The following is a 57,671-nucleotide window of genomic DNA, read 5'->3' as shown; positions in this document are numbered from 1 at the left end:
AAGTTTCGCACTGCTTTAGACTGTTTCGTATGTGGGTTTTTAATATTTTGTGCTTCATCCAAAATAACAGCATCCCAGCATAACGTACTAAGTTCTTCCTCATCAAGCTGAGCTAATGCATAAGATGTTAATACAACATCTGCTGATTGAAGGAAATCTTTAAAGGATTCCCCTTTAGCTCGGTTACTTCCATAATGTAACTGAACACGTAAATTCGGTGCGAAACGCTCAAATTCTTTTTGCCAATTTCCAAGAACAGATGTCGGAGCCACGATTAAAGCAGGACCTGTTTGGAGATTGTTTTCTTTTATATATAGTAAGTAAGTAATCGTTTGAATACTCTTTCCAAGTCCCATGTCGTCAGCTAACAATGCGCCGAATCCAAGTTTTCTTAAATATAATAACCACTCAATGCCATGTTGTTGATACGGACGGAGTGTGGCGTTTAGTGATGAAGGGACATCTACTTTTGGAATATCTCCAATGTGCAATAGTTTTTGGAATAAGTCTTCATAATATCCATCTAGTTCAATTTCAATATCGGTAAACGGACTATCTTCTTCTACAATTTCTGTTTCAGCAGTGTTTGATAAATGTTGCTGAAGGACATCTTTCATTTCAAGTCCATACTTATCAGCACGATTCATAAGCTTTCGTACTTCTTCAATAAAGGCTGGATCTAGTCGCATCCATTGACCATTTATATTGAATAACCGCTTGTTTTGTTCAACGAGTTCAAAAAATTCGCTTTCTGATAAATCAATGCCGTTCGTTGAAATGCGCCAGTCAAAATTAACGAGTGTATTCATGCCGAAGAAAGATTGCGTTTGCGTAGCATTTTGCTTCAGCTGCACACGTAATTTTGGTTTTGTCGCTTTTAAATTTTGCCACCACGATGGTAATAAGATTGTAATACGTGCGGCGAGTAATTCGTTACTTGCTTCTGTTAAGAAGTTCCACGCTTCTGTTTCAAAGAGTTCACTTCGGAATGTATCACCATCTTTTAGCCATGGTACGAGCTTACTGAAGCTTTCTTGTGTTTCCAGAATACGTTCTTCATAATCGTGCCATCGTTTTGGTAAAGAATCGATACTCTCATATACATATATGCGATGTGCCCCGCGCTTTGGTGTAACAATTGTTTCAAGCTTCCACATTTCAAATTCTTCTTGCGGCTCTTGTAGTCGTAGTCCGATTGTAAAGGGAAGGTCATCTTCAATGTAACCAATTTTTCGAAGCCAATCTTCTTCATGTAGTGCTGCGTCTAATTGTCTTTTCGTAAAGTCGTAATGTTCATAAAGTCTCTTTGCATCTTCCCATCCGTCATTTGAACGGTTATCTTGTAATATGCTTTCATTTACTGCAGCCGAGAAAAGAGATGCCAATGTTTCATCTTCGATTGGAGTATTTTGAACTTTCCAAGATGGTTGTTTGGGCCAACGCTCCATATCAGGTACGAAGCTACCGCTTGTGAAGGCATCCCACAATTCGTTCGCATCTTCCGTAAGTGCTGTAATAGGGCCGTTCATTTGAATACGAGCAAAGGAGTTCATCGGTTTATTCGCGATGTATTCAAATGCTTGTGCGTTTGTTAGCATCACACCTTGTCTTCCTTCAAAGGTTGCTTCTTTTAGAAACGTGCCGTAGAAGGAAGTGGAGTGCCATGTAAATGCATTTCGTTTCCAACTTGTTACGGATAATGGAGTACCGCTATCATCTTCTCCCCAAAGGAACCAACCGTGACTAACGTGCTGGAGCCTAATTGTTACTTCAGTTTGATTGATCATCGATTAATTTTCCTTTCCGTAATTCCTCTTGTAGTGCACGCAGACGTGAATGTAAGTTTGCGGTGTGAATAATGAAAGCATCCCATTCATCGGTACGCTTTAATCGTTTATATAATGTACGTAATTTCTTTAAGTAACGAACTGCACGTCTATATGATTTGCGATTTCGCTCTTCAATAGCTTCGGTAGCAGCAAGGTGATAAAGAGGAAGTGCTGCTTCTGGTGCTTCCTTTTCAATATCTTTCAGCGGCTCTTTCAAAATTTCAATCGCTTCAAATCCATGTAAGAGCTGAAGTTCTGCCCATGTTCGATACTGTTTTTTCGCCAGTACGTATTGCTCATAGTTTGCGAAACTATATGGTAATAGCTCTTGCAAAATCATTTCGAATCCAGCTTGTTCATTTGTATGGGTTGCATACGTTTCATACATGATGACGAATAAGCGAACGATATCTTTTATGAAAATTGTATTTTCGTGCTCATGTATCGTTTTCTTCACTTGTTTATACGTAAAGGAAAGCCAGTTTTTCGCACGATCCCATTTCATTGCATTTAATAACTCTTCTAACCAATAGAAGTAGAGACTTACAACAGAAGCAGGCTGTTTTTTTAGTAAGTCCATCGCTAATCGATCTTCGTCATTTAAAAAGAGTAGATGAGAAGATGCTAATGCTTTAGAAAGTGGATTCATTTTCGTACCAATTCGTTTTTCTTCTTCTTGTAGTTGCTCGTTATTGTGTAACAGTTCACTCCATATGTGACGATAAATAAAGAACCTCTCTTGCGTATAGGCATCGGTGGAGAAGAATACTTCGTGAACGAGACGAGCTGTTTCTTGCAGAATTGATTTAGACTCTGAAGGAATCGATTCTGATTGTAAGTCCCGAACGATAGATTCCACTTTATCTACAAATAGGCGAACGACATTAACAGGCTGGTGATAAGAATACGTTTTATTTGCTTCAAAGTCCTGAATTTCTTCTAATAATTTTTGAAAGCAATAAAGCGCTGCATGTAACCTGAACAATTCATGTATCACAACGATACGCGGAGCCTTCCGCTCAAGTTTCGTATAGAAGTCCGTAAAAATACTCATAAGAAAATACATTTGTTTATAAGTAAGCCGAGCTTGTTCTTTTTTAAATGATTCATATTCGTTATCAAAATATGATTGCCAACTTTTATAATCCGTGTCTTCAAAAGCTGATGATTGCAATACTTGTCTTGCAGTTCGAATAGGAGGAAGAGAAGGTTTCGTATTATTTTTAAATAAATTTAATACATCTCCTACTTGCCCGAAACTAGACGCTGCAGATAGTAACACAGCGAGCATATGCTCACATTGCGTTGGTGCGAAGCAATCGCAATAGCTTTCAGCTACGTTACGAATCGGGATATGGACGCTATATACGCTGCCTTCAGCATCTACAGTTCCTGATAGCGTATAGCCATCAAAGTCAACGTTGTAGACAACACCACTACGATATAGGTGCCGAGCTGTAGCGACATGTTCCTGATCAGCTGTTTGCTGTGGATCTAGTCCTTGAACGAACTCATTCGCAATCATCATAATTTCATCTTTCGTAATTGAGTGTTGCAGCATAATATTCCTCCGTACACATATTTCTTTCCTTTACCATTATAAACAAAAAATGCTCAAAACAGAAAAAATGAAATTTAGATTACATTACTTGAAAATCATGGTAATATATAAAATGTTAATTTCGTATATTACTATATATTTATGGAGGGATTAGGTTTTGTCAGATTTACAATCGAAGTTTGGTAGCGGTATGAACAAATTGCAAGAGGGAATCGAGCAAGGGAAGATGAAATTACAAGTAGCTCAAGAGGTTGCGCAATTAAAGAAAATTACGCAAGAGAAACTACAGGCGAAAACGGAAATTTTGCTGGAACTTGGTCAAATGGCCTATATGCAACTCCGCAATGATGAAGTTCGAGTAGATGTGTTAAAAAATATTATAGAACCAGTACAAGAGCTGGATATAGCTATTTATAACACGCGTAAGCAAATAGCTAATTTACAGAATCAAGGACAGAAAGGGCAGTGTAGCTGTGGCGGTCCCTTATCAGTAAATGATAAGTTTTGTGGACAGTGTGGGAAAGAGAATGAGTTACTCCTTCAATCAAAAAATGATGAAAGTGAATCATGTACTTCATGTGGTGAACAAATTGCAACAGAAGCTACATTCTGTCCAGTTTGTGGTATGAAGCAAAGTAAGGAGTGAGGAACATGTATTGTAAAACTTGTGGTTTAGAACAATCGGATGTAGCGAATTATTGTACACATGATGGATCAAGTACAGGCAGTGTAGAAAGTGAAGTTACGTTAGCACCGAAAGACTCAAAGTATTGCCGAACTTGTGGAGTGGAAAGTAAAGGGACTGCCACATATTGTGAGAAATGCGGGGATTCCTTATTAGGTATTATAAAAAAAGAAATGAAAACAAGATTACCAGACGAAGGTTTACAATTGCATGTAAGTCCATCTGGAAGCACTTTGAAAAAAGGTTTACTTGGTGGTGGGCTTGCAATTGCATGTATGTTTGTAGCCGGTTGGATTGGTAGCCTAATTGTCGATGCGGCGATTAATGACCTAGTGAGAACGATGCTTACAAAGATGAACGGTATGCTGAATATGGATACTGTTAATCAATCTTTCGTTGGCATAGCACCATTAATTTTAATGTATCATTTAATAGGCCTTGAAGTTAGTGGGAGCGGGGAATATGCGATTTCATTTATCCTTCATTTCCCATTGTTCATCTTGTTAGCAATTCCGGCACTTATATTAGGTGGAATTGGATTCTTTGTAGAGAAAAGCAACCCTTCTGCTATTTGGCGTGAGAAGTTACTAACATCGAGTGTTATCGGTATCGTATATGGAATTTTCTTGTGTATTGTCAGCTTTATCGCAAGTTCTTCTACGACAATTTCTCAATTCTATAAAACGATGACAATCAGTATTGGTTATTCACATGTTAGTAGTTTATTGTATGGCATTATATTTGGTTTATTATTTACCTTTATTGGTATGTGTATTCAAGCCGGGCCACACCGTCTATTATCTTCTATAAGTCGAAGTATTCCATATGCAACATCTATTTATTATAGTGTGGTAACTGTATTAAAAGGATTGCTTATTACATTTGGTATTATACTTATTACAATTTTATTTAGCAGTTCAAAGTCAGTGGGACCAATTGATTTTCCAGAGAAAACATATAAAACATTCATTTCATTAGAAGCAACACCATACATGTGGAATATGGCTCACTTTGCTCCAACAGCAATTGAGTGGGGAGATATGGATAGAGAAATGAGAAGATACGCAATGGAAAAAGGGCCATTGCATTTATCTTATACATCAGGAATATCAATAAATGGTACGTCATTAAAAGATCTGGAAGTAGCTAATGGGGCTAATTTTAAACGAGTAAAAGAAATTGAGGATTTCAATTCCTATATGCATTGGTGGGGATTATTAATTGTATTACCATGCATTTTACTATTTAGAGCTGGGATGAAATTGGCTCAATATCCGATGAAAAATATGTACGTAACTATCGCTGTGTTTAGTGTGGTGTATACTGTGATGATGCTTTGTGTAAATGGATTGGCCAAAATTCATGTTGAGGCCTCAGGGAGTAAAGAAGTGATGAAAGAATTTGCTGGGATTTCCGGTCCGTTGTTTTCTATTCAAAGTAGCACACTGTATTTAATAGTAGGTAGTTTTCTTCTTTCTTACGCATTAGCATTCGCCGGTATGAAGTTAGGGAAAAAATAAGGGGGAGAGCCATTTGAAGTTTTGTGGGAAATGTAATAAACAAGTTGCAGATCATTTGAACTTTTGTTCCGAGTGTGGAAGTAAGGTAGATGTAATTGCTGATCAGGCAGCTTCTTCTCGTTCAGAAGTACAACGAGAAATAAAGCCAGTGAAAAGTAAGAAAAATATAATGTTACTTATAGGCTTTGTTGTTATCTTTGCTATATTGTTTGGTGCGTATAAATTTGGAGCAAGCAAGTTTTCAAAAGAAAAGCAGGTCAATGCTATGATTGAAGCATTCCAAAAGAAAGATGCGAATGCAATTGATGAGTTTGTAAAAGTAGATGATCCGAGTTTGAAAGTGAAAGTTGACGATATTAAAGGATATATCCGTTATTTAAAAGAAAATCCTTCTTATAATAAAGAACTGCTATCTTATTTACAAAGAGAGACAGTGGATCAAGAACTAGCAAGCGATAAAGCATCATTTAAAGATGGTCAAATTATAGAAGACGGGAAAGAATGGTTCTTATATCCAAAATATAAATTTAACATGAAATCTTATTACATGAATGTAAGCACAACTGCGAAAAGTGCTGAAATATATGTGAATGATAAGAAAGAGATAGACCTATCAAGTGATAAAGCTTCAAAAGAAGTTGGTCCATATTTCCCTGGGTCTTACGTTGTAAAGGCAAAAGCGAAGACGGAACTAACTGAGTTAGAAACAGAAAAAGAAGTGGACTTGGCAGATGAAAAAGAGGCGAAAGTGGATGTTACATTATCATTAGAAGGAAATTATGTAACCATTTCTTCTGATGAAAATGATGCAACTGTATTTGTGAATGGAAAAAAACGTGGAAAATTAAGCTATGGAAGTTATAAGCTTGGTCCTGTATCCACAGATGAAACAGTAGAAGTACATTTAGAGAAAACTACTGATTTTGGTGTGATGAAATCTGAAAGTGTTAAAATTGGAGACCAAAGCACGTATTACTTAAAATTCCCGAAAGAAACATCAAGTTCGGCTGTTGGTGACTTTGTACGAAATCATATTTATGATAATGTGCGTGCGATTTCATTAAATGATTTTAGCTTAATTGAAAATAATTATGATAAGAGCGGGAAATCGTATAAGGAAGACCGTGATTATATACAGTATTTACACAAAAAAGGAATTACAGAAGATTTATTAACAATGGAAATTCGTAATGTAGAGCGTCAAAGTGCTACGAAATATAAAGTAACGACATATGAAGAGTATCATATTCGTTACGGTGATGGCTCTGTGAAGTTCAAAAGCTTTAATAATGATCATATCGTTACTGTGAATGGAAATGGAAAGATATTGTACCATTCTCTTGGAGCGAATAATACGTTGAAATCAGAGGAAGTATCTGGTCCAACTCATTAATGCAAAAGACTATCTCATGATTGAGATAGTCTTTTTTCGATTAGAAGCGCGTTTCCTTTAATATCGCTTGTACATATGGATCATGTAATATTTGCTCTATAATTGGTAACATGTTTTGTTCGAATGGAATATCGATAGGGAATGGCTTTTGTGAGCCAGGTTTGATTCCATATTGGACAAATTTGTAATGTGTATTATCTTCAGACTTGAGCACAATTAATTTATATCGATTGTCGTCGTCAGCGAGTGAGAAATCAATGGAAGTAGCGTCGTATGTTACTTCATCCTTATATATATATGGTTTTGGTGTACCGATCCAGTCTACTTTTGCTTGTACATTCATGGACATAACCTCCTTATGGCTATTATAAAGTGAAACTTTAATCAGTGGGGGTTTTCTTTATCCCACACTGATTATCAGCCCTCACCAATCGGACTTTTATGGGCAGTTGATCTCCACCTAACTTCTTTGCTTTCGCTGAATTTTGAGGTGGGGTCTTACTGCCCATTAAAGTGGGATAAAAAAATAAAAGCCAGCTCTCAACAAAGAGAACTGGCTTCAGCAGTCATTGGTTATTTTAAAATTTTCACTTTAACAGTTTTGCGTCCCCATTTTTGAGCAGCGCTATCTGATCCAAGTAGGATGTCGATACGGTTACCTTTAATTGCACCGCCAGTATCTCCAGCGATAGCTTCTCCGTAACCTTCTACCCATACTTTAGATCCTAATGGGATTACTTTCGGGTCAACAGCGATCATTTTCATGTTTGGGTTCGCTGTTAAGTCATGACCCATTGCAGTTAATACACGGCCGCCATATGTGCCACCGTTTTCGCTCGGATGAGCTGTATATGCTGTAGCTACAACTGTTAACTCACGACCACCAGAAGGTGTGTTAGTTTCAGCAGCCTTTACAGCAGGCTTAGCAGCTGTTTTTGCTTGTGCTGCAGGTGCTTGAGCTGGTGCTTGCGCTTTAGCAGGAGCAGGTTGTTCTTGTTTCTCAATAACAGGTGCTGTACCTGTTAAGAAAGGAACGTGAACATAAGCTGTTTTTCCGTTATATTCGAATTGTAACCACTCATTTTGTACTTGGTTCGTTGTTTCGATCATATCATCTTTCTTAAGCGTCCCAAGAATTTCTGAGTTTGTGTTCGCTTCAGCACGTACGTTTAATACGTTAGCTGTTACGTAGTAGATGCTTTTAGTGAACTCTGCACTTACGAATGCGTCTTTACCATCTAAAGTGATTTTTGACCATCCGTTCTCTGTATTTTGAACATCTATTTTATTACCGTTTAGTAATTTACCGACAACTTTTGATTCCGTAGTAGGGTTTTCGCGTACATTTAGTACGTCTGTTGTTACAACAGTTTCTGCATTAGCAGATGATGTGAAAATCCCAAGACCAAAAACTGCTGCTGTTGCTATACCAATTAATTTTTTCATGATAGCCTCCATTGCGTTTGTTTTCGTGTCCTCATTATAGCAACAGATTTTTTCGGATTTGGGGAAAACACACAATTACAAACCATTCGTAATAAGTCGTTAACATCCTGTAATATAACAAAAAATATAGGAAAGCGTTTTTCATTCTATATGTTTATTAGGTTTCTACTTATATTCAAAATATTTAATACAACATATTGTTTTCGGCGTAAATAAAAATATTACAGTAGTGTTACATGATGTTTACTAAACAATTACATTCCTTGAGTATTTTACCGTTTTATGGGTAATATAGTTATATAAACATAAACATTTCGTTTGTGAAACTATAAACACGTGCTATATACTAGCAAAAAAACCGCATAATTGTTACAAAAAGAAAGGGTTGCAAGGAAGGAAAATGCCCTTTTTTACATCTGTAACACATCCTTTTTTGGGAAAATACATTCCCATCCGCATTTTTCTCGCACAATTTGACAGCAGTATTTCGATCTTATAGCTCTTGCAGAGTGAAAAGGTTATACGGAAGGTAAGGCTGTCCATAAGAATTCTAGTTGGTGAAGGTGAAAGTAAGAAAATCACCGCAAAATTATAGTTTTCTATCCGATTTTACATATCGGAATTAATGTTATTTATAAAAGTAAAACCTACGAAGGGGGATTTGATGAGGAAACTGACAAAAACATTCATCGTTTCATTAACATTATGTATTGCATTTACAATTTGGGGGATTATTCCCGAATCTATTATTGGAAAAGGTAGCTTAGGAAATGTAACAACCGCAATTCAAACTGCATTAGTTAGTAAGTTTGGATGGTTTTATATTATTTCTGTTTCTATTATTTTAGGTGTGTCTATCTTTTTAATTGTTTCAAAATACGGTTCTATTCGTTTAGGGAAAGATGATGACGAACCTGATTATAGTTATATGACATGGTTTGCCATGTTATTTAGTGCGGGTATGGGTATCGGCTTAGTGTTCTGGGGCGTTGCCGAACCATTAAACCATTTATACGCGCCTCCGTTTGGAGAAGGTGCAACTGAGGAAAGTGCGCGTCTTGCACTGCGTTTTTCATTTTTCCATTGGGGATTACATCCGTGGGGACTATATGCATTTGTAGCGCTTTGTATTGCTTACTTTACTTTTAGAAAAGGAAAAGCAAGTACAATTAGTGCGACAGTAGGACCGTTATTTAAGGGCGGTGACCATGGGCGCATTGCTCATTTATTTGATGTGTTAGCTGTTTTCGCCACTGTGTTTGGCGTGGCAACATCATTAGGTCTTGGCGCAAAACAAATTGCCGGTGGTGTTAGTTATTTAACTTCTATCCCGAACTCATTAACGACTCAGTTAGTTATTATTGCAATCGTAACAGTATTATTTATGTTATCTGCGCAAACAGGTCTTGATAAAGGAATTAAATATTTAAGTAATACAAACATTATTTTTGCGTTTGCACTTATGATTATTGTATTGTTTGCAGGTCCAACAAACTTTATTATGAATTACTTCACTTCGACAATCGGTTCTTATATTCAGGAATTGCCAAGTATGAGTTTCCGATTAAGTCCATTAGATGAAGGCGGAAACCAATGGATTCAATCATGGACAATTTTCTATTGGGCATGGTGGATTGCATGGTCACCATTCGTAGGTACATTTATTGCTCGTGTTTCACGAGGGCGTACCATTCGTGAATTTGTTATCGGTGTGTTACTCGTACCGACAATAATTGGTGCTCTTTGGTTCTCAGTTTTCGGCGGGACTGGTATTCATATGGAACTGTTTGGTGATGCACATATCTTTGAAAAAATTAAAGAGATGGGAACAGAAGTAGGATTATTCGCTATGTTTGATCAGATGGGAAGCTTTGGATCAGCGTTATCTGTTCTAGCTATTCTTCTTATTTCTACATTCTTTATTACATCTGCAGATTCAGCGACATTCGTTTTAGGGATGTTAACGACACATGGTAGTTTAAATCCACCAAATCGTATTAAAATGATCTGGGGTATCGTTTTAGCTGCTCTAGCTTCTATCTTATTATATGTAGGTGGATTAGAAGCCTTACAAACGGCAGCTATCATTGCAGCATTCCCATTCGTCTTCGTTATTTTCTTTATGATGGCAGCATTATTTAAAGAGTTACAAAAAGAAGGTCGTATGAAGCGTCATAAATAATAGAAGGAAAAAGAGTTGATTATGTATCAGCTCTTTTTTTTATCCCGCTTTAATGGGCAGTAAGACCTCACCTCAAAATTCAGTGAAAGCAAAGAAGTTAGGTGGGGGATGAAGAAACCCCCACTGATTAAAGTTTCACTTTATATAGAAGGAACTTTAACTGCAAGTAAGGGAAATAAAATACTTTACTATATTAGTAGTATGCCTTTTATACCGATAAAAATCGATACATTTCGACAATGTTCGATATCTTGCGGATTCTATTCATATTTTTGACAAAAAATTGTCGGAAATGTGTTGTCACGTTTATATATATGTGCTATATTATTTCCTGTAAGCGATTTCAAATAGTTTTAAAGCGCATTCAAGGGGGACATCTAGAATAATGAAACGTTACGAAAGAAAGTGGAAGCATATTTGTTTGAAACGTGTGGCACATCGTAGTGTCCAAGAAAGCACGGAACCTAAGACTGAAACGCGCAAAGAGCAGCAAGAGAAGCAATTGGTTCTACAAAAATAGCAATCACTTTTTCGTATATAAATGAAGGTCGATCGTTCGTTGGGGGATGGACGTGAAATTACTTTCAGCTAAGGGGTATTGTCTGATATATAATTTATACGGCAATAAATAAGCACAGAGCATACGGCGCTCTGTGCTTATTTTTATTTGTCTTTTTTGAATCGAACAGTTTTATCCCAGCCAATGACTTGTTTCTTGCTCTTTGCACGTAAGTATAAAATTAAGCTACGAATGAATAAGTACGTAAAGAGCTGTGCGTACGTAAAGTACATGATAACACTAATAAAAATATTAGTTGGTGTAAAGGTTCGTTCCACACTCTGGGCACTAAATAATTGAGAAACATATGTAACATATGCGACATACCACATAAATAGTAGTGGAATGCTATATTGAATTTGGAATATCCCGAGTAACCCAATTACAAACCAAACGTTCGAAATGATTAAGAATAACCAAAATACAACATACACTAAAACTTGTTGTAAAGAATGGACGAGCAGTTTTCCTTTAAAGAAACTTAATGAAGAAAACATTTTTTCTAAAATGTACAAGTTCCCTTGAAGCCAACGTGTACGCTGCTTAATAAGGATTTTTAAATGCTCAGGTTCTTGTTCCCATGTAATTGACTCTGGAACGATTGGCAGGAGATAGCCTTTTTGTGTAATTCGTAATGTTAATTCAGCGTCTTCAGCAATTGCATAAGGGTCATAGCCGCCAAGCTCTTCTAATGCAGCGCGACGAAGAAGCATGTTTGTTCCTGTTAGTGAACCTGTTTGGAATAGTAACCAGCGTCCGGATTGCATAAGGAGCTGGAAGATTTGAAATTCTAACGAAATCATTCGTGTTAGCCAGTTTCTTTTTTCATTTACAGTACGAACATGCCCAACAGCTCCAACAGCATCCTCGGTTGTTTCAGCGTGTTCTACAAGCATTCGCAGTGCATGTGGTTCAGGCTGGTTATCTGCATCATAAACACAGAAGTATTCACCATCTGAGATACTAAGGCCATAGTTTAATACACGTGATTTTCCTTTTGGTTCACCAGGTGGAACGCGAATGTGACGAATATGAGCATAAGCTTTGTCAAAATCGTCACCAATTTCAGGTGTCTCATCTTGCGAGTTATCGTTTAATAAATAAACAGTTAGTTTGCCTGGATATTCAATCTTAGCCATCGCCTCTAAAGTATCCTTAATCACGACGCCTTCATTGTGAGCTGGTATTAAAATATCGACGCTTGGGTAATGTTCTAGCGTACGATCTTTTTGTTTCCTACTTCGGTGAACTAAACCTGCGAGTGTTAAGAAAGAATAGTAAACGAGTAAGCCAGAGAATAGAAAGGCTGTAAAAATAAGTACATACTTAATTGAAAATGTGATGCTGATCCAAAAAACGAGTACGCAAAATAGAAGGAATAAAAGAAGTATAACGAGTGTCATCATAATAAATTCTGTCCTTTTGTAGCGATTTGTTCTCGTTTAATCTTAATGTCTTGAATGGCCTCATCTGCAAGCCATTTTTCCATTTTAGGCTGTAGACGGTTCATTACAATATCGGCACCAGCTTCATTTGTATTTTGTAATAAAGTGACTAATGTGCTGTTATCATACTCAGCAACAAGGTCAAAGTCAGCTCTTACCGTTTCAACTAATAAGGAAGCTACACGGTCCATAACACTTTCCTTTGTATATTTACTAAAGGAAGTGAAGTCAAAATAAATCATAACGCCTGTTTCATTACGACGATTCATTGCATTGATTAATAATGCTTGGCGTCTCTCGAATTCTTGTCTTGTTAATAATTTCGATTCTCCAATGTATTGTTCTAACGTTCTCACACGTTCGGTTAATTCTTTATTTTCATGAATAACCTTCTTTAATAGATGAGTGGAGATATATACAATGAAGAAATTTGCTACCATTAGGAAGTGAGTAATAATGTATTCCCATTGTTCTGATGTACTCCATAAGTAAAGCCATGCTTGGTAGAATAGGTAGAATACCGAAATAATGGTTCCTAATATGAAGAAAACAAATGCAGTTTTATCAGGCAAAAATAGAAATAGTACATTAACAATTACATATATAATTGTAAAAATGAGAGCATGCTCATATTGCGTTACATGTACAGTTGTAAAATAAAATAAAATTTGTAAAATCCACATAGAGAGGACTTTATAGAAGTTATCTTTCACAAAACTTTCCTCCTTAAAGATAATTCATACAAGGATACTTGTAGTATGCGCAATTATTAAGAAATAGACCGGATGACTACATTCTTTTTGAGAGAGCAACAATAAGTAGTATCCCTCTTTTATAAGAAAAAATAAACAGACGTACTAATTATTGTATCATAATGTTTTTATATTTCGGCATAAAGTATTTAATATATACTGAGAAAATAAAAAGTCCCCTCTTTAGAAAGAGGGGACTTGCTTTATTTTATAGGAACATCATACCTGCAACTGCTGCGTTTAAGAAGTTAGCTAATGTACCAGCGATAACTGCTTTAATCCCTAATTGTGCAATTTGTTTACGGCGAGTAGGAGCTAATGTTCCTGTTACACCTAATTGAATTGCGATAGAAGAGAAGTTTGCGAATCCACAGATTGCGAATGTTAAAATTAGATTTGTTTTTGCAGAGAACTCTGCCATATGTGGTCCTAAGTTTGCGTATGCAACGAATTCGTTGATTGCAAGTTTTTGACCGATAAAGCTTGCTGCTTGTACAGCTTCACCAGGAGAAACCCCGATTAAGATTGCAAATGGTGATAGTAAGTAACCGAAGATTAAATCAAGGCTAAGTTTAATATGGAACAGAGAGCCAATTAATCCTAATAAACCGTTTAATAAAGCAATTAATGCGATGAAAGCCATTAACATTGCTGCTACGTTAATAACAAGTTGCATACCTTCTGATGCACCACGTGCTGCTGCGTCAATAACGTTTGCATCTTCACGCTCTGTAGAAAGTTCAACGTTATTATCTACTTGTTCTGTTTCTGGCATAATTAGTTTCGCAATTAATAGACTCGATGGAGCTGCCATAATTGCTGCTGCTAATAAGTGTTCTAACGGAATACCCATTGCTGCATAGCCAACAAGAACTGATCCAGCAACAGCTGTCATACCGCTTACCATAATAGCGAAGAATTCACTATTTGTTAAACGTGCTAAGTAAGGTTTGATTAAGATTGGAGCTTCAGTTTGTCCTAAAAATACAGTTGTTACTGAGTTTAAACTTTCTGCTTTAGAAGTTCCAAGAAGTTTACTTAATGCGCCACCAACGACACTGACAAATTTCTGCATAATACCGAAATGATATAAGATTGCAACTAATGAACTAATAAATACGATTGGAAGTAGTGCTTGAATGAAGAAAACAAATCCCCAAGGGCCTTTTGCGTTGACTAAATCCCCAGCAACGAACTTAATTCCCTCGTAAGAAAAATTAATTAATCCTTGAACGCCATCTGCAGCGTGTTTTAAACCTGCTTTTCCGGCATCCCATCGTAATACGATAAATGAAAATGACATTTGTAATGCTAGCGCGATTAAAATCGTGCGCCAATTAATAGCTTTGCGGTTGGAAGATAGTAAGAAAGCGATTGCTAATACTCCAATCACGCCGCCAATTCCCCATAAAAGATTCATGCAGTGTATGCTCCTTCCTCATAGTAAAAAAATGTATAAAACAGTTGTCTATACTTCTGCAAATATAACATCTTAAGTAACTTATCATAATGGACATCAGAGGTCAAACGTCTAACGAAAAGTTTAAATAAAAAGAAAATTCTTCAAAAAAACACATATGAAATGATTAGACATGAAATAGGTTATGTTTTTTATGTAAAAATATACATTATGATAACGTTATGGATCATTATTGTAGAATATAGTGTATGAAATAGGAAAATAGATACATTATTTTTTTTAGGAAATAGGTTATACACATTAAAAAGAGCCTTCTAGTAATCTAGAAGGCTCTAAAACTATTAATTAAGGTGCTTTCGTGTATCCTAAGAAATGGCTCTTCCAATAAGAGTTACTTAACGAAGCGATTGCTACACCTTTATCTCCAGCTTGGATAAATGATCCGCCCCCAAGGTAAATACCCATATGAGAAGGACCTGATTTATAAGTGTTTTGGAAATAAATTAAGTCACCTGGTTGTGGATTTGAAGTTTGTGGTAGGCTACCCCAATATCCTGCAACACTTTGACGGCTAATGTTATGACCAAATTTCTTAAATACGTGGTAGATGTAACCACTGCAGTCAACACCAGTAGCAGAAGTTCCGCCCCAAACGTAAGGTACACCTTGCATTGATTTTGCATATGCAAGTACGGAAGAACTGTCACCGCTATTATTGCTTGTATTGTTATTATTATTGTTGTTGTTTTGATTGTTATTTTGGTTGTTGTTAGGCTTATTATCTACTGCGCCACCAACTGGTGTTTTAGAAAGGTAACGTGTGCCGATATAACCAGTTTGGCCGTTGTAGTTAATTTTGCTCCATCCAGAGTTTTCAGAGATTACTTGAACCTTCTGTCCTTGTGGAAGTGCGCCTATGATTCTATAATTTGTACCTTCACCACTACGTACATTTAAGGCAGAAGCATTAATGTAGTAGTCACCAATTGCACCTTGATTAGGTTGTTCAGGTTGTTTTGGTTGCTCAGGAGTAGTAGTGCCACCTTTAACGAATTTCATGAATTCGCTACTAACGTAGCCTGTTTTTCCTTGATAGTTAACTTTAAACCAGCTACCTTCAGAGCCAATTACGTTTAATGTCGTACCATTTAATACGCCACCAATTACGCTATGGTAAGTAGCAGGGCCTGTACGTACGCGTAGAGATGTTGCGTTAACAACGTAAGTACCGCCAGTTTGAACAGTTACATTATTATTTTGTTCTTGTTTGTTATCTTGGTTGTTTCCTTGTGTAACGTTATCACTAGAACCGCCTTTTGTTACGTAGTCTTTACTTACGTAAGCTGTTTGGCCTGCATAATTGATTTTGAACCAATCTTGAACTTCGCCAACAACTTGTACGACTTGTCCTTTTGTAACAGAACCTACAGTTGTGTGAGAAGTGCTAGGACCTGTACGAACACGAAGGGAAGATACATTTACTGTATAGTTTCCACTTGTTGGTTTTACAGATTCTTGGTTGTTATTATTCGTATTGTTGTTTGAAGAACCTGCATTAGCAGAAACACCAGATACGAATTCGCCACTTACATAGCCAACTTGTCCATTATGGTTGATTTTCACCCAACCATTTTCTTGGCCAATTACGTTTAATGTTTGTCCTGCATATACACGTCCTGAAACAGAACTAGAAGTGTTAGGAGCAGTACGTACACGTAATACATCAGCAGTAACTTTATTGTTTCCGCCTGTTGTACTTACATTGGAATTGCTTGCACCATTTTTTGATACAAATTCGCCACTAACAAAGCCTGTTTGGCCATTCATGTTAATTTTGTACCAACCATTTTCTTCGCCAATCACGTTTAGTGATTGACCGTTATAAACGCGCGAGATGATGTCGTGAGAAGTACTTGATCCTGCACGAACATGTAATACGCTAGCGTTTACCTTATAAGATGAGCTGTTTGATGCAGAAGCTTGGACAGTTGTAGCAGCTTTTTGTGTATTTTGTTCAGGGGCAGCTTGAACACTATCAAGTGTAGGTGCTGCTCCTCCTGCTACAGACACTGCCGCAAGACCGGCAAGGTATTTTTTCATAATTTGTCGATTCCTTTCTGTCTGTAATGTAGTGAAGAAATATTTACCAACTGTTAAAAATTCTAAAGAGCATGTCGATTACTGTCAAGACTTATGCGGGAATCTGAATATGACAAAAAGATTACAAGAAAAAATCAAGGCATAAATCTACACCTTGATTTCCATTTAAATACATATATTGAATGTAGAAAGGATAGAAATTATTCGTGTTTAAGAAGATGACATATTGGATTGTAACAAACTCTGAGAAAATGATCGTTGCAGCATTTTAGTGATAGGGCCCACTTGACCATCTTGGATTGCGGTTCCATCAAGATGAGTCATCGGCAAAATTTCAATTGTCGTTCCTGTAAAAAAGCATTCATCCGCTTGATAAACATCACGAACGCTGAAAAGCTCTTCTTGTACTGGAATACGAAGGGTTTTCGCTAAAGAAAGGACATATTGACGAATAATGCCATTTAAAATAAGGTGATTAGCTGGATGTGTGTAAAGAGTTCCGTTTTTAATTAGAAAGAAGTTAGAGTGGCTTCCCTCAGTTACAGTACCATTTCGTACGAAAAGGGCCTCTTTACAACCTTTTCGTTCCGCTTTCGTAGTAGCTAATATATTCGGTAATAAATTTAATGATTTAATATCACAGCGTAGCCAGCGCGTATCCGGTTCTGATATGGCACGTACACCATATTCAATCCATAACGCTGGTCTTTCTTTCTTTGTAATATAGGCATAGATTGTTGGAGGGACGTCATATGAGAACGTATGGGTACGAGCTTGTACACCACGAGATACTTGCAAATAAATCGTTCCATCTTCGTGGAAATTATTATTTTCGATTAGTTTATAAAGTAGGGTAATCAGTTCCGCTTTTGAGAAAGGGAGTGTTAATTCTATTTCTTCCATGGAGCGATATAATCTTGTAATATGCGGATCTAATAAGTGAAAGTTCCCTTTATATAGACGAATAACCTCGTAGACACCATCCCCAAATTGCAAGCCTCTTTCCTCAAGGTCTATGTACGTTTTTTGTTTCGTTGTATCAATAACTGCATCATTCCAAAGTACAAATCTTTCATATGCCAATTTTCGTCCCATCCTTTCGTAAGTGCATAAGTAAAGTGAAGCTTTCATTCATTTGGAATAAAAATCACTACAGTAATTTTTATGTGAGTAATTCTTTACATATGACGTATATGTATTTGTAAATGGTAGAGAAGTGGTAGTGATTTACAGCATTTCGTATATACAAATTCGAAAATAAGAAATAAGAATCCTGCTTTTAAATAAAAAAAAGCAACATTCTTATGGAATGCTGCACAAGGAGGGTAGCTATCTTTCATAGGGACATCGTCTTATTGAATGTTTTGTGTATGGAAACAAAACATATTGAAAGACAATTATAAGAAAGTAGAAATAAACGATTCACATATTTCTTTAAGGGATCTTATTACAGATGAGAGATAAGAAATATATAGAACCTCGTTTACATATTTTATTATAGGGATACTTCATTAATTCTATGTGAATATTTGGTAAAGGTTATGTAATGTTAAAGTTAATGAATATAAGTAATTGTATGGAGGAATATAAAAAAAGAGGCTGAGATTACTCAGCGCTCTTCTTTTCTTCTTTAATAGCTGTCTTTACTTCACCAGTTTTGATCTTGTTGCTTTCAGAGAAGCGAAGTAAGTCACCCTCAATGATTTTGTCAGACATGTTCAATTCATTTTGGGCACGATCAATAAGTGGTTGAGATTCTTCTTTTGGCAGTTGTACAACTTCGCCAGTAGCACGGTCGTAGAATGTACTGTTCGTGTACATGTACTTATCTGTAACGAAGCTACCATCACGAAGAACAACGAATCCTTTATTATCAGGTGAGAATACGTCATGACCGAATCGAACGTCATTCGTAGAGTCTACACCAAGTAAGTTTAGAATAGTTGGTTTAATGTCAATTTCACCAGTTGGTTTTGAAATTGTTTTACCTTCTTTTTGACCTGGAACGTGAATAAACATCGGTGTTTTTTGTAAGTTCATATGGTCAAATGCAGTAATTTCTTCTTTTCCTAAGAACTGTGCCATTGCACGGTTATGGTTTTCAGAAATACCGTAGTGGTCACCGTAGAATACGATAACTGAGTTGTCGTAAATACCTTCTGCTTTTAGACGCTCAATAAAGTGTTTCATTGCTTCGTCTAAGTAGCGAGCTGTTACCATGTAACGGTCAAATACGCCATCACCAGAATTGTATTCGTCAATTAATTTTGTATTGTCATCATAAGTGAATGGGTAATGGTTTGTTAAAGTAAGGAAGCGAGTATAGAACGGTTGCTTCACTTGTTTTAACATATCGATAGATTGATCAAAGTACTCGATATCTTTTAATCCCCAGTTTAATTTCGTTTCTGGCGTAATCTTATAGTCAAGCTCGTTGTAGTAACGATCATAACCAAGTGCCGGATACATAATGTTACGGTTCCAGAATGTTGCGTTGTTTGCGTGGAATACTGCAGTGTAGTATCCTTGCTGACGTAAAATTTCTGGAGTTGCTGTATATTCGTTGTTACCGTGTGTGAAGAATACAGCACCACGGTCTAGTGGATACATTGAAGTATCTACTAAGAATTCAGCATCAGATGTTTTTCCTTGCCCAGTTTGATGGAAGAAGTTATCAAAGTAATAACTTTCTTTCGTAAATTGGTTTAAGAATGGTGTAACTTCTTGTCCGTTAACTGTTGCACCAATTAAGAATGTTTGTAATGACTCAAGAGAGACAACAATTACGTTCTTCCCTTTTGCAGTACCAAACATATTTGGATCTGGTTTGCTTTGCGTTGTTTTTACGTAGTTCTCTGTTTCCTGTAACTTACTGCCGTCAGCAAATGCTTTTTGTGAACTTGATTTTGCTTGTAAGCCAAGATCATACACTTGGTGTACATATAAACCTAAGTTTTTAACAAGCATAACGCGGTCGAATGAACGTGTTAATAGTTCTGGACGCTCAGCTTCTGCCAATCCTAAGTTTGCGAAGAAAATAGCAATTGTTGACACGAAGTATAGGGAACGCATTGGGCGTGCTACACGTTCTGTCGGTGCAAAATTCTTCATCTTCTTCAATAAAATGAAGAATACGATAATATCAGCAAATGCAAGGATAATTTTGTAGTTAAACAATTCTTTTACACTAGAACCTAAACTTCCGAAGTTAGATGTTTGTCCTAGTACTGGTAAAGTAACGAAGTCATTGTAGAATCCGTAGAACATTACGTTACCAACAAGAACGATTGTTAAGACAAAATTAATTCCAAGTGCTATATAATTACGTTTTTTCCCTTTTGCAAATAATGCAAGACCAACAAGCAGTAATGATGCTGCTAATGGGCTCAGGAATAAAATGAATTCTTGCATGAAAGATTCAAGTTTTAAATCAAAGCTTGTGCGTGTAATAAGATATGTCTTCAACCATAAGGCTAAAGCTACGAATGCAGTGAAACGCACATTTTGAAATTGCGATTTCAAGGTTTCTTTCATTCATTTCCACCCTTTCTCTATCAGGCTTGGTCGATTTTGGAGCGAAAAATGCTAAAATAAAAAATACATAGTTTTCTTGGCCATAATTAGAGGTTCTATATTCACCCATATACGACTATAACTATGCATACCCTTTTAGTTTCTTGTGTTACTCATAAGCATAACGTCATTTCTGTATTATACAACAAAATTCATTTCTGAGAAACACTATAACATTTTACATTTTTTGTATGAGATTTGTCACTACCAGAGAAAACTTTAACATTCGTTTATATGTCCGTCAACTAGAAAATATAACAAAGGTAGAGCAGAATGTTAAGTGAAAGTGAAAAATTTCTTGTTGAGAAATAAGAAATGACAATGGGTAAGTGGTTATCTAGAAACCTATTATATGAAGGGAAGTATGTAAAAATTAACGAACACTTGTTCTTTTTGAGTTTGTTTGTTACAATGAAAGTTCATTGATAGATTATGTGTAATTTTGATGAACTTTTACTGAAAACATATTGTAGCTTATTTCTTTTAAAAAATAGGGAGGCTTTTACATGGAGCAAAAATTTTCAGTTGAAGCATTTTGGAAGAAAGTAAAACATGTCGCAAAGCAGGCAGGGCAGTCGGTCATTTATGCAAGTTTATTGTTGTTTTACGTTTTGCAGAAACCAGATGTTCCAAAACGAGTGAAAATTATTGTAATTGGAGCACTTGCTTATTTTATTGCACCGATTGATGCAATTCCAGATTTCGTTGCTGGAATTGGTTATACGGATGATTTAGGGGCGTTAATGGCTGCGCTATTACAAGCGTCGCTATACGTCGATGATGATGTAAAAGATAAGGCACGAGTGAAGTTGGCAGAATGGTTTGGTTCGGATATAGACACATCCTTTATCGATCAGAAATTAGATCAATAGGTGAGAACTGTCACATGGTGACAGGGCGAACGTAAGCGAGGAAGTGCATTATGCCATCAGGAAGAACGCATACGAAAATAAACTTAATATCCCTTCCGGTTGTTTTGTTTATGCTCTTTTCGTATGGACTAACAAATTTTGATTTTTTATTAACTTTTGCAATTGGCTTTTTAGTAGGTACTACATTTTTAACACCGGATTTAGATACGTATAGTAATGCGTATAATAAATGGGGATTCCTGCGTATATTTTGGTATCCGTATAAGAAGGTGATGCCGCATCGTTCCTTTTTTACACACACAATTATACTTGGTGATGTGATTCGTATTGCATACATGTTAATTGTGTTTTCTCCGTTTTTATTCCTATTAAATGTAATCGCGCTTGACGGGAATTTAATAGAAATGGCGAAGGAACATGAGGTTGAAATTGTAACGTTCGTAATGGGAATTGTTGTGGCAAGCACGCTGCACATTATAGCGGATAAAGTGAGTACGCGCCGTAAGAAAATGATGAGAAAAAAGAAGAAACGCAGAAGATAAAAAACCGTCCCAAAAAGTATTTTGGGACGGTTTTTTCTTATTAATCAAACGTTTGTTTAAAATTAAGCTTTCAGTACTTTAATACCTTTCACGATGTTCCAAATGAAGTAGTATAAGCTAATGATTCCGCAAATACATAAGACAATCATTGTACCGATGCCCAGTGTTACATCCGGTTGATCAGATCCAAGACCCATAACTCCTAAAATAATCATGCCAATGAATGTAGCGATACTTGGGATAATGTGTGTCCATAGAGCACGTTTTGCATGTGGTTTCGTTTCCGCATCTCCCACAATCCACACAATAATCGGGAATAAGATAGGGGCAAATAATACACTAAAGTATGATAAAGCTGCTAATATTTTGTTTCCGTTCATATATATCACCTCATAAATAATATCCGTTGTTATACCTTTATTATGCAGGAAATGTGGCGAGCTTCCTATCGATGAACATTACAAGAACGTGACGATTTTGTAAGATTTTTTCGTTAAATAATAAAATTTTCAAAAAAATCTTTTTAAAAGGAAATTGTTATGGTACAGTATAAAAGAAAGTTATTGAAAACGTTTTCTTAAACGTTTTTTTATTTTTAGGCTGAAAGGTATGATGACCTGATAGTCTATTGATGAGGTTATTCTATTTAAAAGGGGATTCTTTAGGGGGAGAGAACAATGAACACATGGACACAAGTTTATGATCCGTTCGGAAACATTTGGATTTCGGCAGCGGTAGCACTTATTCCGATTATCTTTTTTTTCTTAGCTTTAGCAGTTTTCCGCATGAAGGGGTATGTGGCAGGATTTATTACAGTTGTACTTACAATTTTAGTGGCATTATTCGCTTATAAGATGCCGTTCACGATGGCGATGGCAGCGACTGGATATGGTTTTTTATACGGACTATGGCCAATTGCTTGGATTATCATTATGTCGGTATTTTTATATAAAATATCTGTGAAAACAGGTCAATTCGATGTGATTCGTGCATCTGTATTATCCATTACGAATGACCACCGTTTACTCGTTATTTTAATCGGTTTTTCATTCGGAGCATTTTTAGAAGGGGCAGCGGGATTCGGTGCACCAGTAGCGATTACAGCAGCGCTTCTTGCAGGCCTTGGGCTAAATCCTTTATATGCAGCAGGTCTTTGTTTAATTGCAAATACAGCACCAGTAGCGTTCGGAGCGATGGGAATTCCGATTACAGTTGCTGGACAAGTAACAGGTATTGATCCACATAAAATTGGACAAATGGCTGGACATCAATTACCGTTCTTATCATTATTTGTTCCATTCTTTATCGTATTTTTAATGGACGGGGTGAAAGGGGTAAGACAAACGTGGCCTGCTTTACTTGTAGCAGGTAGCTCATTTGCAATTACGCAGTTCATAACAGCGACATTCTTAGGACCAGAACTTCCGGATATTACGTCGGCACTTGTAAGTTTAGTTAGTTTAGCGCTGTTCTTAAAAGTATGGCAACCGAAAGAAATTTATCAATCTGGGCAAGCAAATAGAGAAGCAGCTGCAACAACAGCGGCATCGATGCCGAAATTAACGTTGGGAAAAGTAGTAAAGGCATGGTCTCCATTTATCGTATTAACGGTTATGGTAGTCATTTGGAGTCAAAGTTTCTTTAAAGCATTATTTGCTCCAGGAGGCGCGTTAGAAAGTCTTGTATTTAAGTTTGAAATTCCAGGCTTGCACAATTTAGTAATGAAAGCAGAGCCTATTGTAAATAAAGCGACGCCTTACGAGGCAATTTTGAAGTTTGATGTATTATCAGCAACGGGAACAGCAATTTTAATTGCTTGTATCATTTCCATGTTTATTTTGAAAATGAGTGTAAAAGATGCAGTAGTAACATTTAAAGAAACTTTAAGTGAATTAAAAATGCCAATTCTATCTATTGGATTCGTATTAGGATTTGCATTTATCGCAAACTATTCTGGGCTATCTTCTACACTAGCGTTAGCACTAGCAGGAACTGGCGGACTATTCCCGTTCTTCTCACCATTCTTAGGATGGATTGGCGTATTCTTAACAGGGTCTGATACGTCAGCGAATGCATTATTCTCAAATTTACAAGCAATTACAGCGCAGCAAGTCGGTGTATCTGAAGTACTTCTCGTTGCAGCAAATACAACGGGCGGTGTAACAGGTAAAATGATTTCTCCGCAATCAATTGCCATTGCTTGTGCAGCAGTTGGACTTGCTGGAAAAGAATCAGATTTATTCCGCTTTACAGTGAAGCATAGTTTATTCTTCGTAGTTATTGTTGGTATTATGACGTATGTACAGGCATATTATTTAACGTGGATGATTCCATAAGCGACAAAAGAAATAAACTTTGCATTTTTCAGATTATCGTGTATGATGAGAAAGTATTGAAAATTAAATCAGTGATAAACTAGGGGTGCCTAACGTATGCGTAGGCTGAGAGAGAAGCGCGTGAACTTCTTAACCCTTTGGACCTGATCTGGCTCGTACCAGCGTAGGGAAGTTAACGGCTTTACATAATGATGTCTTTTATGAGCCAGGTCCTTATTTTTTTATGGACCTGGCTCTTTTTATTTTGGCATACGCTGGCCATATCTCGTCCTTGTCACGTACAGGGGGGCAACAAAGGTTATGAAACAGTCTGTTTCAGCTGAGCAAATTGAATTGAAATCGAGTTTACCAGGAAGTAAGAAAGTGTATGTGGATGGACCACGAGAAGGTATGAAAGTACCGATGCGTGAGATTGAACAAAGCGATACAAATGGCGTCCCGAATCCGCCAATTCGTGTGTATGATACAAGCGGTCCTTACACAGATCCTGCGTATAAAGTCGAGTTAGAGAAGGGGATTCCAACGCCGCGCCACTCTTGGATCCTAGAGCGCGGAGATGTAGAGGCATACGAAGGGCGCGAAGTAAAACCAGAGGATGACGGTGTGAAGGTGGCTTCGAAACATACACCTGTTTTCCCGCAGATGGATCGCAAACCGCTTAGAGCGAAGCAAGGTGCAAATGTTACGCAAATGCATTATGCACGTAATGGCATCATTACGTCTGAGATGGAATATGTTGCGATTCGTGAAGGAGTAGAGCCGGAGTTTGTTCGTAAGGAAATTGCGGAAGGTCGCGCTATTTTACCAGCAAATATTAACCATCCGGAAGCAGAGCCGATGATTATCGGACGTAATTTCCACGTGAAGGTGAATGCAAATATCGGAAACTCTGCTGTATCTTCTTCTATCGCGGAAGAAGTAGAGAAGATGACATGGGCTACTCGCTGGGGTGCAGATACGATTATGGATTTATCTACAGGTAAAAACATTCATACGACGCGTGAGTGGATTATTCGTAACGCGCCTGTACCAGTTGGAACTGTACCGATCTATCAAGCGCTTGAAAAAGTAAACGGAATTGCAGAAGATTTAACGTGGGAAGTGTATCGTGATACGTTAATTGAGCAAGCGGAGCAAGGCGTAGATTACTTTACGATTCACGCTGGTGTATTACTTCGTTACATTCCCATTACTGCAAAGCGTACGACAGGTATCGTTTCGCGTGGTGGTTCAATTATGGCGCAGTGGTGTTTATTCCATCATAAAGAAAACTTCCTATACACTCATTTTGAAGAGATTTGTGAAATTATGAAGCAGTATGATGTTTCGTTCTCTCTTGGAGATGGATTACGTCCAGGTTCGATTGCAGATGCAAATGACGAAGCGCAGTTCTCTGAGCTTGAAACACTTGGTGAATTAACGAAGATTGCTTGGAAACATGATGTGCAAGTTATGATTGAAGGGCCTGGGCATGTACCGATGCATTTAATTAAAGAAAATATGGAGAAAGAGCTCGATATTTGTCAGGGGGCGCCATTCTATACACTTGGGCCGTTAACGACAGATATTGCACCAGGTTATGACCATATTACATCCGCAATTGGAGCTGCGATGATTGGCTGGTTTGGAACAGCGATGCTTTGTTATGTAACGCCGAAAGAACATTTAGGTTTACCGAATAAAGATGATGTACGCGAAGGTGTTATTACGTACAAAATCGCTGCGCATGCAGCTGATCTGGCGAAAGGGCACAAAACGGCTCATCAGCGTGATGATGCACTTTCAAAAGCTCGTTTTGAATTCCGTTGGCGCGATCAATTTAATTTATCTTTAGATCCTGAACGTGCAATGGAGTATCACGATGAAACATTGCCAGCAGAAGGTGCGAAAACGGCTCATTTCTGTTCCATGTGTGGACCGAAGTTTTGTAGTATGAGAATTTCACATGATATTCGTGAATATGCAAAAGAAAATGATTTAGAAACGACAGAAGCAATTGAAAAAGGAATGAAAGAGAAAGCGAAAGAATTTAAAGAAACGGGTAGTCACTTATACCAATAACACGTTACACTTCTTTACTTGATTGATCACACTGTAGTACCTAACTTAATATAGAAGAAGCCCGATTTGCTAAGACGGTAGCAAATCGGGCTTCTGTTGTTTATACCGCTATTTGCGGGCAGTGAGATTCCACTGATTAAAGTTTCACTTTATAAGGCGAAGAAGAGATGTACCCAATAGAATAAGAGAAATAATGTGACAACTGTTGTGAGCGGGATAACAATAAGGGATACACTTAAATAGTCTTTCCATTTTACTTTAATTTTGTTTTGTTTCAGGATATACATCCAAATGAGAGAAGCTAGTGTACCGATTGGTAATAATAGTGAACCGATGTCACTACCAATAATGTTTGCGAGGTAGATAGTTTTTAATGTGACTGGGTCTAGTCCCATTTCTGTTAACGTAATGGTACCAATCATAAGTGCAGGGTGATTATTGAAGACGTTGGAGAGGAGGGAAACGAGTCCGCCCATTGTAAAGCTAGCATACAGTAGATGCTGATTTACAACTGGTTCAAGCCATTGGACAAGTGCTGCTGTTAATCCTGCGTTGTGAAGTCCGTAAATAATGACATACATAGAGAAAGCAAAAATTAAAATGTGCCAAGGTGTCTTTTTCAAAATGTCGACAGGGTTCGTTCGTAAGTAGTACCATCTCCAGATGAGAAGAACGAGTGAACCGAGTACGGCAACAATCTCGATTGGGATGGATAAGAAGGATGCAACGAATAGAAGACAGCGCATAAGGAAGACGAAGCCTAATACTTTTAGCATAAACCTTGTCCGTTTTTGTTTCGTATCAACTGAATTTTTTCCTTTTAACGGATGAAAGTTTTTCGTGAAGAATATTTCTTCAATATCATATGAAGAAACAGGTAATTTTTTCGGAAGTTTTTTCTTCAAAACCGTATACATAAGCCATGACATAAACAATAGTCCTAATGTTGCAGGTACAAACATCATAGCAGTATGCATATAAAGAGTCATATTCACGATATTTAATGCGATTAAGTTTACGATATTACTTACACCAATTGGTGCACTAGATGCAGTAGCGATTAAAGCACCGCTTAATAAATAAGGGATTTGTTGATGCGGTTTTAATTGAAGATTTTTTAGGAGAAGAATTAAAATTGGCGTTGTAATTAAAATACTACCATCGTTATTAAATAAAAGAGTCATAAGAAAACATAATAATTGAATATACCAGTATAAGCGGCGCCCGGAGCCTTTTGCTAAGTTTGCAAGTTTCGCTGCGGACCAGTGGAAGAAGCCGAAGCTTTCTAATATTACCGCCATAACGATGGTCGCTAATATTGTTATGGAGGCACCGCCAATTTTACTAATAATGTCCATGACGTCTGGTTTTGATACAAGTCCAGTAATCAGGATAATGCCAGCGCCAATTGCTGCCGGCCACGCCTCATTTAAACCACGAGGTCGCCAAAAGATAACAATCATTGTTAAGAAGAATACAATAATAGTAATCCATATTTCAATGCTCATATTTTACCTACCTTTCTACTTTTCCTCAAAGCAATGTAGCTTGTCTTAAGGTTTGTATTGGTAGTATATTCAGCAAAAAATAAGAAGAACTAGACGTATAACGGAGTACAATGAATATGTGTTTTTCAAGTTATGGGACAAGTATCTCTCTTAGTGAAATAACTATTGTGAGAGGAGTCTAGAAATTAATGGGGCAGTAAGATAGTAAATGAAATTTATATAGGTGATTATGGAGATATATCAGCGCAACTCAAAATATATCGGCGATTTTTAAATTATATCGACTTATCGATAAAGCATGACAAAAGGAGCCCATCCCAAAATACCTTTTGGAACAGGCCCTACAATATTATTTTTCCTTCAAAAAAGTTCGATCCTTCAAGAATAAATTCCAGAAGAAAATAAATCCTGGTAATAAAATTGCAATCCCAATTGCATATAGAATAAGCAATGCATAGAATGTTTCGACCGTTGTAAAGCTTGTAAATACAGTTACATCAGGATAAATAATATACGGTAAATGTGCAACGCCGTAAGCATAACTTGCAAATGCATATTGAGCGACGACTGCTAAAACGGCAATGCGAGGGTATCCTAGTGTGCCATACTTCTTGTTTGTCCACCAAAGAGAAGAGTACCCGATAACGAATAAAACGATAGAAACTGTAAACCACGGGAATTGCTTTATGAGCCCTTGCATAAGCCAGTGTGTTTCCGGATCCATTACAACGAGGGCGATAATCGCCGTAACGAGTGTTGCAGGACCAAGGATGATGGCGTTTCTTCTATAAATTCTATACGAATCTTCTGAACCTTGCTCTCTCGCAAAATCAGCAAGAAAGAGGGAGGAAAGAAATAATTCCGAAGTTAGCCCAAAGAGCATATAACAGTAGATCACCGGGCTAGAAAGAAGTTTTCCATACAGGAGTACTTCTTTTCCCTCAGACATTGTAATATAGGCCCCTTCTGTAACAGGTAAAACGGTAATTAATAAGGCTGGAATTAAGAGCCCAGTAATACCTGAAATAACCCGAAGGAGGTACTGATATTTTGGCACAGAGTAAGCAAATACCATGAATGTACTGCGAATTGCAATGAGTATTAAAATTAACATAACTGGTACGAACATGACTGTCGCAAGGGTGAAAGCGGCTTTCGGAAAGAAACCGAGAAAAGCGACAACGACAAAGACGAGAAATGTATTTGTTACTTCCCAAGTCGGTGATAAGTATCGGTTGGCAAGCTTGGCAGCGAGCGTTGGATGTTTTGCGTATACCATGCCCCAAAAACCTGCTCCAAAATCGATGGACCCTAATATACTGTATACGAAAATAAGAGCCCATAAGATGATGATTGCAATACTTTCCTCATGCACGAGAATCGCCTCCTTCGTGATGTAAATCATTTGTAAGCGGATGTTTCTTAAAGAATGTTCGTAGTACAAAAACTGTTAAAATACCGAGTCCAATATATAAAATGATGAATAGAATAAATAAAGGACCGACAAAATCAGCGCGTGTAGAAGCGTCGACTGTACGTTGCATACCGTAAATGGTCCATGGCTGACGACCGCTACAGCTGAAAATCCACCCAAATTCAATGCCGAGCATCATAACTGGTCCACATGCGGCAGCTCCCCAAAGAAGCCACTTCGGTAGCTCTGTTCCTTTTTTTCGGTAAACAAAGTACCAATATAAGAGGGCAATTGCTGCAACTGCAAAGGTAAAGGCAGCAGTGCCAACCATTAAATTGAACAGTGTATGCGTGTAAAATGGTGGCCATGTTTCTTGTGGAAATTCCTTTAGTCCTTTTACGACAGTGCTAGGGTCTAGTCCTACTAGTAGGCTAAGCATGTTCGGAATTTCTAGTGCGTAGTTTAGTTCAAGTGTGTTAGGATCTACAACGCCGCCAATTGATAACGGTGCATGTGATGTCGTTTCAAATAAAGCTTCAGCAGATGCCAGTTTTTCAGGGGAATGCTTATGTAAAGCAATTGCCGATTCGTGCCCCGAAAGCCACATCGTAGCGCCTGTAATAAATGTCACGACGAGTCCTAACAGTAGTCCTTTTTTATGATATGCTACTTCACGTTCACTTACATTCTTCTTTAATAATTTAAATCCGGCGATAGAGGCAATGACGGCAGCTCCAGTTGCGTAGGCTGTAATCACAACATGGAATGCGCTCGTGCCAAAACTCGGATTAAAGAAAGCTTTCCACGGATCAACGTTAAAAACTGATCCATCTGGCCCCATTGAAAAGCCCGCGGGTGTATTCATCCATGTATTTGCCGATGTAATAAGCACGGCGGATGCCGTGGCACCAATCATGACGAAGAATAGCGAGATTAATCTCATGAATGGAGGTAGTTTGTCAGCTGCATATACATAAATGGACATGAACAAAGCCTCTAAAAAGAAGGCGAAAATCTCAATTTGAAAGGGCACAGAAATAACCTGCCCAACAATTTTAGCAAAACCAGGCCAAAGCAGTGAGATTTGCACACCAACGATTGTTCCAGTTGGAATTGCTACACCAAGAAGGATGGCAAAGGCCTTTGTCCATCTTTTCGCCATAATGGCGTAGTCGGAATCTTTCTTCCAGTGATAGAGTATTTCACTTATAAAAATCATTAATGAAAGTCCGACACCAAGTGTTGCGAAGATAATGTGGAATGCTAGTGAAGAACCGAAAAATGCTCTTGCTAATGTTACCGTATCCATATGTAAACTCCTCTTCTTTTTTGCCATTATTTTCTGATTGAATTGGAAGATTTATTCAAAAAAACTTCCAAAAATATATATGTATTTAAAAAGTGGATATGATAATATTATGTTTGAATATTCTAAATAGAAAGAAGTTAATGTTTAATAATATTTTATTTGTTTTTTAGTAAGGAATATTTTATAATCTTTTATGCGAACATAAGTTCTGATTTTGAAGTGAAGAAGTTTATGTGAAATGGAGAGGATGTTTTATGTATCCTGAAGTCATTAAAAAGATGGCATTTTCAAAAGAGCATAGAGATTTATTATTGAAGCTGTATAATAAAGAGATTACGCGTAGTGAGTATGATCGACTCGTGGAATCGCTATATAGACCTTCTAAAGAGGCTTGTGAGAGATAGAGGAACGGGAGACAATCTAATAGATTGTCTTTTTTACATTTACGTATGTTCTGGTAAAATTAAGGATAGCCTTACTAGGGAGGTGAAAAGTTTGCGGAAACGTATATATATAGTGATTGGAGTTATTCTTTTAATCGCTTTAGGTGGAATTGTATTTTGGTCAGCTTTGCAAGGAAACCGTACGGAACATTTTATTTTAAGACATATGGTGAATGAAAATGGGACGCTTGCTACATATCGTTTAGAAGATACAAAAGCAGGTACCGGTGAAGCGAAAGGCCGAGAAGCTTTATCGGAATCAGCAGGACTATGGCTGCAATATACACTCGATAAAGACGATCAAGCGTTATTCGATGAACAAGTTAAGGTTATTCAAAATAACTTTGTACATAAGAACCAAGTTGTTTTATGGAAAATCTCTGAAAAGGGAGAAATGCAGTCAGCTACAAATGCACTTATTGATGATCTCCGTATTATAGAACAGTTATATCGCGCTTATGAAATGTACAAGGAAGAGCGCTATAAAAACTTGGCAGATCAATTGAGTGATGCTGTAATTCGTTATAATAAGAAAGGTAATTATTATGTTGATTATTATGATGCAGATGCAAGGAAACAAAATGATTTTGCAACAACGTCATATATAAATCCGCGCGCATTCTCCTATATGAAAAAGTATGGAAAAGTTTCTGCTCAGCAATATGAGGAAGTCGTTCAATTTTTAGCAGATTATCCAAGGCATGGATGGGCATTCCCGAAAGAGTATAAAGCAGATGGTACATTTACGTACGACAAAGAAGTGAATCTTATTGACCAATCATACGTTGCATATCATCGTAGTTTAGGTGGCCTTTCATCAGATGCTTATTTGGAGTTTATAAAGAAGAAATTCCAGGAGGATGGAAAGTTATACGGCCGTTACAATTTAGAAACGGGAAAACAAACTGTGAATTATGAATCGCCAGCCGCTTACGGATTAACGATTTTGTACGTACTACAAACAGGTGATACAAAGTTTGCAAAGGAATTATATGATCATATGGCCACATTCCGAAATGACAACGTATTTAGTAGATATTACGGTGGATATGTAACAGGCGAAAATAACAATACGCATATTTTTGATAATGTTTTGCCGCTTTTAGCTGAAATAGAATTAGAGAAGAGTGAAAAATAAAAGGTGCCACCCTATGGGGATGGCACCTTTTATTTTTTGATATCATTTTAAGTCCTAATATTGGAGAAGTACTCAATCACGAATTCACGGAATTTCTGAGCAGTTTTCGATAAGTAACGTTTTTTTGACCAGCTTAAGCCAATCGTTCTCTCACAATTTGGTTCAATAATACGTAACTTATTTAATGCTAAAGTAGAGTTTTTTAATAAAGTTAAACTTGGGACAAAGGCGATGCCGAGGCCTTGCTTAATCAGGTCGCTAATCACGGTTGGTTCGTCTACTTCAAAAGCAATATGTGGAGTGAAGCCAGCTTCTTTACAAAATTCATCTGTTAAGTGCCGAAATCCATAACCAGTGTTCATACTAATAAACGGTTCGTCCTTTACTTCATGCAGATATACACTTTTACGTTCTGATAAACGGTGCCCTGAAGGGACGACTAAGAAAATTTCTTCTGTAATAAGTGGTTCCCAAATAATCTCCTCGCCTTCAATTGGCACAGAAGAAATGCAAAAGTCAATTTCTATATTATCTAGTTGTCGTTTCATAGAAGGAGTAGATGCGAGAAACTGTTGGAATCGAATGTTAGGATGTTCTAGTAAAAAAGAACCAATTAGTTCGGGTAATATTCTTGGAATAGAAACAGCCAGCGTAATAGAGCTTTGTTGTAAGTTAGCTAAATCTTTAATTTCTCGTTCGCCTTCACTTAATTCATGAAAAATGCGCTCTACTCGTTTTAAAAATACTTTCCCGAAAGAGTTTAATGTAATTTGTCGCCCTTGGCGGTCAAATAACGGAACGCCTAAGTCCTTTTCTAATCTAGCAATTGTTTTGCTGAGCGAAGGCTGCGCGATATGCAATTCTTCAGCGGCTTTTGTCATATGCTCTAATCGTGCAACTGTTTGAAAGTATTTTAGTTGAAGAAGTTCCATTTTGACTCTCCTTTCTATAGACCAAAAGGAATGGATTGATAATTAAAGATGTATTATACAGTATGGAAATGGACGTGTATAGTAAATCTGTTAAACCATTCTAATGGTGTGAAATTCGGAGAAGGAGTATGTTTCATGAAAGGAATTCAACTTGTATTTAAAGATTGGAAAGCGATGTGGCACCATAAACATGGGCGTATCGCTTTAATTTTTTTGTTAATCGTTCCTTTAATTTATTCAGGGTTCTTTTTAGCTGGATATTGGGATCCATACGGAAAATTAGATAAATTACCTGTTGCAATTGTAAATTTAGATAAGGGTGCTGCAATGGATGAGAAAATAATTCGTGCAGGAGACGATTTTGTAAAAAATTTAAAAGAGAATAAGGAACTGGCTTTTCATTTCGTATCAGAAAAAAATGCTGAGGAAGGGCTAAAAGAAGATAAGTACTATATGGTTGTTACGATTCCAGAGGATTTCTCTAAAAAGGTAAGTACACTTATGGATGAGAAACCAGAACCAGCACAATTGCAGTACAAAGTAAATCCGGGTAAAAACTTTGTAGCAGCGCAAATTGGAACGACAGCTGTTGAAAATATGAAAACAAAAATTTCAAATAGTATTACGAAATCTTATACAGAAGGTGTCTTTTCAAAGTTTCAAGACTTAGCACAAGGGTTGAGTGATGCAAGTAATGGTGCTGGGAAGTTACATGAAGGAACGACAGATGCAAGAAATGGGGCAAATCAGCTTGCAGATGGTATTCATCGTTTAAGTGACGGGATATCAAAAGTGAAAGAGGGAAGTGAAAAACTTGCTTCTAGCAAATCAGCCTTAACTGATGGAGCGAATGAGCTAAGTCAAGGAGCAACCTCACTTCATAGCGGTATGGAGTTATTGACGCAAGGTGAAAAAAACTTACAATCAGGGGTTAGTGAATTAAATGCTGGTACAAATGAATGGGTGAACGGAAGTGAGAAACTGGCTGAAGGGCAAGCGAAAGCGGACAATGCAGCAAATAGTGTAAAACAACAATTAGAAGAGTACGTGAAAAGTCATCCAGAGGTGCAGCAAGATCCTGCTTTTCAAAAGATTATCGCTACTTCTAATGGATTAGCTCAAGCAACAAACACTTTAAATAATAGTCAGAAACAATTGACACAAGGTGCACAGAAGCTTGCAGATGGTCAGCATAAGGTTGAAGAAGGTATGAATACATTCGGAGTTAAGTTAAATGAAGCTACTGCTGGAACGAAAAAGATAGCAGATGGTGCTACAAATTTAGCTAGTGGATTTACGAAATGGGGAGCTGGATTTACATCATTACAAGAAGGTGTAAATCAACTTGCGAGCGGGGGAACAGAGCTGAATCATGGTGCTGATCAGTTAACGAACGGACTTGTTAAACTTGACGATGGTGCGAAAGAACTTTCTACGAAATTAGGAGAGGGCGCAGAGAAGATAGCGGATGTTCGCAATGATGATGCACGCAATACGATGTTCTCAGAGCCGGTTCAATTAGTGAAGTCAACAGTTTCTGACGTGCCTAATTACGGTTCAGGTATTGCACCATATTTCTTATCGCTTGCATTTTATGTTGGCGGAATTATGGCATCGAATATTTTACCGCTTGGCCGTAGACAAAATATGAAAGTAAGCGGAACGGTACATTTTATTAATAAATTAGGGTTAGTATATGTAATTGGACTTATTCAAGCATTACTTGTGGATGTGGTTGTGCTAGGAGTTATGAAATTAGAAGTTGCAAGTGTGCCACTCTTTGTTTTATCAAGTATCGTTATTTCCTTTACGTTCATGACGTTTATTCTTATGTTAGTAACGGTGTTTGGTCTTGTTGGAAAGTTCTTAGCGGTAACGCTTCTCGTCTTGCAATTAGCGACGAGCGGTGGGACTTTCCCAGGAGAATTAAATATAGCTGTTCTTAGCAAGATTGGACAATTTCTCCCAATGTCCCATTCTCTTAGAGGATTGCAAGATGTGATTTCTTTAGGAGATTGGTCGCAATTACAAATGCAAATTTTAATATTGTTATGCTATCTCGTTATTGCTGGTGGAATTGCTTGGATCACGAGCCATATACAACATAGAGAAACGAATGCAGAACAAGTTTCTTAAAATGAAAGAAGCTATCCGGTTTTTTCGGATAGCTTCTTTTTTATTTGCGTTCCATTACCGCAAAGTAATTGTTTTCGTTATCAGCGAAGTTAAAAGCTCTGCCAGTAGGTAAATCTACAACTTGTCCAACAGTAACGTTTTTCTCAGAAAGATCTTTATACAGTTGATCTAAGTTGTTAGAGAAGAACATAAGTGAAGGTGTATGTAAGTTTAATTCAGGTTGCATTTTTGCAATTAACTCTTTATCGTGAAGGACGATGCTTGTGCCTGCTTCTTTTGACGGCGCAATTTCAATCCAGCGAAAACCTTGTCCGTTATTTTCTTCCGCAATAATTTGGAATCCTACTGTTTCAGTCCAAAATTGTACTGCTTCATCTTGATTATTTACATATAGCATAATTTGTCCAATTTGATTAATCATAGGTGTGTCCTACTTTCTTTTCTTTTATGGAATTCTATTATATCAAAGATATGGTTTGAATACCTTTTCGTGACTTTTCCGAAATACAATCTTCGCCCATTTCATATTTGTCGTAGGAGAAGGTCCTGTAATCCATGTATGAAATGGTAGTGTACTGCATATGACCATTGTTGAAATCGAGATTGTGGCTGTTATTGTAAATAATAATAAGCTATACAATATTGTGTTTTCTTGCAGCGTGAATAAAGAAAGAAACTTTGTACATAGTTGCAAGAAAAAAAAGTGAGCTAAATAAGCACCGTACGTGTAATTCCCGATAAATCGTAAAGCTTTATATAAGAAACCGCGTCGCTGTACGATTGTAATAGATAGCACGTAAAGTATGATAATTTCGCATACGATATATAAAAACATAGACGGTTTTAAATAAGTCGAAACGGTTAAATGAATAGAGTTTGCTCCGTAAAAACTAAATAACTCATAATTAATGAATAAAAATAAGACGAAAAATAATATTGTGATAAGCGGGATATGTTTTATGACAAATGTACGCCACGCTTTTAGTGCGACAGCAGCGATTCCTCCCATGACGAAATAGAACGAATATAAGAAGAAGGAACGATCTGTATAATGTAAAATTGTTGAGCTAGTCAATTTCTCTCCATTAAAAATGTAGTGCGAAGAATACCACATTAAGAGGAAATATAGAGAAGCAAAGACGGTCATATATTTATATATGTCTTTTTTATTTTCTATTCGTTTTTGAAACCAATAAAATAGTGTGCACAGTAAAGGGAACAGTAGGTGAATTTGAAACATCATAATCACGTACCAAAGATGAGGTGCGGCTGTTCCGAGTAATAAACTTTTTATTCCGCTTTGTAGTGTAATCATATCGTTTGTTGTTAATAAGTAAAGAATAGACCAGAAGAGATAAGGAATGAGTAAATGTGCGGCTTTTTCAGAAATATATTCTTTGTATACTAATTGCTTTGTATAGTGACGAATTAAGTGGAAGCCGACGATAAATATGAATGCAGGTGCTGAAAATTTTGCAAGGTTAAATAGCATGCCCATAATGAGGGATTGCTCAAGTAAGACATTTCCTTGATTCATTGTATATAATAAGGAACTTTGCAAAACGACAGCAAGGAATGCAATGCTTTGCAAAACTTTAAATTCTGGTGCGCTTTGAGTCATTATGTCCACATCTCCTTTTCCATACATGATTATAGTACGGAGAATGGATGATGGGTGTGGAATATTTGTGAAGATTTTAACAAATTTGTGGCGGAATAGATTATATCGACGATTTTTCGGATATATCGTTCATAACTTCAAATATATCAACGATTTTTTCAATATATCGACGTTTCGACAAGGAATATCGACTTATCAACAAATAACGACAAAAAGAGGATGCTCAAAACGAGCATCCTCTTTTTATCTATTAAGCAAATTTGTTTTTGATCCAGTTCTTACCTTCTACAAGGCGAGCTGTCATTACGGCACAAGCGTTATCTGCTGTTACGTTTAACATCGTTGCAGGAGGATCAATGATTGTACTAATCGCTGCAATAATTGGTAATGCTTCTGGCGGGAAGCCGTATAGGGAAACGATTAACATTTCACCAATCATACCGCCGCCTGGAATAGCGCCCATTACTGTTCCTACTAATAAAGAAACAACAAGTGCGATTGCTAATGTTTTTGGTCCTTCGAATTCCATGTTGAAAATACCGAATAAGAAAGCAATTTTTAATACGCCACCTAAAACAGAGCCGTCTTTATGAAGTGTAGATCCAAGAAGGACAACTGTTTCACGAACGTCAGAAGAGATACCCATTTTCTTCGTTGCTTCTAAGTTCGCTGGAATACTTGCGGCACTACTACAAGTTGCAAGAGATGTAACTGTAGGAGAGACCATGTTCTTCCAAAATACTTGTACACCTTGCTTGCGACCTGCAAGGTATGCATAGAACGTAAAGAATACAAAGAAGTAAATAAGAGACGCTGGATAGTATACCATTGCTGCTCGGAAGTAAGTTCCAAGAAGCTGTGGTCCGAATTCACCAACTAATGCTGCGAAGTAAGCAGCAAGTCCGATTGGAGCGTAGTACATAATGAAAGATACGACTTTCATTGAAATTTCTGCACCAGCTTGTAAGAATGTAGCGAATGGTTTTCCTTTTTCACCAACTGCTGAAGTTGCAACCCCCATTAAGATAGAGAAGAAAATAAGAGCTAACATATTTTCACGAGATAGTAACTTCGAGAAGTCAGATACTGTTAGAATACCGACGATTTGATCTGCAACACTAACTGCTTTTTCAGCTTTGTCAGGTTGGGTTAGTTCTAATACAACACCTTGTGCTGGCGGGAATACTTTCACGACAATAATCATAAAAATAGCAGCTAAAATACTTGTAAATAAGAAAGTCCCAGCCATACTAGACATAATTTTACCGAAACGTTTTAATCCATCCATATTAGCAATAGATGACGCGATGCTAAAGAACACTAACGGTACAACAATCGTAAACATTAAGTTTAAGAAAATGTCACCAAGCGGCTTTAAAGCAACTGCATCGGCACCCATGAAATAACCAATGAAACCACCAATTAGGATAGAAGATAATAAAATAAGTGGAAAGCGATATGCCTTCATAAATATATCCTCCTATCAATTAAAAAAATCATACTGAATTATTATAGCGAGTTAGAGCCCTCTTTACTAGGAGAATACCGATAGATGGAATAGCGCGAAAACCGAGAAATTTTTGTTTTTAAGCTCGGCATACAGCAGGCAATCTAGACATATATATTTGTAACCTAGTGGTGGCAAGGTATGCACCGTAACTTAGGTTTGGAAAAGGGGGAGGGGAAAGGGATGAATATTTTACTTTGCTGTGCAGCGGGAATGTCTTCCAGTTTGATTGTTACAAAAATGGAGAAAGCAGCAGAGGCAAAAGGGATAGAGGTAAAGATTTGGGCTGTATCAGGTTCTGAAGTAAATAGCCATATTGATAAAGCAGATGTACTTTTACTTGGACCGCAAGTACGTTATTTATTACCGAAAATGAAAGAATTATGTAAGGAGAAAGGAGTACCTGTTGATGTCATTCAATCCGTCCATTACGGACTTTGTAATGGAGAAGCTATCTTGCAAGCAGCTTTGTCAATGAAACCATGAGGAGAGTGGGATAGATGATACGGTTTTTAGAGAAATATGTAATGCCGGTAGCAGGAAAGGTTGCAGAGCAGAGGCATTTGCTAGCAATTCGTGATGGACTTGTATTGACGATGCCGTTCTTAATTATAGGATCAATTTTTCTTATTATTAGTACATTACCAATCCCTGGGTATAGTGAATTCATGGCGAGTTTGTTCGGGAAAAACTGGAACGTAGCATTAGGGTATCCAGTTAGTGCAACTTTTAATATAATGGCTTTAATAGCTGTTTTTGGAATCGCTTACAGGCTGGGAGAATATTATAAAGTGGACGCTTTAGCATCCGGGGCATTGTCGCTTGTGACATTTTTACTTGCAACTCCATTTCAAGTTGCATATATCATGCCGGGTACGAAAGAAAGTATACTGGTAGATGGAGTAATTCCAGCGGCATTAATGGGAAGCCAAGGTTTATTTGTAGCGATGATTATTGCAATTATATCTACTGAAATATACCGATTTCTTGTACAAAAAAAGATGATTATAAAAATGCCTGAGACAGTTCCACCGGCAGTAACGCGTTCATTTGCAGCGCTTATTCCTGGGTTTATTGTTGTGACAGTTGTTTGGATCATTAGATTGATTTTTGAACACACAACTTTCGGAAGCATTCATAATGTTGTAGGGAAGCTACTGCAAGAACCGCTGAGTATACTTGGTGCTAGTCTTTGGGGAGCAGTTATAGCGGTTATTCTCGTTCATGTCCTTTGGGCGTGTGGAATTCATGGAGCTACAATTGTGGGCGGTGTAATGAGCCCGATTTGGTTATCGTTAATGGATCAGAACCGGATTGCTTTTCAAGCGGGCCAAGATGTACCGAACACGATTACTGCACAGTTTTTTGATTTATGGATTTATATGGGCGGTTCTGGTGCAACATTAGCCTTAGTTGTCGGAATGTTATTGTTTGCACGAAGTCAGCAATTAAAAAGTTTAGGACGATTGTCAATTGCACCTGGTATCTTTAATATTAATGAAATGGTAACTTTCGGTATGCCAATTGTCATGAATCCACTTTTACTTATTCCATTTATAGTAGTTCCTGTTGTATTAACGATTGTTTCTTATTTCGCAATGGAATGGGGATTGGTAGCTCGCCCAAGTGGTGCTGCTGTAACATGGACGACACCAATTCTATTTAGTGGATATTTAGGATCGGGTGGCAAAATTTCAGGTGTGATTTTGCAACTCGTTAACTTTGCACTAGCGTTCGTCATATATTTACCGTTCTTAAAAATATGGGATAAACAAAAAATAGCGGAAGAAAAGGGGGAGTAGAGAACTAAAATGGATACGATAGAAACGAAGGCTTTTCATTTAATTTTGCATGGGGGAAATGCGAGAAGTTGCTCAATGGAAGCAATTGATTGTGCAAAGCGTGGAGAATTTACAGAAGCAGAAGCGAAATTACAAGAAGCGTTAGAAGAATTAAAAGAGGCGCACCGTGTACAAACGGATCTCATACAGAAAGAAGCTGGTGGTGAAAAGACCGAAGTCACCCTTCTGATGGTGCACGCGCAAGATCATTTAATGAATGCAATTACGGTGAAGGAATTAGCGAGTGAATTTGTAGAATTATATAGGAAGATGTCAATATCTGAATGAACCTTGCGTATGCAAGGTTTTTTATTTCATTAAATAGAGGGTAAAAACACTAAAAATTTTTTTTAGTGTTTTTTTGTTTTAAATACAACTAGACAACTAAACACTAATCTATTTTCATACAGTTATGTGTTAAAAGCGTGTTGTTTTATAACACACTGTGTGTTTTTTGGTCGACACACTAATTGAAAGCGTTAACACACAAAGGAAATGGTCGAAAAAGTGCTGATTTTAGTGGTTTTAAAAAGTTGGCACGCTAATTGCATTAATAAATAGCGTAAAGAAAAATAAATAAAACATAAAATTTTTATACTACACAAGGGGGATTTTCAAATGAATATTTTATTATGTTGCTCAGCAGGGATGTCTACAAGTTTACTAGTTACAAAAATGGAAGCGGCTGCAAAAGCTCGCGGTCTAGAAGGAAAGATTTGGGCTGTATCTGGGGATGCAGTAAAAACAAATATCGATCAAGCAGACGTATTATTATTAGGACCACAAGTTCGTTACATGCTTTCTTCAATGAAAACGCTTGCTGATGAGAAAAACGTTGGAATCGACGTTATCAATCCAATGCACTACGGCATGATGAATGGAGAGGCAGTTTTAGATCACGCATTAACACTTAAAAAATAATTAGGGGGGAAGTAAAATGCAAAAGTTTATTGCATTTATGGAGAAGTACATGGTTCCGATTGCTGGTAAAATCGGATCGCAACGTCACTTAGCTGCGATTCGAGATGGATTTATTGCAGTTATGCCACTTATTTTAGTTGGTTCGATGGCAGTACTAGTTAATGGTTTACCAATTCCAGCATTCCAAAATTTTATGAAAGATTTATTCGGTGAAACTTGGACACAAATTGGTGCTGGTATGTGGACAGGGTCCTTCGGGGTATTAGCTCTGATGGTGGCGGTTACCATAAGTTATAACTTAGCAAAATCTTACGGTGTTGATGGATTGTCAGCAGGTATTATTTCGTTTGGTGCATTAATTATTCTTACACCAACAACACCAAAAGAAGCTGGAATAAATATGCTTTGGACAGGCGCACAGGGTTTGTTCGTTTCACTTATTGTCTCCATACTCGTAACGGAGGTATTCCGCTTCTTTGTTCAAAGAAACATTACAATTAAAATGCCTGACGGTGTACCACCAGCAGTAATGAAATCTTTCGCTGCTTTAGTTCCAGCATTTGTGATTTTAACAGGTATTGCAAGTATTCAATTAGCAGTAAAACTAGCAGGTACAAGTGTTCATGAGTATATCTTTAATACATTACAAGTTCCATTACAAGGTTTAGCGGGTACGTTACCAAGTGCAATCTTTATTGCGTTATTAGTACATGTACTTTGGTTCTTCGGTTTACATGGTCCAAATATTGTTGGTGGTATTATTGAGCCACTTTATTTACCAGCATTAGAGAAAAATATTAAGTTATTCCAAGATGGTACATCTGCATTTGATGTTCCAAACATTATTACAAAACCATTCTTTGATACTTTCGTATATCTTGGTGGTTCTGGTGCAACATTAGCGTTTTTAGTCGTTGTATTAATTGTAGCGAAAAGTGCACAATTACGCGGTGTATCTCGTCTATCAATTGGACCTGGTGCATTTAACATTAACGAACCAGTAATCTTTGGTACACCAATCGTATTAAATCCAATTTTATTCATCCCGTTCGTATTAACACCTGTTGTGTTAGTTATTACATCTTATACAGCAATTTACTTAGGATGGGTACCAAAAACAGTAGCGATGGTTCCATGGAACGTTCCACCAATTATTAGTGGGTATCTTGTAACAGGTTTACATCCTTCTGGTGCGATTTTACAATTATTCAACTTTGTTGTTGCAATGGCGATTTACTTCCCATTCGTTGTCGCATGCGATCGTTCAGTTATCCGTACTGAGAAAGCAGCACAAGGAAATAACAACTCTGTACCTATGTAACACAGTAATTGTTCTCACAGATAACACTATCTGTGAGGACAATCACCTTTATATCATGTTCAAAAAGATGAGAACCATCTACAAGAACACCAAACTATCATTCATAAATTAATACTTTAATAGACATGTTCAAACTGAAGGGGTATTTCAATCGGTTGAACCATAATAGAGAGGGCGGTAATTATGATGACTACAGCAGAACAAATTCCATTCCAATTAATTTTAAATAGTGGTAATGCACGAAGCTTTGCGATGGAGGCACTTCAATTTGCCAAACAGGGGAAAATGGCAGAAGCTGATGAAGCGATGGCAAAGGCGAAAGAAGCGATTAATGAAGCGCATCATTTTCAAACGGAGCTCATACAATCAGAAGCAAGAGGAGAAAAAACAGAGGTTAGTGTTCTTTTAATTCACGCACAAGATCATTTAATGAATGCGATTACAGTAAAAGAATTAGCAGCAGAGTTTATCGATCTTTATAAAAAGCTTGAAGCGAAAGGGGAATAAAGCATGACTGGAATTAAAATTGCTACAATCGGCGGTGGATCTAGTTATACACCAGAGTTAATTGAAGGATTTATTAAGCGTTATGATGAGCTTCCTGTTCGTGAAATTTGGTTAGTAGATATTGAGGCAGGAAAAGAAAAGTTAGAAATCGTTGGTAACTTAGCGAAACGTATGGTGAAAAAATCTGGTTTACCAATTGAGGTACATTTAACGCTTGATCGTCGCGAAGCATTAAAAGATGCTGACTTCGTAACGACGCAGCTTCGCGTAGGTTTATTAGAAGCTCGCGCAAAAGATGAAGCAATCCCGTTAAAATATGATGTAATTGGTCAGGAAACGAATGGTCCTGGTGGTTTATTCAAAGCATTGAGAACGATTCCTGTTATTTTAGACATTTGTAAGGACATGGAGGAGCTTTGTCCGAATGCATGGTTAATTAACTTTGCAAACCCAGCTGGTATGGTAACAGAAGCTGTTCTTCGTTATACAAATATTCAAAGAGTAGTTGGTCTATGTAACGTTCCAATCGGAATCCGTATGGGTCTTGCAAAATTACTTGAAGTAGATGCAAGTCGTGTACATGTGGACTTCGCAGGTTTAAACCATATGGTATACGGACTAGACGTATATTTAGATGGCGTAAGTGTAATGGATCGTGTGTTAGAACTTGTAACAGATCCAGAAAAGCAAATTACGATGGAAAATATTGCTGCGCTTAACTGGGAGCCTGACTTTATTCGTGGCCTTCGTGCAATTCCATGTCCATACCATCGTTACTACTACAAAACACGTGAAATGCTAGAAGAAGAGAAAGAAGCTTCGGTTGAAAAAGGTACACGTGCAGAAGTAGTAAAACAATTAGAAGATGATTTATTCGAGTTATATAAAGACCCGAATTTAGATATTAAACCACCACAATTAGAAAAACGTGGAGGCGCTTATTATAGTGACGCAGCATGTAGCTTAATTACGTCTATTTATAATAATAAAGGTGATATCCAGCCTGTTAATACACGAAACAACGGAACAATTGCAAGCTTGCCACATGATTCGGCTGTTGAAGTGAACTGTATTATTACGAAAGAAGGTCCAAAACCAATTGCAGTTGGAGATCTTCCAGTACCAGTTCGCGGTTTAGTACAACAAATTAAATCATTCGAGCGCACAACAATTGAAGCTGCTGTTACAGGGGATTATCATAAAGCGCTGCTTGCTATGACAATTAATCCACTTGTACCATCAGATAAAGTGGCAAAACAAATTTTAGATGAAATGTTGGAAGCACATAAAGAACATCTTCCGCAGTTCTTCAAAAAGGTAGAGAAATAAAGCGGCGCTATTTAGCCCGCTTTTTTTACTCTATTAGGAGGTATTACGATGATTAAGTTAATTGTAAACGCAGATGATTTCGGTCTTACAGAAGGTACAAATTACGGTATTATTGATGGGCATATAAATGGACTTGTAAATTCAACGACGATGATGATGAATATGCCAGGAACAGAGCATGCGGTACGTTTAGCGAAAGAATATAACACATTAGGAGTAGGCGTACATCTCGTATTAACAGCAGGGAAACCGCTTCTTGGAGATGTACCATCACTTGTAAGTAGCGATGGATTGTTTCATAAACAAAGCATCGTATGGGAAGGGAAGATAAATCCGGAAGAAGTCGAGAGAGAATGGACTGTTCAAATTGAGAAATTCTTATCTTACGGATTAACGCCAACTCATTTAGATAGTCATCACCATGTGCACGGATTACCGATTTTGCACGATGTTCTTGAGAGATTAGCGGCTACATATAATGTTCCGATCCGTCGTTGTGAGGAAGAGCGAGCAGTACGCCCGTTTTCTGACGTATTTTACAGTGACTTTTACGCGGATGGTGTGAAGGAAGATTACTTTGTGAAGTTAAAAGAAAGAGTACAAGGTGAACAAACGGTGGAAATTATGGTTCATCCAGCGTATATTGATCCAGAGCTTGTGAAACGTTCTTCTTACGTAATGGATCGCGTGAAAGAATTGTGTATTTTAACAGAGAGCGAGTTGCCTGAAGGAATAGAGCTTGTGAAGTTTTAATAGAAAAACGACGGCTATATCATGCCGTCGTTTTTTCTATTTATAAAATGGATAGAATATATCCGCCAAAGGCTCCGAGTATAACGATAACCCAAGGTGGTGTTTTCCAAAAAGCGAGCAAGCAAAAGAGAAGAGACGCAAAAACAAAATCTACAGCGTTCATAATTGTGCTTGTCCAAATAGGATTATAAAAAGCGGCAATTAAAATACCAACAACAGCCGCATTGACTCCAAGTAGTGCGCCTTGTATGAAAGATATTTTTCTCACACTGTTCCAAAATGGTAAAACACCAATAACGAGTAAGAAAGCAGGAAGAAAAATCGCAATTGTTGCAAGTATGGCCCCAAGCGTCCCGTTTAACAATGCTCCTATATAAGAGGCGAATGTAAATAGTGGTCCTGGCATTGCTTGTGTTAATCCGTATCCAGCCAGGAACTGTTCTTTCGTCAGCATTCCGTTTTGTACGAACTCACCTTCAAGAAGAGGTAGCACGACGTGTCCGCCTCCAAATACAAGTGCACCAGAGCGATAAAAACTATCAAATAAAGCGATGTAATAAGAGAACGGTCTTAATATTGGTAGCAGTAGTAATAGTCCAAAGAATAAGATGAGACAAGAAACTGCTATCTTTTTTGAAATAGGTACTTTTATATGTTGAGATTGGCTAATTGGTTGGTTGCGATATAAAAGCCAGCCGATACAGCCAGATATGATAATGAGAGTGACTTGTGTCCAGCTACTTGGCCATAATAGGGCGATTGAGGCAGTTGCAATTGCAATCGTCGCACGATTTCGGTCTGGTGTTAATTTTTGCGCCATTCCCCATATGGCATGAGCGACAATAGCGACTGCTACAACTTTTAGTCCATGAATCCAGCCAATACTTCCAAGATCGAACTGATTAAGGAATGAGGCGAAGAAAACTAAAACAAGCACAGACGGTAAAGTGAATCCAATCCATGAAATAATAGCTCCGAATACCCCGCCTCTTAATAATCCAACGCCCATACCGACTTGGCTGCTAGCAGGACCAGGGAGGAATTGGCATAGTGCTACTAAATCTCCATAGCTTCGTTCATCCATCCATTTTCTTTTTTGTACATATTCGTGGTGGAAATAGCCGAGATGGGCGACAGGTCCACCAAACGAAGTAAGTCCTAATTTAAATGAGACGAGAAAAATCTCTAATAATGTGTGAAAAGTGTATTTGTTTTTTTTCAAAACGACCTCCGAGAATGTGTTTTCTAAATGCATTATACAGGAGGTAGTAAAGCAAAAGAAACGATTCTAATGTAAAGATTGTGTGAATCTTTTCTTCGTAATTAACACTTGAAAAAGTCATAAATGATTATGTATAAACCATAAAGTAGTAGAAGTAGTGCTGGGAAATTTATATGAGGAGAATGCCCGTATGACAACACATTTCTTTGCGAGGTTAACAGGAAAAAGGGAAATACCTCCTGTAAATACAGAAGCTTTTGGCGTAGCAGAGTTTATATTTAGTGAGGATTTAAAGAAGTTGCAATATCGGGTCATATTGAAAAACATCGAAAAAGTTACATCATGCCAAATTCATTTAGGGAAAACAGATCAAATTGGTCCAATTGTTTTAAGTTTATTTGGTCCATTAAAGCAAGGTATTAGTGTTAATGAAGGAGTCGTCACTGGTGTAGTTAATGTGGGGGATTTTGAAGGGCCTTTACAGGGGCGAGCGTTTGATAGCTTACTGCAAGAGATCATTCAGGCGAATGTATATGTAAATGTTTATACGAAGTCTAATAAGAAAGGCGAAATCAGGGGGAGAATTAGGAAAGTAAAGAAGTAGAAAAAAGGCTGTTCATCTGGAACAGCCTTTTTTGCTATAAGGTACAAATTTTAGTGAATATAGCCGGTAAATCGATATATCTTGAAAATCGCCGATAAAATCCGAGTTACGGTCGATATACTACAAAACTGCCTCAATTAATTTTTTACAGGCTGATTTTTAATGAAGAAGTCCATAACATAAAACACTTCGTCATCAGGTATTTGTATTTCAAATGTATTTTCAATTGGCTGCAATGCTTTTTTTACTTTCATATACATCCAGTATTCATCTTGTCTTCGTTTCTCTTTATCCGGATGAGGGAGGAGGCTTTCTCCTTTTTGAAGACGGTCAACCATACAGCTCATATGCAGAATAACACCCATTAAACTATCAGGAGTTAGCTGTAAGGAAATTAATTCTTGAATTGTATTTAATGCGTATCGAATTGTTTTAATAAGTAGTGCTCCGTCGTTACGCTGCATTTGTTGTTCAAGAATATCAGCCATTTTTGCATATGTTTCTTCATACGTAATTAATTCTTGAATTGGCTGAATCGCTGTGTAGTTTACAATGTCTTGGAAATGATAAGTTAAGCATGGCACCTGCACATCGAAATTCGTGACGATACAAATGATATTCCGCTCTTTTTTTATGTTCTCAATCATTTTCGTTAAATCTTTTTCATGGACGATACTAATTGGAATGATTTCAATTAAGTCTTTGTCAAATCGCAAATAGTTCTCCAACATTTTCTGAATAGCTAAAGCACTGCCTTCCCCAGTTAAACAAGCTGTTAAAATAACAGATTTCATTGGTGATAATGGCTTTTTCTTTTCTTCTTGTACGTTTAAGTAAAACGGTGTTAAGTTCTTTACTGTTTCATATAATGCATCTAACGAGTAGCCAAGCTGAGCTTTTCGAGCAGCTTCTAGTGCATGTGGAGTGCTCGTCATGGAAAGAACACGTACCGGAATTTTGAACTCAGTTTCTAATATATCACCAATATAAGCGAGAGATCCCATATCAACGAGTAAGAGAAGCCCGTTTACATTTTGGAGTGTTTTCATATACACTTTCACACGCTCTAAGAAATCTTTCGGCGATTCATGTAACGGCATATCGATACCGGTTACTTCCTCAATGCCGAGCAGTTCGTTTGCGACGTTTGCCATTTCTGTTGCTATGCCGTTGCCGTGCGCTAATATTAATACTTTTACTTCTGTTTGTGAGGCAGGAATTGGATCAACAACGAAGAACATTGTTAAAAAGCCTGCTTCATCGATAGGCATTGTTATTTGTAATTCGTCTTCCAGTAGTTGAATGCATTGCATAGCTACGGAAAAAGCTTCTTTATATTTCGTACGAATTTGATTTAATTGTGGGTGATGAATTTGTTTTCCAGCTTGTAAACGTTGTAGAGTTGTCTGTACATGTAAACTTAAAGCGAGAAATACTTTTTCATCGAATGTCTTGGATAAATGTTTTTCAGCAAGTTCAGCAATTTTTTCACAAACGGAAACGATATTACGATCTACAATTTTAAAAACATTTTCATGACTTGTTTTTTTTGACATTTGGTTAAAATATTGTACGAAAAAGCTTTGAATATCATTTTCTATTAGTAATTCTAATTCTTCCTCTTCAATACCACGAGCTTGAAGCTCTTCATATTTATAGTCAATATAATCGTAAATAGAAGACTGTTTTTCGTTTTCTGCTTTATGATTACTCCAACCTTCATCACCTGTAAATATAAATGTTTCATTCGGTATTTGGTATAGGTGACGGCTTTTTCTTTCAATGAAGAGCCCTTCCTTCATATACCAAGGTAAGTCTGTACTTGAAACATAGACAGAATCACGTTTCTTTGTCACAAAGTCAGAATAGGCTTTCGCACAGGCAATTTGTACATCCGTTTTTAATTGGCCGATGTTATTGGGACAATTGTAAAAGACGAAAGCACGCATTGCATTCGGACTAACGTGAATTTCTTTTCGCAAGCGAATTGCTTCATTTGTGAAAAATAGTTGTAGTAAAGCAAAACGTTCTTTATGTGTACGCTCACGAAGTGGTGGCAGCGTGACAGTCATTGGTATACGTCTTGTAAATGTTTTTAATAAAAATGAATTTGGTTCTTCTGTTGTAGCAGTAATGATCAATACTTGTGCTTTACGTTCGTTTTCTGTTTCTCCAAGGCGGCGATATACTCCGCGGTCAATAAAGGTGAAAAGCATTTCTTGTCCCTCTGGAGGAAGGCGATGTACTTCATCTAAGAAAAGGATCCCTTCATGTGCTTTTTCAATTAACCCTTTTTGATCACTTGCCCCTGTATACGCTCCTTTTTTAATCCCAAATAATTGCCCGAGTAGTAGCTGTGGGTTATTTGCATAATCAGCACAGTTAAAGACGATAAATGGTGCATTTTTAGGAAGCTGTTCAACTTCAATTGCATATTCGTGCATTAAAGAAGCAAACATGGATTTTCCGACGCCTGTTTCTCCGAGCAGTAAAGTATGCATACCGTTTGGAGGATAGAGAATAGAAGCTTTCGCTTTTTCAATTGCGATTTTAAGGCTCGTATTTTCAACTGCAAATGTATCTAATGAAGTTACTTCTTTTGAATGCGTTTCCAACGAAATGTTCGTTTCTATATAAAAACGAACAGGACGCGTATTTGTTTTTAATAAACGTTTATCTTTTACGAGTTTGTTTAAGTCGCTACTTACATTGGCTCGATCTAGCTGCAACAGGGTAGCGAGTTCTGATGCAGTTACACCTTCTGTATAATTGCCTTTTTGTATTGCGTTAAAAATGAGATCTATTCGTTTCATTTCTATTCACCTCGAAACTTCATCACTATTTAAAATTTTACACAAAAATGGGAAGGGTGGGAAGAGAAAAATAAAACAGCTTTAGCACATAGGCACTAAAGCTGTTACAATCTTGTGTCTTTCCAAAAGTTTACTTCGAGATGAGAAGATGGATTATAGGGAAGAAGCTTGTATCCTTGTGACTGTAAGTAATCAATTACTTGTGGCAGTATTTGTACGGTTACACTCGAATCATGCATTAAAATTACTTCGACTTGTTCATCGCTCTGATTACGTACCCTTTCTAGTATGGCAGAAGGATTGTCGTAGCTTTTCCAGTCGTATGTATCGATTGTCCAATCCCACATTTTATACTGGGCTGATACAAGTGCATCACGGTAATTCTTTTTTAAGTAAGGCATGCTACCATATGGGACACGAACGAGATGTGTATTTAATTTTGTAACTTGTTGGACAATGTTTTGAGTTTGTTCCATTTCTGTAATTAAAGCGGATGGATCACCAGTGTAAAGGCGTTTTACATCATGGGACATACTGTGAAGTCCGATATAATGTCCATCTTTAATTAATCGTTGCATTGTCTTTTTATAATGTGGTACTTTTCCACCAATAACAAAGAAAGTTGCTTTTCCGTTCTTTTCTTTTAAGATGTTTAAAATTTGCGTAGTATATTTGTTTGGTCCGTCATCAAATGTTAAGTACGCGATTTTTTTTGTAGAAGAGGAAGTTTCGGTATTTGGATGATGTTCAGCAGGGGGAATTGTAGTTGCTCCTGCATGAGATGACGCGTACATAGTAATCGTTAAAAATAAAATAATGTATTGAAATACTCGCTTGATCATAACATTCACCCTCAGTTTGACAATCAAGATGTAAAAAAGAAAATATAATCCTTTTCTTATTATGTATATCTTTCTCCAATAGTGGAACTCTCAAACAAGCTATATTTTGGAAATATAAAATAACGAATAAAAAATAGCATCCTCTTATAAGAAAGAGGATGCTATTTGAATATTTCATAATAGTAAAGGCTATACTACAATTAGTCTTCGCGTTTTTTCACTTTTTTATAAAAGGAAATAAGTGGTTTGTAACGTTCATGTACAAGTCCAATTACTTCAGCAATAATCTCTGTAAAGAAGATTAAAACGAAAAGAAGAATAATGGATAACCATAATGTCGCACTAGAGAAAATGATTGCATTTACACTAAAGAAAATACCGAATGCGTATATAATTAGTACCGTTTTACGATGAGAGAAGCCCATTGCAAGTAAACGGTGATGTAAATGCGACTTATCTGGTGCTGAAATAGGTTTTTTATTTACGATACGACGGATAATTGCAAATGTCGTATCAAATACAGGCACGCCTAAAATGATAACTGGAACGATAAAGCTGAATAGCGTTACACTTTTGTATAATCCAAGTAACGATATAACAGAAATACAGTATCCTAAAAATAGTGCTCCTGTATCTCCCATGAAAATTTTTGCTGGATGGAAGTTGTAGAATAAAAATCCAATTGTACTTGCTAATGTAATTAATGCTAGTGGTAAGATAATAGCAGCTCCAGTACCCCATGGGCTAGTGAAGGCCATATATGCTAGCGTTGCCAGTACGATAGATGAAATACCAGCGGATAATCCATCTAAGCCGTCAATTAAGTTGATGGCATTTGTAATACCTACAATCCAAAATACTGTAATTGGGTAAGCAAGCCATCCAAGTTCAGTATCCCCGAGGATTGGAATATATAATACTTGCACTAATAATCCACTTTTTACAATCATAATGGCAACTAATAGTTGTCCACCGAATTTTACCTTCGCAGATAACTCGTACATATCATCTAAAATACCGATGATTACAATGATAATCGCACCTAGCGTTATCGATAACATTCTTTGTTCGTATAAGCCACCGACAACAAATCCAACAGCCACACCAATAAATATTGCTAACCCGCCAAGACGAGGCATAATCTTTTGGTGCACTTTACGCGCGTTTGGCTTATCTGTTGCTCCTATTTTAAAAGCTAACTTAATAACTAAAGGAGTAACGACGAGTACAGTGATGAAAGATGCCAAAATGGCATAAATCACTTGTGAGTCCATTAATACCCCACCCTTTTATAGTCTAACGTAATTTTTTTTAATATATTTATCTGAAAATTATGATGTTTATTTACAGGCTCATAACATATGGTATCACAAAAAGATTAGAATTCAATCTTTTTTTCGTTTTATGGTAAAGGGAAGCAGATAGAATATATGACAATGGTATACAGAATGTTGAATCATTTGAGAAGGTTAATCGTATTGGGCTTTGGAATATGACATTTTTTCTTTCTCTTTAATAGCGAATAATTTTATTTCAATATTATAAGTGTTACACGTAGAAATGAGTAAGTTCCGTGTTAAAATGTGGGAATTTTTCAAGCCTGAACGTACAGCTTTAATCTCGGTAAAATTTCTATTGGTTTTATGGACAATATTTAATTTTACAAAAACTTAAAAAAGAATGAAGAAAGCAATTCATATAATAAAGAAGTAAAAGAGTTTTCTCATTTTTAATGTGAGAGGGGGAAGCACAGGGGAAATTCTATGTATTCGTATATTTTCTATTGTATATTCCTGTGCGAAAAGGAAATGAAAATTACGATAATAGGTACCGGATACGTTGGATTGATTACAGGAGTAGGATTGGCAGTATTGGGACATTCAGTTACATGTTTTGATATAGATGATGAGAAAATTGAACGGATAAAACAAGGGGATCTGCCTATTTATGAAGCTGGCTTATATGAATTAATACATGATGCGTGTGAGAATAATCGTTTAACTTTTACAACAAGTAAAGAAGAAGCATTTCATGATGCAGAATTTATATTTATTGCAGTTGGAACGCCATCGTTATTAGATGGGACAGCAGATTTAACATATATTCAAAATGCATGTTTTGATATTGGAGCATATGCGACTAAAGACATTATTGTTGTTACAAAAAGTACTGTTCCTGTAGGGACGAATGGTGCTATGAGGGGATGGATTGAGGAGACATTACAAAATAGGCATGAATTACATATTGTATCGAATCCCGAATTTTTACGGGAGGGTTCAGGGATTTACGATTTTTTTCAGGGAGATCGTATTGTAATTGGAGCTGATAATGAGGAAGCGGCGCGAAAAGTTGAGAATTTATATAGTAAATTACATTTGCAAACGTATGTTACAGATATAAAAAGTGCAGAGATGATTAAATACGCATCGAATGCCTTTTTAGCGACAAAAATTAGTTTTATCAATGAAATTTCAAATATATGTGAGAAGGTAGGAGCTAATGTATTAGATGTTGCAAAAGGAATGGGAATGGATAAGAGAATTGGGTCGTCTTTTTTAAATGCGGGCATTGGTTACGGGGGATCGTGTTTTCCGAAAGATACGAAAGCGCTTGTGCAAATTGCAGGGAATGTGGCGCATGATTTTCGTTTGTTAAAAGCCGTCATTGAAGTAAATAATAAACAACAGCTATTATTGATTGAGAAAGCGAAGAAAGTAATAAATATGAACAAGAAGCGGATTGCAGTGCTGGGAGCAGCATTTAAACCGAATACAGATGATATAAGAGACGCACCGTCCCTTATTATGATACAAGAATTAATGAATATAGGTGCAGACATAGTACTATATGACCCGAAGGCGATTCAAAATATGAAAAATATCTTTGGGGAGACTATACAATATAGCGAATGTATAGATGAATCGATTAGAGGAGCGAGTGCGGCTTTTATCGTGACAGAATGGGAGGCTATCCGAACGTATCCGTTAGGAAAGTACGTACAACTTATGAGAGAACCTATTTTATTTGATGGAAGAAATTGTTATACTAATGAGGATGTCAAGAAACAAGGAATAGATTATTATTCTGTTGGAAGAGAAAGTATTCATAAGAGGGATTTTTCCGTTATTCGTTAAAAAGGTATGTATTCATGTATATTCTTATATGTCATAATAGGATTTGTAACTAGTGAAAGAAAAGAGGCAATGAAATGACTGAACGTTTAAAAGTAATGACAATTTTCGGGACACGTCCAGAAGCAATTAAAATGGCACCTCTTGTATTAGAGTTGCAAAAGCATCCAGAGAAAATTGAATCAATTGTGACTGTAACAGCACAACATCGTCAAATGTTAGACCAAGTATTAAGTATCTTTGGAATTACACCAGATTTCGATTTGAATATTATGAAGGATCGCCAAACTTTAATCGATATTACAACGCGTGGTTTAGAAGGTTTGGATAAAGTAATGAAAGAAGCAAAGCCGGATATCGTACTTGTACATGGTGATACGACGACAACGTTTATTGCAAGCTTAGCTGCTTTCTATAATCAAATTCCAGTAGGTCATGTCGAGGCAGGACTTCGTACATGGGATAAATATTCTCCATACCCAGAAGAGATGAATCGTCAATTAACAGGCGTAATGGCAGATCTTCATTTCTCACCTACAGCAAAATCAGCAACGAACTTACAGAAAGAAAATAAAGATGAATCACGCATTTTCATAACAGGAAATACAGCGATTGACGCACTAAAAACGACTGTAAAAGAAACATATAGTCATCCTGTACTAGAGAAACTTGGAAGTGATCGTCTTGTACTTATGACAGCTCACCGTCGTGAAAACCTAGGAGAGCCAATGCGTAATATGTTCCGTGCAATTAAGCGTCTTGTTGATAAGCATGAAGACGTACAAGTTGTGTATCCTGTTCATATGAACCCTGTTGTTCGTGAAACTGCAAATGATATTTTAGGCGATCATGGCCGCATTCATTTAATTGAGCCGCTAGATGTAATTGATTTCCACAATGTTGCAGCTCGTTCATACTTAATGTTAACTGACTCTGGCGGGGTACAAGAGGAAGCACCATCACTCGGTGTGCCAGTTCTTGTTCTTCGTGATACAACAGAGCGTCCAGAAGGTATTGAAGCAGGTACGTTGAAATTAGCGGGAACAGACGAAGAGACAATCTTTAGCCTTGCTGATGAGTTGTTATCAGACAAAGAAGCTCATGATAAGATGTCAAAAGCGTCTAATCCGTACGGTGATGGCCGTGCATCAGAGCGTATTGTAGAAGCAATTTTAAAACACTTTAATAAATAAAAAAAAGCCAAATCGCATGCGATTTGGCTTTTTTATTGCTGATTTCTCATAATCCACTCTGCATGAGCATTCGTAGAAGGAGGGGGATCAGTTGGTGTTTTGTTCTGATTCTGATTCGTTTCTTTCTTCGCTTTCTCGTTAGAGTTAGAATTTGAAGAAGGAGTGGATTCCGTTTTTGTTGTTGAATTTTCTTGCGTGGTTACCTTTTCTCCTAGTTCTTTTTTAATTTCGTTACGTACTGCCTCAACACCGTTTGGATCTGGAAGGAAGTAATAAATACCACCTATTTTTTTGTCTTCTCCTTCAAGTTTGAGTGTTTGTATTGTAGAAGGATCAAACCCAGAAAGTTTCTTGTAAAGAGCAAGGCCATCAGAAATAGGAATGTCAGTTTTTATATATTTTCCAACGACCGCTGTTAAATCTTTAATTTTAAATACGGTAGAGGTGGAATTTAGTTTTTGAGCAACAGCAGCTAGTAATTGTCTTTGTCTAGCGGCCCGACCATAGTCACCATTTGGATCTTGCTTTCGCATACGAACGTAAGCGAGTGCTTCTTCACCATTTAATTCTTGCTGTCCTTGCTTAAATTGGATTTTTTTGTAGTAATCTACGTCTGAACGCTCCCAAAAATCGAAGGGAACATCAACAGTAACACCGCCAACAGCATCAACAATACCTTTAAATCCTTGGAAATCAATTTTAACATAATGGTCTACAGGTACTTTTAGGAAACCCTCGACAGTTTTGATTGCCATTTCTTCTCCGCCGTAAGCATGCGCAGCGTTAATTTTGTCCTCTTTATTCTTTCCGACAATTGGAACGCGACTATCACGAGGAATACTCATAAGCGAAATCTTTTGCGTTTTCGGATTAACTGTCGCAAACATTAATGAATCTGTACGACCGTTTTGACCGTCTGTTGCATAATCTTCTATACCCATAATAAGGAGTGTAAAAGGCTCCTTTGTAATTTCTACATCTTCGGTTCTCAAATCCGATTTTTCACGAGTAAAACCACTATACATCCCCATGAGAGAAGAGTAGGAATTTAATATATAAAGTCCTACACTACCAAATAAAAATAAGAAAATAAGGAAGTAGAAAAACTTTCTTCTTCGTTTCTTTTTTATTCTGCTATTTTGGAGATGATAATAACGTTCTTCCATATATAATCTCCTTAGTTCATTTGTAGGAAAGTAATTCACTACATTAATCTTTAAAGGCGATACAGTAGTTATTCTTAGATAATATCTTGTTCTAAGTACAACATATCTCCTTCTGTAATTGTACATTTCCCATTTGTTAATTCAATCATCCAATCCGTGAATGCTTGTTTTCCATCTTCTTCTACATACGTATCAAATGTGACATTTTCGAGGTAATGTATATCTTTAATGGCATATTTTGAATTACGTAATTCATTTTCAATTTTGCCAAGTAATGTGTAATCAATTTCGGTCTGCATAATACGCATTAGCTTTCGCTCGACAATACCGACATGATTAATGCCTTCGCTTGTACATTTTCCATATGCGCGAATTAATCCACCAGCGCCCAGTTTGATGCCACCAAAATAGCGGGTAACGACAACGACGGTATCTTTTAAACCGCGTTTTTTTAGTACCTCTAATATAGGTACGCCAGCTGTACCACTAGGTTCACCATCATCATTTGCTTTTTGGATTTGATCTTGTTCGCCAATTAAATACGCAGAACAATTATGTGTTGCATTCCAGTTTTGTTTTTTGATTTTTTGTATGAATTCTTGAGCTTCTTCTTCGGTTGTAGCACGACTAACATAGCAGATGAATCTTGATTTTTGAATAACAATTTCGTGTTCACCGTAGTCTTTTATTGTTAAATATTGTAATAACACTTGTATACGCCCCTATCCATCAAAATGACTAGTACTTTACATTTTAAAAGCGGGCGTTTTTATATTCAAACATTTTTTATAAATAAGCTGAAATTTTTGATGAGTATTTTACCTTTTTGTTGTAATTTGTCGAGATGATAAGTATAATTTCAAACCCGCATTTTCATGTATGGATGCACCATTTTTAGTTTTCGTGTAAAATTAGGAAATAAAAACTTTTTTATAAGGCAGGTACGAAAATGAAAACAGCTATTGTTACTGATAGTACAGCATATATACCGAAGCATATTCGTGATGAACTCAATATATATATGATTCCATTAAACGTTGTGTTTGGAACGGAATCTTATCAAGAAGAAGCTGAAATTTCAGCAGATGATTTTTATGTAAAAGTACGTGAGCAAGAAGAGCTTCCGAAAACTTCTCAACCAGCAATCGGAAAGTTTGTTGAGCTATATGAAGAATTATCTAAGGATTATGATGCAGTTATTAGCATTCATCTTTCAAGTGGGATTAGTGGTACATATCAAACGTCAACGACAGCTGGTCAAATGGTAGAGGGTATTGATGTATATACGTACGACTCTGAAATTAGTTGTGAAGTACAAGGATTCTACGTGCGTGAAGGTGCAAAGCTAGCAAGCGAAGGGAAGGATCCAAAAGAGATTATCGCCCGTTTTGATGAAATGAAGAAAACGATGGACGCTTATTTTGTAGTAGATGATTTACACCATTTACAACGTGGAGGACGATTAAATAGTGCGCAAGCTTTCATCGGTAGTCTGTTACAAGTAAAGCCGGTTTTATATTTTAGAGACAAAATCATTATCCCGTTTGAAAAGATTCGTACGCGTAAAAAAGCGTTAAAACGTATCATTGAAATTTTTGATGAGCAAGCAAGTAAAGGTGTACCTATGGAAGCAGTTATCATTCATGCACAACGTGAAGAGGAAGCGAATGAATGGAAGGCAGAATTAGAAGCAAAATATCCTCATGTTACAATCCGCACAGGTTATTTCGGTGCTGTAATTGGA

General features: G+C 37.0%; 47 protein-coding genes and 1 riboswitch (1 of these 48 running past the window's edge). Of the genes, 23 read left to right on the top strand and 24 right to left on the bottom strand.

Annotated elements, in window-relative coordinates:
* Together MR079_RS09610 and MR079_RS09605 are read right to left on the bottom strand one after the other, a co-directional pair.
* Window positions 1-1,787: the 5' portion of a DEAD/DEAH box helicase gene (locus tag MR079_RS09610; protein WP_139868420.1), read on the bottom strand. Its footprint begins 970 nt before the window's first position; the window shows 1,787 of its 2,757 coding nt (coding positions 1-1,787); the start codon lies at window positions 1,785-1,787; its stop codon lies off the left edge, out of view.
* A complete protein-coding gene (locus MR079_RS09605) occupies window positions 1,771-3,390 on the bottom strand; it encodes an SWIM zinc finger family protein (RefSeq protein ID WP_139868418.1) in 1,620 nt (539 codons plus the stop codon). Before MR079_RS09605 ends, MR079_RS09610 begins: the two co-directional genes overlap by 17 nt.
* Window positions 3,391-3,547: 157 nt before the next feature.
* Between MR079_RS09605 and MR079_RS09600 the strand changes: the two genes are divergently transcribed.
* From MR079_RS09600 to MR079_RS09590, 3 genes are read left to right on the top strand one after another with little or no spacing between them, the layout of a single operon-like run.
* On the top strand, window positions 3,548-4,036 hold the full coding sequence (locus MR079_RS09600) for a zinc ribbon domain-containing protein (RefSeq protein ID WP_139868416.1): 489 nt from the start codon (window positions 3,548-3,550) through the stop codon (window positions 4,034-4,036).
* A 5-nt stretch (window positions 4,037-4,041) separates the two neighbouring features.
* On the top strand, window positions 4,042-5,595 hold the full coding sequence (locus MR079_RS09595) for a hypothetical protein (RefSeq protein WP_139868414.1): 1,554 nt from the start codon (window positions 4,042-4,044) through the stop codon (window positions 5,593-5,595).
* 13 nt (window positions 5,596-5,608) lie between these two features.
* Window positions 5,609-6,988: a zinc ribbon domain-containing protein gene (locus MR079_RS09590; RefSeq protein WP_139868412.1), complete on the top strand. Its 1,380-nt coding sequence runs from the start codon at window positions 5,609-5,611 to the stop codon at window positions 6,986-6,988.
* A gap of 40 nt (window positions 6,989-7,028) precedes the next feature.
* Here MR079_RS09590 and MR079_RS09585 read toward each other — a convergent pair whose 3' ends face one another.
* Window positions 7,029-7,331 carry a DUF3910 family protein gene (locus MR079_RS09585; RefSeq protein WP_016718955.1) on the bottom strand — a complete coding sequence of 101 codons (303 nt, stop codon included), beginning with the start codon at window positions 7,329-7,331 and terminating at the stop codon, window positions 7,029-7,031.
* Window positions 7,332-7,561: 230 nt separating this feature from the next.
* Window positions 7,562-8,434, bottom strand: coding sequence for a cell wall-binding protein EntA (locus MR079_RS09580; protein ID WP_242293937.1), 873 nt, complete (start codon window positions 8,432-8,434; stop codon window positions 7,562-7,564).
* A gap of 664 nt (window positions 8,435-9,098) precedes the next feature.
* Between MR079_RS09580 and opuD the strand changes: the two genes are divergently transcribed.
* A complete protein-coding gene (opuD, locus tag MR079_RS09575) occupies window positions 9,099-10,616 on the top strand; it encodes a glycine betaine transporter OpuD (RefSeq protein ID WP_001229108.1) in 1,518 nt (505 codons plus the stop codon).
* Window positions 10,617-11,279: 663 nt separating this feature from the next.
* Here opuD and MR079_RS09570 read toward each other — a convergent pair.
* From MR079_RS09570 to MR079_RS09545, 6 genes are all read right to left on the bottom strand, one after another.
* Window positions 11,280-12,581 (bottom strand): glycosyltransferase family 2 protein, encoded by a 1,302-nt coding sequence (locus tag MR079_RS09570; RefSeq protein ID WP_000988770.1) that lies wholly within the window; start codon window positions 12,579-12,581, stop codon window positions 11,280-11,282.
* Window positions 12,578-13,333: a dGTP triphosphohydrolase gene (locus MR079_RS09565; RefSeq protein ID WP_242293936.1), complete on the bottom strand. Its 756-nt coding sequence runs from the start codon at window positions 13,331-13,333 to the stop codon at window positions 12,578-12,580. The genes MR079_RS09570 and MR079_RS09565 overlap by 4 nt, the downstream gene beginning before the upstream one ends.
* A gap of 247 nt (window positions 13,334-13,580) precedes the next feature.
* A complete protein-coding gene (locus MR079_RS09560; protein WP_087955131.1) occupies window positions 13,581-14,792 on the bottom strand; it encodes a NupC/NupG family nucleoside CNT transporter in 1,212 nt (403 codons plus the stop codon).
* 345 nt (window positions 14,793-15,137) lie between these two features.
* A complete protein-coding gene (locus MR079_RS09555) occupies window positions 15,138-16,892 on the bottom strand; it encodes a C40 family peptidase (protein WP_139868405.1) in 1,755 nt (584 codons plus the stop codon).
* A gap of 210 nt (window positions 16,893-17,102) precedes the next feature.
* On the bottom strand, window positions 17,103-17,987 hold the full coding sequence (locus tag MR079_RS09550) for a D-amino-acid transaminase (protein ID WP_049112924.1): 885 nt from the start codon (window positions 17,985-17,987) through the stop codon (window positions 17,103-17,105).
* Between the two features lie 510 nt (window positions 17,988-18,497).
* Complete coding sequence (locus MR079_RS09545; protein ID WP_016718951.1) at window positions 18,498-20,426, bottom strand: LTA synthase family protein; 1,929 nt, start codon at window positions 20,424-20,426, stop codon at window positions 18,498-18,500.
* Window positions 20,427-20,971: 545 nt separating this feature from the next.
* On the opposite strand from MR079_RS09545, the gene MR079_RS09540 reads away from it, so the two are divergent.
* Together MR079_RS09540 and MR079_RS09535 are read left to right on the top strand one after the other, a co-directional pair.
* Complete coding sequence (locus MR079_RS09540; protein ID WP_000435502.1) at window positions 20,972-21,337, top strand: YkvA family protein; 366 nt, start codon at window positions 20,972-20,974, stop codon at window positions 21,335-21,337.
* A 50-nt stretch (window positions 21,338-21,387) separates the two neighbouring features.
* Window positions 21,388-21,879, top strand: coding sequence for a metal-binding protein (locus MR079_RS09535; protein ID WP_242293935.1), 492 nt, complete (start codon window positions 21,388-21,390; stop codon window positions 21,877-21,879).
* A 62-nt stretch (window positions 21,880-21,941) separates the two neighbouring features.
* On the opposite strand, the gene MR079_RS09530 is transcribed toward MR079_RS09535, so the two are convergent.
* On the bottom strand, window positions 21,942-22,259 hold the full coding sequence (locus tag MR079_RS09530) for a magnetosome magnetite crystal formation protein family (RefSeq protein ID WP_061529301.1): 318 nt from the start codon (window positions 22,257-22,259) through the stop codon (window positions 21,942-21,944).
* A 297-nt stretch (window positions 22,260-22,556) separates the two neighbouring features.
* Here MR079_RS09530 and lldP point away from each other — a divergent pair, with 297 nt between their 5' ends.
* Window positions 22,557-24,215, top strand: a complete 1,659-nt coding sequence (lldP, locus tag MR079_RS09525) for an L-lactate permease (protein ID WP_242293934.1) — start codon at window positions 22,557-22,559, stop codon at window positions 24,213-24,215.
* Between the two features lie 71 nt (window positions 24,216-24,286).
* Window positions 24,287-24,402: riboswitch (TPP riboswitch) on the top strand.
* Window positions 24,403-24,515: 113 nt separating this feature from the next.
* Window positions 24,516-26,276, top strand: a complete 1,761-nt coding sequence (gene thiC, locus MR079_RS09520) for a phosphomethylpyrimidine synthase ThiC (RefSeq protein WP_242293933.1) — start codon at window positions 24,516-24,518, stop codon at window positions 26,274-26,276.
* Window positions 26,277-26,425: 149 nt separating this feature from the next.
* Here thiC and MR079_RS09515 read toward each other — a convergent pair whose 3' ends face one another.
* From MR079_RS09515 to cydA, 3 genes are all read right to left on the bottom strand, one after another.
* Complete coding sequence (locus tag MR079_RS09515) at window positions 26,426-27,784, bottom strand: arsenic transporter (protein ID WP_139868399.1); 1,359 nt, start codon at window positions 27,782-27,784, stop codon at window positions 26,426-26,428.
* Window positions 27,785-28,133: 349 nt separating this feature from the next.
* Window positions 28,134-29,159, bottom strand: a complete 1,026-nt coding sequence (locus MR079_RS09510) for a cytochrome d ubiquinol oxidase subunit II (RefSeq protein ID WP_000544167.1) — start codon at window positions 29,157-29,159, stop codon at window positions 28,134-28,136.
* Window positions 29,152-30,507, bottom strand: coding sequence for a cytochrome ubiquinol oxidase subunit I (gene cydA / locus MR079_RS09505; RefSeq protein ID WP_000381964.1), 1,356 nt, complete (start codon window positions 30,505-30,507; stop codon window positions 29,152-29,154). The genes MR079_RS09510 and cydA overlap by 8 nt, the downstream gene beginning before the upstream one ends.
* Before the next feature lie 254 nt (window positions 30,508-30,761).
* Here cydA and MR079_RS09500 point away from each other — a divergent pair, with 254 nt between their 5' ends.
* Together MR079_RS09500 and MR079_RS09495 are read left to right on the top strand one after the other, a co-directional pair.
* The gene (locus MR079_RS09500) at window positions 30,762-30,911 is read left to right on the top strand and encodes a hypothetical protein (RefSeq protein ID WP_000283185.1); all 150 of its coding nucleotides are present in this window, start codon (window positions 30,762-30,764) and stop codon (window positions 30,909-30,911) included.
* 91 nt (window positions 30,912-31,002) lie between these two features.
* The gene (locus MR079_RS09495; protein WP_242293932.1) at window positions 31,003-32,088 is read left to right on the top strand and encodes a transcriptional regulator; all 1,086 of its coding nucleotides are present in this window, start codon (window positions 31,003-31,005) and stop codon (window positions 32,086-32,088) included.
* A 47-nt stretch (window positions 32,089-32,135) separates the two neighbouring features.
* Here MR079_RS09495 and MR079_RS09490 read toward each other — a convergent pair whose 3' ends face one another.
* Window positions 32,136-33,020: a LysR family transcriptional regulator gene (locus MR079_RS09490; protein WP_242293931.1), complete on the bottom strand. Its 885-nt coding sequence runs from the start codon at window positions 33,018-33,020 to the stop codon at window positions 32,136-32,138.
* A 135-nt stretch (window positions 33,021-33,155) separates the two neighbouring features.
* On the opposite strand from MR079_RS09490, the gene MR079_RS09485 reads away from it, so the two are divergent.
* On the top strand, window positions 33,156-35,156 hold the full coding sequence (locus MR079_RS09485; protein ID WP_242293930.1) for a YhgE/Pip domain-containing protein: 2,001 nt from the start codon (window positions 33,156-33,158) through the stop codon (window positions 35,154-35,156).
* Window positions 35,157-35,196: 40 nt separating this feature from the next.
* Here the strand turns inward: MR079_RS09485 and MR079_RS09480 are convergent, their stop codons facing one another.
* The 3 genes from MR079_RS09480 to MR079_RS09470 form a co-directional block, all read right to left on the bottom strand.
* Window positions 35,197-35,577, bottom strand: coding sequence for a VOC family protein (locus MR079_RS09480; protein ID WP_000609844.1), 381 nt, complete (start codon window positions 35,575-35,577; stop codon window positions 35,197-35,199).
* 42 nt (window positions 35,578-35,619) lie between these two features.
* Window positions 35,620-36,777, bottom strand: a complete 1,158-nt coding sequence (locus tag MR079_RS09475; protein ID WP_242293929.1) for an acyltransferase — start codon at window positions 36,775-36,777, stop codon at window positions 35,620-35,622.
* Window positions 36,778-37,027: 250 nt separating this feature from the next.
* A complete protein-coding gene (locus MR079_RS09470) occupies window positions 37,028-38,245 on the bottom strand; it encodes a dicarboxylate/amino acid:cation symporter (RefSeq protein WP_000649373.1) in 1,218 nt (405 codons plus the stop codon).
* Between the two features lie 222 nt (window positions 38,246-38,467).
* Here MR079_RS09470 and MR079_RS09465 point away from each other — a divergent pair, with 222 nt between their 5' ends.
* The 8 genes from MR079_RS09465 (at window position 38,468) to chbG (ending at window position 44,956) form a co-directional block, all read left to right on the top strand.
* Complete coding sequence (locus MR079_RS09465) at window positions 38,468-38,770, top strand: PTS sugar transporter subunit IIB (protein WP_001023538.1); 303 nt, start codon at window positions 38,468-38,470, stop codon at window positions 38,768-38,770.
* Between the two features lie 14 nt (window positions 38,771-38,784).
* The gene (gene celB, locus MR079_RS09460) at window positions 38,785-40,086 is read left to right on the top strand and encodes a PTS cellobiose transporter subunit IIC (protein ID WP_000617776.1); all 1,302 of its coding nucleotides are present in this window, start codon (window positions 38,785-38,787) and stop codon (window positions 40,084-40,086) included.
* 9 nt (window positions 40,087-40,095) lie between these two features.
* A complete protein-coding gene (locus MR079_RS09455; RefSeq protein WP_001977014.1) occupies window positions 40,096-40,413 on the top strand; it encodes a PTS sugar transporter subunit IIA in 318 nt (105 codons plus the stop codon).
* A gap of 330 nt (window positions 40,414-40,743) precedes the next feature.
* Window positions 40,744-41,046: a PTS sugar transporter subunit IIB gene (locus tag MR079_RS09450; protein ID WP_001023567.1), complete on the top strand. Its 303-nt coding sequence runs from the start codon at window positions 40,744-40,746 to the stop codon at window positions 41,044-41,046.
* 16 nt (window positions 41,047-41,062) lie between these two features.
* Window positions 41,063-42,367 carry a PTS cellobiose transporter subunit IIC gene (celB, locus tag MR079_RS09445; protein WP_139868391.1) on the top strand — a complete coding sequence of 435 codons (1,305 nt, stop codon included), beginning with the start codon at window positions 41,063-41,065 and terminating at the stop codon, window positions 42,365-42,367.
* Window positions 42,368-42,550: 183 nt separating this feature from the next.
* Window positions 42,551-42,874 carry a PTS lactose/cellobiose transporter subunit IIA gene (locus MR079_RS09440; RefSeq protein ID WP_139868389.1) on the top strand — a complete coding sequence of 108 codons (324 nt, stop codon included), beginning with the start codon at window positions 42,551-42,553 and terminating at the stop codon, window positions 42,872-42,874.
* A 3-nt stretch (window positions 42,875-42,877) separates the two neighbouring features.
* The gene (gene celF / locus MR079_RS09435) at window positions 42,878-44,203 is read left to right on the top strand and encodes a 6-phospho-beta-glucosidase (RefSeq protein WP_000145748.1); all 1,326 of its coding nucleotides are present in this window, start codon (window positions 42,878-42,880) and stop codon (window positions 44,201-44,203) included.
* Window positions 44,204-44,251: 48 nt separating this feature from the next.
* Window positions 44,252-44,956, top strand: a complete 705-nt coding sequence (gene chbG, locus MR079_RS09430) for a chitin disaccharide deacetylase (RefSeq protein WP_242293928.1) — start codon at window positions 44,252-44,254, stop codon at window positions 44,954-44,956.
* A 40-nt stretch (window positions 44,957-44,996) separates the two neighbouring features.
* Here chbG and MR079_RS09425 read toward each other — a convergent pair whose 3' ends face one another.
* Window positions 44,997-46,178 (bottom strand): chromate transporter, encoded by a 1,182-nt coding sequence (locus MR079_RS09425; protein WP_242293927.1) that lies wholly within the window; start codon window positions 46,176-46,178, stop codon window positions 44,997-44,999.
* A gap of 190 nt (window positions 46,179-46,368) precedes the next feature.
* On the opposite strand from MR079_RS09425, the gene exsM reads away from it, so the two are divergent.
* Window positions 46,369-46,782, top strand: coding sequence for an exosporium regulatory protein ExsM (gene exsM, locus MR079_RS09420; RefSeq protein WP_139868383.1), 414 nt, complete (start codon window positions 46,369-46,371; stop codon window positions 46,780-46,782).
* A gap of 137 nt (window positions 46,783-46,919) precedes the next feature.
* On the opposite strand, the gene MR079_RS09415 is transcribed toward exsM, so the two are convergent.
* The 3 genes from MR079_RS09415 to MR079_RS09405 all read right to left on the bottom strand — a co-directional run bounded on the left by MR079_RS09415 (window position 46,920) and on the right by MR079_RS09405 (window position 51,711).
* Entirely contained in the window at window positions 46,920-49,595 is a 2,676-nt protein-coding gene (locus tag MR079_RS09415) for a sigma-54-dependent transcriptional regulator (protein WP_242293926.1), read from the bottom strand.
* A 104-nt stretch (window positions 49,596-49,699) separates the two neighbouring features.
* On the bottom strand, window positions 49,700-50,437 hold the full coding sequence (locus MR079_RS09410; protein WP_242293925.1) for a polysaccharide deacetylase family protein: 738 nt from the start codon (window positions 50,435-50,437) through the stop codon (window positions 49,700-49,702).
* A gap of 200 nt (window positions 50,438-50,637) precedes the next feature.
* Window positions 50,638-51,711 (bottom strand): glycosyltransferase family 4 protein, encoded by a 1,074-nt coding sequence (locus MR079_RS09405; protein ID WP_016718934.1) that lies wholly within the window; start codon window positions 51,709-51,711, stop codon window positions 50,638-50,640.
* A 489-nt stretch (window positions 51,712-52,200) separates the two neighbouring features.
* Here MR079_RS09405 and MR079_RS09400 point away from each other — a divergent pair, with 489 nt between their 5' ends.
* Together MR079_RS09400 and wecB are read left to right on the top strand one after the other, a co-directional pair.
* Window positions 52,201-53,571, top strand: coding sequence for a UDP-glucose dehydrogenase family protein (locus MR079_RS09400; protein ID WP_242293924.1), 1,371 nt, complete (start codon window positions 52,201-52,203; stop codon window positions 53,569-53,571).
* A 74-nt stretch (window positions 53,572-53,645) separates the two neighbouring features.
* Window positions 53,646-54,761 (top strand): non-hydrolyzing UDP-N-acetylglucosamine 2-epimerase, encoded by a 1,116-nt coding sequence (gene wecB / locus MR079_RS09395; RefSeq protein ID WP_000140134.1) that lies wholly within the window; start codon window positions 53,646-53,648, stop codon window positions 54,759-54,761.
* A gap of 32 nt (window positions 54,762-54,793) precedes the next feature.
* Here the strand turns inward: wecB and MR079_RS09390 are convergent, their stop codons facing one another.
* Window positions 54,794-55,927 carry an LCP family protein gene (locus tag MR079_RS09390; RefSeq protein WP_061184241.1) on the bottom strand — a complete coding sequence of 378 codons (1,134 nt, stop codon included), beginning with the start codon at window positions 55,925-55,927 and terminating at the stop codon, window positions 54,794-54,796.
* Window positions 55,928-56,001: 74 nt separating this feature from the next.
* Complete coding sequence (locus tag MR079_RS09385; protein WP_242293923.1) at window positions 56,002-56,637, bottom strand: YigZ family protein; 636 nt, start codon at window positions 56,635-56,637, stop codon at window positions 56,002-56,004.
* 239 nt (window positions 56,638-56,876) lie between these two features.
* On the opposite strand from MR079_RS09385, the gene MR079_RS09380 reads away from it, so the two are divergent.
* The coding region (locus MR079_RS09380) for a DegV family protein (protein WP_242293922.1) at window positions 56,877-57,671 on the top strand (795 nt) is incomplete at its 3' end.

The organism is Bacillus cereus group sp. BfR-BA-01381 (assembly GCF_022663555.1).
GTDB lineage: Bacteria > Bacillota > Bacilli > Bacillales > Bacillaceae_G > Bacillus_A > Bacillus_A pacificus.
The sequence above is the reverse complement of the archived record's forward strand: the minus strand, read 5'-3'. Positions and strand labels throughout refer to the sequence as shown.

Excerpts from the sequence above, each read along its gene's own strand:
- MR079_RS09455 (WP_001977014.1), top strand. The coding sequence starts at position 40,096 with ATGGATACGATAGAAACGAAGGCTTTTCATTTAATTTTGCATGGGGGA.
- MR079_RS09415 (WP_242293926.1), bottom strand. The coding sequence starts at position 49,595 with ATGAAACGAATAGATCTCATTTTTAACGCAATACAAAAAGGCAATTAT.
- MR079_RS09480 (WP_000609844.1), bottom strand. The coding sequence starts at position 35,577 with ATGATTAATCAAATTGGACAAATTATGCTATATGTAAATAATCAAGAT.
- MR079_RS09470 (WP_000649373.1), bottom strand. The coding sequence starts at position 38,245 with ATGAAGGCATATCGCTTTCCACTTATTTTATTATCTTCTATCCTAATT.
- exsM (WP_139868383.1), top strand. The coding sequence starts at position 46,369 with ATGACAACACATTTCTTTGCGAGGTTAACAGGAAAAAGGGAAATACCT.
- MR079_RS09465 (WP_001023538.1), top strand. The coding sequence starts at position 38,468 with ATGAATATTTTACTTTGCTGTGCAGCGGGAATGTCTTCCAGTTTGATT.
- MR079_RS09555 (WP_139868405.1), bottom strand. The coding sequence starts at position 16,892 with ATGAAAAAATACCTTGCCGGTCTTGCGGCAGTGTCTGTAGCAGGAGGA.
- MR079_RS09475 (WP_242293929.1), bottom strand. The coding sequence starts at position 36,777 with ATGACTCAAAGCGCACCAGAATTTAAAGTTTTGCAAAGCATTGCATTC.
- lldP (WP_242293934.1), top strand. The coding sequence starts at position 22,557 with ATGAACACATGGACACAAGTTTATGATCCGTTCGGAAACATTTGGATT.
- MR079_RS09545 (WP_016718951.1), bottom strand. The coding sequence starts at position 20,426 with ATGAAAGAAACCTTGAAATCGCAATTTCAAAATGTGCGTTTCACTGCA.
- celF (WP_000145748.1), top strand. The coding sequence starts at position 42,878 with ATGACTGGAATTAAAATTGCTACAATCGGCGGTGGATCTAGTTATACA.
- MR079_RS09390 (WP_061184241.1), bottom strand. The coding sequence starts at position 55,927 with ATGGAAGAACGTTATTATCATCTCCAAAATAGCAGAATAAAAAAGAAA.
- MR079_RS09570 (WP_000988770.1), bottom strand. The coding sequence starts at position 12,581 with ATGATGACACTCGTTATACTTCTTTTATTCCTTCTATTTTGCGTACTC.
- cydA (WP_000381964.1), bottom strand. The coding sequence starts at position 30,507 with ATGGATACGGTAACATTAGCAAGAGCATTTTTCGGTTCTTCACTAGCA.
- MR079_RS09595 (WP_139868414.1), top strand. The coding sequence starts at position 4,042 with ATGTATTGTAAAACTTGTGGTTTAGAACAATCGGATGTAGCGAATTAT.
- MR079_RS09450 (WP_001023567.1), top strand. The coding sequence starts at position 40,744 with ATGAATATTTTATTATGTTGCTCAGCAGGGATGTCTACAAGTTTACTA.
- thiC (WP_242293933.1), top strand. The coding sequence starts at position 24,516 with ATGAAACAGTCTGTTTCAGCTGAGCAAATTGAATTGAAATCGAGTTTA.
- MR079_RS09540 (WP_000435502.1), top strand. The coding sequence starts at position 20,972 with ATGGAGCAAAAATTTTCAGTTGAAGCATTTTGGAAGAAAGTAAAACAT.
- MR079_RS09405 (WP_016718934.1), bottom strand. The coding sequence starts at position 51,711 with ATGGACTCACAAGTGATTTATGCCATTTTGGCATCTTTCATCACTGTA.
- MR079_RS09560 (WP_087955131.1), bottom strand. The coding sequence starts at position 14,792 with ATGAATCTTTTATGGGGAATTGGCGGCGTGATTGGAGTATTAGCAATC.
- MR079_RS09605 (WP_139868418.1), bottom strand. The coding sequence starts at position 3,390 with ATGCTGCAACACTCAATTACGAAAGATGAAATTATGATGATTGCGAAT.
- MR079_RS09515 (WP_139868399.1), bottom strand. The coding sequence starts at position 27,784 with ATGAGCATTGAAATATGGATTACTATTATTGTATTCTTCTTAACAATG.
- opuD (WP_001229108.1), top strand. The coding sequence starts at position 9,099 with ATGAGGAAACTGACAAAAACATTCATCGTTTCATTAACATTATGTATT.
- celB (WP_000617776.1), top strand. The coding sequence starts at position 38,785 with ATGATACGGTTTTTAGAGAAATATGTAATGCCGGTAGCAGGAAAGGTT.
- MR079_RS09580 (WP_242293937.1), bottom strand. The coding sequence starts at position 8,434 with ATGAAAAAATTAATTGGTATAGCAACAGCAGCAGTTTTTGGTCTTGGG.
- MR079_RS09550 (WP_049112924.1), bottom strand. The coding sequence starts at position 17,987 with ATGGGACGAAAATTGGCATATGAAAGATTTGTACTTTGGAATGATGCA.
- MR079_RS09585 (WP_016718955.1), bottom strand. The coding sequence starts at position 7,331 with ATGAATGTACAAGCAAAAGTAGACTGGATCGGTACACCAAAACCATAT.
- MR079_RS09400 (WP_242293924.1), top strand. The coding sequence starts at position 52,201 with ATGTATTCGTATATTTTCTATTGTATATTCCTGTGCGAAAAGGAAATG.
- MR079_RS09440 (WP_139868389.1), top strand. The coding sequence starts at position 42,551 with ATGATGACTACAGCAGAACAAATTCCATTCCAATTAATTTTAAATAGT.
- celB (WP_139868391.1), top strand. The coding sequence starts at position 41,063 with ATGCAAAAGTTTATTGCATTTATGGAGAAGTACATGGTTCCGATTGCT.
- wecB (WP_000140134.1), top strand. The coding sequence starts at position 53,646 with ATGACTGAACGTTTAAAAGTAATGACAATTTTCGGGACACGTCCAGAA.
- MR079_RS09490 (WP_242293931.1), bottom strand. The coding sequence starts at position 33,020 with ATGGAACTTCTTCAACTAAAATACTTTCAAACAGTTGCACGATTAGAG.
- MR079_RS09485 (WP_242293930.1), top strand. The coding sequence starts at position 33,156 with ATGAAAGGAATTCAACTTGTATTTAAAGATTGGAAAGCGATGTGGCAC.
- MR079_RS09410 (WP_242293925.1), bottom strand. The coding sequence starts at position 50,437 with ATGATCAAGCGAGTATTTCAATACATTATTTTATTTTTAACGATTACT.
- chbG (WP_242293928.1), top strand. The coding sequence starts at position 44,252 with ATGATTAAGTTAATTGTAAACGCAGATGATTTCGGTCTTACAGAAGGT.
- MR079_RS09530 (WP_061529301.1), bottom strand. The coding sequence starts at position 22,259 with ATGAACGGAAACAAAATATTAGCAGCTTTATCATACTTTAGTGTATTA.
- MR079_RS09535 (WP_242293935.1), top strand. The coding sequence starts at position 21,388 with ATGCCATCAGGAAGAACGCATACGAAAATAAACTTAATATCCCTTCCG.
- MR079_RS09500 (WP_000283185.1), top strand. The coding sequence starts at position 30,762 with ATGTATCCTGAAGTCATTAAAAAGATGGCATTTTCAAAAGAGCATAGA.